At 73.6% G+C, this 56,020-nt stretch carries 49 protein-coding genes and 1 tRNA gene (2 of these 50 running past the window's edge); 29 read left to right on the top strand and 21 right to left on the bottom strand.

Translation table 11 applies throughout. The annotated features are described in order from the left end of the window. Positions 1-518, bottom strand: the 5' portion of a protein-coding gene (locus ACSLIC_RS11745; protein WP_436737623.1) for a DUF7691 family protein. Its footprint begins 133 nt before the window's first position; the window shows 518 of its 651 coding nt (coding positions 1-518); the start codon lies at positions 516-518; its stop codon lies off the left edge, out of view. 150 nt (positions 519-668) lie between these two features. On the opposite strand from ACSLIC_RS11745, the gene ACSLIC_RS11740 reads away from it, so the two are divergent. The 5 genes from ACSLIC_RS11740 (at position 669) to ACSLIC_RS11720 (ending at position 6,271) form a co-directional block, all read left to right on the top strand. Continuing rightward, positions 669-905: a hypothetical protein gene (locus ACSLIC_RS11740; protein WP_436737622.1), complete on the top strand. Its 237-nt coding sequence runs from the start codon at positions 669-671 to the stop codon at positions 903-905. A 275-nt stretch (positions 906-1,180) separates the two neighbouring features. Beyond that, positions 1,181-2,452, top strand: a complete 1,272-nt coding sequence (locus ACSLIC_RS11735; RefSeq protein WP_436737621.1) for an aspartate kinase — start codon at positions 1,181-1,183, stop codon at positions 2,450-2,452. Next, positions 2,449-3,552, top strand: coding sequence for an aspartate-semialdehyde dehydrogenase (locus ACSLIC_RS11730; RefSeq protein WP_436737620.1), 1,104 nt, complete (start codon positions 2,449-2,451; stop codon positions 3,550-3,552). Before ACSLIC_RS11735 ends, ACSLIC_RS11730 begins: the two co-directional genes overlap by 4 nt. Positions 3,553-4,157: 605 nt before the next feature. After that, complete coding sequence (locus tag ACSLIC_RS11725) at positions 4,158-4,751, top strand: SigE family RNA polymerase sigma factor (protein ID WP_436737619.1); 594 nt, start codon at positions 4,158-4,160, stop codon at positions 4,749-4,751. A gap of 125 nt (positions 4,752-4,876) precedes the next feature. Then, positions 4,877-6,271, top strand: coding sequence for a hypothetical protein (locus ACSLIC_RS11720; protein ID WP_436737618.1), 1,395 nt, complete (start codon positions 4,877-4,879; stop codon positions 6,269-6,271). An 88-nt stretch (positions 6,272-6,359) separates the two neighbouring features. Here ACSLIC_RS11720 and ACSLIC_RS11715 read toward each other — a convergent pair whose 3' ends face one another. Continuing rightward, positions 6,360-7,217 carry an SURF1 family protein gene (locus ACSLIC_RS11715; RefSeq protein ID WP_436737617.1) on the bottom strand — a complete coding sequence of 286 codons (858 nt, stop codon included), beginning with the start codon at positions 7,215-7,217 and terminating at the stop codon, positions 6,360-6,362. Positions 7,218-7,290: 73 nt separating this feature from the next. Beyond that, complete coding sequence (locus ACSLIC_RS11710; protein WP_436737616.1) at positions 7,291-9,105, bottom strand: prolyl oligopeptidase family serine peptidase; 1,815 nt, start codon at positions 9,103-9,105, stop codon at positions 7,291-7,293. A gap of 241 nt (positions 9,106-9,346) precedes the next feature. Here ACSLIC_RS11710 and ACSLIC_RS11705 point away from each other — a divergent pair, with 241 nt between their 5' ends. The 4 genes from ACSLIC_RS11705 (at position 9,347) to ACSLIC_RS11690 (ending at position 12,324) form a co-directional block, all read left to right on the top strand. Beyond that, positions 9,347-10,333 carry an alpha/beta fold hydrolase gene (locus tag ACSLIC_RS11705; protein ID WP_436737615.1) on the top strand — a complete coding sequence of 329 codons (987 nt, stop codon included), beginning with the start codon at positions 9,347-9,349 and terminating at the stop codon, positions 10,331-10,333. Positions 10,334-10,464: 131 nt separating this feature from the next. Then, positions 10,465-10,923: a nuclear transport factor 2 family protein gene (locus ACSLIC_RS11700; RefSeq protein WP_436737614.1), complete on the top strand. Its 459-nt coding sequence runs from the start codon at positions 10,465-10,467 to the stop codon at positions 10,921-10,923. Between the two features lie 191 nt (positions 10,924-11,114). Further along, complete coding sequence (locus ACSLIC_RS11695; RefSeq protein WP_436737613.1) at positions 11,115-11,705, top strand: DUF7144 family membrane protein; 591 nt, start codon at positions 11,115-11,117, stop codon at positions 11,703-11,705. Between the two features lie 10 nt (positions 11,706-11,715). Continuing rightward, complete coding sequence (locus tag ACSLIC_RS11690) at positions 11,716-12,324, top strand: DUF1707 SHOCT-like domain-containing protein (RefSeq protein ID WP_436737612.1); 609 nt, start codon at positions 11,716-11,718, stop codon at positions 12,322-12,324. A gap of 317 nt (positions 12,325-12,641) precedes the next feature. Here the strand turns inward: ACSLIC_RS11690 and ACSLIC_RS11685 are convergent, their stop codons facing one another. From ACSLIC_RS11685 to ACSLIC_RS11665, 5 genes are all read right to left on the bottom strand, one after another. Beyond that, complete coding sequence (locus tag ACSLIC_RS11685) at positions 12,642-14,912, bottom strand: FtsX-like permease family protein (protein WP_436737611.1); 2,271 nt, start codon at positions 14,910-14,912, stop codon at positions 12,642-12,644. After that, entirely contained in the window at positions 14,909-15,544 is a 636-nt protein-coding gene (locus ACSLIC_RS11680) for an ABC transporter ATP-binding protein (protein WP_436740351.1), read from the bottom strand. Before ACSLIC_RS11680 ends, ACSLIC_RS11685 begins: the two co-directional genes overlap by 4 nt. 160 nt (positions 15,545-15,704) lie before the next feature. Beyond that, a complete protein-coding gene (locus tag ACSLIC_RS11675) occupies positions 15,705-16,115 on the bottom strand; it encodes a hypothetical protein (protein ID WP_436737610.1) in 411 nt (136 codons plus the stop codon). Between the two features lie 694 nt (positions 16,116-16,809). Further along, positions 16,810-16,883, bottom strand: a tRNA-Pro gene (locus tag ACSLIC_RS11670). Between the two features lie 135 nt (positions 16,884-17,018). Next, positions 17,019-17,954: a metallophosphoesterase gene (locus ACSLIC_RS11665; RefSeq protein ID WP_436737609.1), complete on the bottom strand. Its 936-nt coding sequence runs from the start codon at positions 17,952-17,954 to the stop codon at positions 17,019-17,021. Positions 17,955-18,031: 77 nt separating this feature from the next. On the opposite strand from ACSLIC_RS11665, the gene ACSLIC_RS11660 reads away from it, so the two are divergent. Then, the gene (locus tag ACSLIC_RS11660) at positions 18,032-18,496 is read left to right on the top strand and encodes a GatB/YqeY domain-containing protein (RefSeq protein ID WP_436737608.1); all 465 of its coding nucleotides are present in this window, start codon (positions 18,032-18,034) and stop codon (positions 18,494-18,496) included. Positions 18,497-18,593: 97 nt separating this feature from the next. Here ACSLIC_RS11660 and ACSLIC_RS11655 read toward each other — a convergent pair whose 3' ends face one another. Continuing rightward, positions 18,594-20,786: a transglycosylase domain-containing protein gene (locus ACSLIC_RS11655; protein ID WP_436737607.1), complete on the bottom strand. Its 2,193-nt coding sequence runs from the start codon at positions 20,784-20,786 to the stop codon at positions 18,594-18,596. Between the two features lie 650 nt (positions 20,787-21,436). On the opposite strand from ACSLIC_RS11655, the gene ACSLIC_RS11650 reads away from it, so the two are divergent. Beyond that, positions 21,437-21,811: a WhiB family transcriptional regulator gene (locus ACSLIC_RS11650; RefSeq protein ID WP_436740350.1), complete on the top strand. Its 375-nt coding sequence runs from the start codon at positions 21,437-21,439 to the stop codon at positions 21,809-21,811. Between the two features lie 176 nt (positions 21,812-21,987). Here the strand turns inward: ACSLIC_RS11650 and ACSLIC_RS11645 are convergent, their stop codons facing one another. After that, positions 21,988-23,352 carry an ArsA family ATPase gene (locus ACSLIC_RS11645; RefSeq protein ID WP_436737606.1) on the bottom strand — a complete coding sequence of 455 codons (1,365 nt, stop codon included), beginning with the start codon at positions 23,350-23,352 and terminating at the stop codon, positions 21,988-21,990. Between the two features lie 30 nt (positions 23,353-23,382). Beyond that, positions 23,383-24,372, bottom strand: a complete 990-nt coding sequence (locus tag ACSLIC_RS11640) for an ArsA family ATPase (protein ID WP_436737605.1) — start codon at positions 24,370-24,372, stop codon at positions 23,383-23,385. Positions 24,373-24,456: 84 nt separating this feature from the next. On the opposite strand from ACSLIC_RS11640, the gene ACSLIC_RS11635 reads away from it, so the two are divergent. From ACSLIC_RS11635 to ACSLIC_RS11620, 4 genes are all read left to right on the top strand, one after another. After that, the gene (locus ACSLIC_RS11635) at positions 24,457-24,618 is read left to right on the top strand and encodes a hypothetical protein (protein ID WP_100455342.1); all 162 of its coding nucleotides are present in this window, start codon (positions 24,457-24,459) and stop codon (positions 24,616-24,618) included. Continuing rightward, positions 24,615-25,082 (top strand): RidA family protein, encoded by a 468-nt coding sequence (locus ACSLIC_RS11630; protein WP_436737604.1) that lies wholly within the window; start codon positions 24,615-24,617, stop codon positions 25,080-25,082. The genes ACSLIC_RS11635 and ACSLIC_RS11630 overlap by 4 nt, the downstream gene beginning before the upstream one ends. Before the next feature lie 117 nt (positions 25,083-25,199). Further along, entirely contained in the window at positions 25,200-26,090 is an 891-nt protein-coding gene (locus ACSLIC_RS11625) for an NUDIX hydrolase (RefSeq protein ID WP_436737603.1), read from the top strand. Further along, positions 26,087-26,905, top strand: coding sequence for an MBL fold metallo-hydrolase (locus tag ACSLIC_RS11620; RefSeq protein ID WP_436737602.1), 819 nt, complete (start codon positions 26,087-26,089; stop codon positions 26,903-26,905). Before ACSLIC_RS11625 ends, ACSLIC_RS11620 begins: the two co-directional genes overlap by 4 nt. Before the next feature lie 84 nt (positions 26,906-26,989). Here ACSLIC_RS11620 and ACSLIC_RS11615 read toward each other — a convergent pair whose 3' ends face one another. Next, entirely contained in the window at positions 26,990-27,664 is a 675-nt protein-coding gene (locus ACSLIC_RS11615; protein WP_161304336.1) for a cyclic nucleotide-binding domain-containing protein, read from the bottom strand. Between the two features lie 569 nt (positions 27,665-28,233). Between ACSLIC_RS11615 and nth the strand changes: the two genes are divergently transcribed. The 3 genes from nth to ACSLIC_RS11600 all read left to right on the top strand — a co-directional run bounded on the left by nth (position 28,234) and on the right by ACSLIC_RS11600 (position 31,376). Continuing rightward, a complete protein-coding gene (nth, locus tag ACSLIC_RS11610; protein WP_436737601.1) occupies positions 28,234-29,148 on the top strand; it encodes an endonuclease III in 915 nt (304 codons plus the stop codon). 76 nt (positions 29,149-29,224) lie between these two features. Further along, positions 29,225-29,956: an NUDIX hydrolase gene (locus tag ACSLIC_RS11605; RefSeq protein WP_436737600.1), complete on the top strand. Its 732-nt coding sequence runs from the start codon at positions 29,225-29,227 to the stop codon at positions 29,954-29,956. 220 nt (positions 29,957-30,176) lie between these two features. Continuing rightward, positions 30,177-31,376, top strand: coding sequence for a MarP family serine protease (locus ACSLIC_RS11600; protein ID WP_436737599.1), 1,200 nt, complete (start codon positions 30,177-30,179; stop codon positions 31,374-31,376). A 147-nt stretch (positions 31,377-31,523) separates the two neighbouring features. On the opposite strand, the gene ACSLIC_RS11595 is transcribed toward ACSLIC_RS11600, so the two are convergent. The 6 genes from ACSLIC_RS11595 to ACSLIC_RS11570 all read right to left on the bottom strand — a co-directional run bounded on the left by ACSLIC_RS11595 (position 31,524) and on the right by ACSLIC_RS11570 (position 39,958). Then, positions 31,524-31,712: a hypothetical protein gene (locus tag ACSLIC_RS11595; protein ID WP_436737598.1), complete on the bottom strand. Its 189-nt coding sequence runs from the start codon at positions 31,710-31,712 to the stop codon at positions 31,524-31,526. 148 nt (positions 31,713-31,860) lie between these two features. Further along, positions 31,861-32,799: an alpha/beta fold hydrolase gene (locus tag ACSLIC_RS11590; protein WP_436737597.1), complete on the bottom strand. Its 939-nt coding sequence runs from the start codon at positions 32,797-32,799 to the stop codon at positions 31,861-31,863. After that, the gene (locus ACSLIC_RS11585) at positions 32,796-33,338 is read right to left on the bottom strand and encodes a phage holin family protein (protein ID WP_436737596.1); all 543 of its coding nucleotides are present in this window, start codon (positions 33,336-33,338) and stop codon (positions 32,796-32,798) included. Before ACSLIC_RS11585 ends, ACSLIC_RS11590 begins: the two co-directional genes overlap by 4 nt. 313 nt (positions 33,339-33,651) lie before the next feature. Continuing rightward, positions 33,652-35,040, bottom strand: a complete 1,389-nt coding sequence (nhaA, locus tag ACSLIC_RS11580) for a Na+/H+ antiporter NhaA (protein WP_436737595.1) — start codon at positions 35,038-35,040, stop codon at positions 33,652-33,654. A gap of 219 nt (positions 35,041-35,259) precedes the next feature. Then, a complete protein-coding gene (acs, locus tag ACSLIC_RS11575) occupies positions 35,260-37,257 on the bottom strand; it encodes an acetate--CoA ligase (RefSeq protein WP_436737594.1) in 1,998 nt (665 codons plus the stop codon). 322 nt (positions 37,258-37,579) lie between these two features. Next, on the bottom strand, positions 37,580-39,958 hold the full coding sequence (locus ACSLIC_RS11570; protein WP_436737593.1) for a SulP family inorganic anion transporter: 2,379 nt from the start codon (positions 39,956-39,958) through the stop codon (positions 37,580-37,582). A gap of 1,035 nt (positions 39,959-40,993) precedes the next feature. On the opposite strand from ACSLIC_RS11570, the gene ACSLIC_RS11565 reads away from it, so the two are divergent. Next, positions 40,994-42,268: a hypothetical protein gene (locus ACSLIC_RS11565; protein WP_436737592.1), complete on the top strand. Its 1,275-nt coding sequence runs from the start codon at positions 40,994-40,996 to the stop codon at positions 42,266-42,268. Positions 42,269-42,356: 88 nt separating this feature from the next. Here the strand turns inward: ACSLIC_RS11565 and ACSLIC_RS11560 are convergent, their stop codons facing one another. Beyond that, positions 42,357-43,343: an ATP-binding protein gene (locus tag ACSLIC_RS11560; RefSeq protein ID WP_436737591.1), complete on the bottom strand. Its 987-nt coding sequence runs from the start codon at positions 43,341-43,343 to the stop codon at positions 42,357-42,359. 101 nt (positions 43,344-43,444) lie between these two features. On the opposite strand from ACSLIC_RS11560, the gene ACSLIC_RS11555 reads away from it, so the two are divergent. Then, positions 43,445-44,293, top strand: a complete 849-nt coding sequence (locus ACSLIC_RS11555; protein WP_436737590.1) for an oxidoreductase — start codon at positions 43,445-43,447, stop codon at positions 44,291-44,293. A gap of 325 nt (positions 44,294-44,618) precedes the next feature. On the opposite strand, the gene ACSLIC_RS11550 is transcribed toward ACSLIC_RS11555, so the two are convergent. Further along, a complete protein-coding gene (locus ACSLIC_RS11550; protein WP_436737589.1) occupies positions 44,619-45,458 on the bottom strand; it encodes an HAD family hydrolase in 840 nt (279 codons plus the stop codon). A 1,045-nt stretch (positions 45,459-46,503) separates the two neighbouring features. Here ACSLIC_RS11550 and ssd point away from each other — a divergent pair. The 7 genes from ssd to ACSLIC_RS11515 all read left to right on the top strand — a co-directional run bounded on the left by ssd (position 46,504) and on the right by ACSLIC_RS11515 (position 52,753). Continuing rightward, positions 46,504-47,766, top strand: coding sequence for a septum site-determining protein Ssd (gene ssd, locus ACSLIC_RS11545; protein ID WP_436737588.1), 1,263 nt, complete (start codon positions 46,504-46,506; stop codon positions 47,764-47,766). Continuing rightward, positions 47,763-48,956: a TadA family conjugal transfer-associated ATPase gene (locus ACSLIC_RS11540; protein WP_436737587.1), complete on the top strand. Its 1,194-nt coding sequence runs from the start codon at positions 47,763-47,765 to the stop codon at positions 48,954-48,956. Before ssd ends, ACSLIC_RS11540 begins: the two co-directional genes overlap by 4 nt. Continuing rightward, complete coding sequence (locus ACSLIC_RS11535; protein ID WP_436737586.1) at positions 48,953-49,804, top strand: type II secretion system F family protein; 852 nt, start codon at positions 48,953-48,955, stop codon at positions 49,802-49,804. The genes ACSLIC_RS11540 and ACSLIC_RS11535 overlap by 4 nt, the downstream gene beginning before the upstream one ends. Next, entirely contained in the window at positions 49,801-50,631 is an 831-nt protein-coding gene (locus tag ACSLIC_RS11530; RefSeq protein WP_436737585.1) for a type II secretion system F family protein, read from the top strand. Before ACSLIC_RS11535 ends, ACSLIC_RS11530 begins: the two co-directional genes overlap by 4 nt. A gap of 688 nt (positions 50,632-51,319) precedes the next feature. Next, complete coding sequence (locus ACSLIC_RS11525; RefSeq protein WP_229831569.1) at positions 51,320-51,457, top strand: DUF4244 domain-containing protein; 138 nt, start codon at positions 51,320-51,322, stop codon at positions 51,455-51,457. A gap of 121 nt (positions 51,458-51,578) precedes the next feature. Next, the gene (locus tag ACSLIC_RS11520; protein ID WP_436737584.1) at positions 51,579-52,136 is read left to right on the top strand and encodes a TadE family type IV pilus minor pilin; all 558 of its coding nucleotides are present in this window, start codon (positions 51,579-51,581) and stop codon (positions 52,134-52,136) included. 146 nt (positions 52,137-52,282) lie between these two features. Further along, positions 52,283-52,753, top strand: coding sequence for an Rv3654c family TadE-like protein (locus ACSLIC_RS11515; protein WP_436737583.1), 471 nt, complete (start codon positions 52,283-52,285; stop codon positions 52,751-52,753). Here ACSLIC_RS11515 and ACSLIC_RS11510 read toward each other — a convergent pair. Beyond that, complete coding sequence (locus ACSLIC_RS11510; protein WP_436737582.1) at positions 52,716-55,157, bottom strand: DEAD/DEAH box helicase; 2,442 nt, start codon at positions 55,155-55,157, stop codon at positions 52,716-52,718. The genes ACSLIC_RS11515 and ACSLIC_RS11510 overlap by 38 nt on opposite strands. A 162-nt stretch (positions 55,158-55,319) precedes the next feature. On the opposite strand from ACSLIC_RS11510, the gene ACSLIC_RS11505 reads away from it, so the two are divergent. Both ACSLIC_RS11505 and ACSLIC_RS11500 read left to right on the top strand, forming a co-directional pair. Further along, positions 55,320-55,661, top strand: a complete 342-nt coding sequence (locus ACSLIC_RS11505) for an STAS domain-containing protein (RefSeq protein ID WP_436737581.1) — start codon at positions 55,320-55,322, stop codon at positions 55,659-55,661. Positions 55,662-55,947: 286 nt separating this feature from the next. Next, on the top strand, positions 55,948-56,020 hold the beginning of the coding sequence (locus tag ACSLIC_RS11500) for an ATP-binding protein (protein WP_436737580.1). Its footprint extends 356 nt past the window's final position; only the first 73 of its 429 coding nucleotides appear in the window; it begins with the start codon at positions 55,948-55,950; its stop codon lies off the right edge, out of view.

The following is a 56,020-nucleotide window of genomic DNA, read 5'->3' as shown; positions in this document are numbered from 1 at the left end:
CGTTCCAGGACCGTGCGGTACGCGTCGGCCGTGGGCTTGGCCTGGTCGAGCGGCAGGTGGCCGATGGCCGGGTAGCCGTCCAGCGAGGAGGGCAGGTAAGGGAACTCGGCGGGCAGGCCGCCGTAGAGGTACTCCAGGGGGAGCATGCCGGAGGGCACGCCCGCGCGGCGCAGTTCGTCGCCGAGCAGGTCGAGGAAGGTGACCGGCTTGGACCAGGTGGCCAGGTGGGAAGGGTCGGAGGCGTTGCGGTCGATGATGATCTGGAGCGCGGTGTGGTAGGCGTTCCCGGCGCACTCGGCCGGGGAGTCGGCGCGCCCGGCGAGGAGGTGCTCCAGGGCCTCGCCTATGGAGAGCTCCCAGTCGACGCCCTGGTGGTCGAGGCTGGCCTGCTCGGCGGCGGCGTACTCGCGCATCCCGGCGAAGCGGCGCGACTGGTCCGAGGTGAGGGCGTCGGCGCCGCCGAGGTAGGCGAGGACGTCCGCCTTGTCGGCGGTGGAGTAAGCGATGTTGTGGCTCATGCCCGCAAGGGTGGCAAGAGGGACTGACAATGAGCTCGGGCGGGGGTGACGCACGCTCAGCGTGCGGCCTCCGTGGGCTGGTTGACCCCTGCCATAGGCTCCGACGCGCCGGGAGCGTGCGCCCGGCGCCCGTGACCCCCGAGGAGCCCCATGCCCGCCCCCGCCGGATTCACCTGGACCACCCGAGCCGACGGCACGGTCGTCATCACGCACCGGGGCCGCAAGGCCGCCACCCTGCGCGGGGAGCGGGCCGCCAAGTTCACCGGGGAGGTGGAGTCGGGCGACCCGCAGGAGGTCATGGCCCGCTGGACCGGCGCGTACAAGTTCGGGAACGAGCGGACGGCGCGGGAGCACCCCCGGAACCGGGGGCGACGTGGGCGCGGGTGAGCCGGTCCCGTGGCCGGGCGGAACCGGACGACCCGCCCATGGCCAGCTCTAAACCTTTTGTGGTCACCCCCACAACCGGGAGTGATCGGTGAGGCCCTGGGAAGGGGATCGGCTGAGCGGCCGTGGGGCGCCTGGGCGGTGATCGCTGTCCGAGCGGGACATCTCGGGATGTGATACCTCCAGGGTGTTTCCGGCCGGCTCGGTAAAATGAGCCGACCGCGGCGGAGCCGACCGCTCCGAGGCGCGGACCGAAACTGATTGACCGAGGAGCGCACGTGGGCCTTGTCGTGCAGAAGTACGGCGGCTCCTCCGTAGCCGATGCCGAGGGCATCAAGCGTGTCGCCAAGAGGATCGTCGATGCCAAGAAGAGCGGCCACCAAGTGGTCGTCGTGGTGTCGGCGATGGGTGACACGACGGACGAGCTGATCGATCTCGCCGGGGAGGTGTCCCCCATCCCGTCGGGCCGCGAGTTCGACATGCTGCTGACGGCGGGGGAGCGGATCTCCATGGCCTTGCTGGCGATGGCGATCAAAAACCTGGGCCACGAGGCCCAGTCCTTCACGGGGAGCCAGGCCGGTGTCATCACCGACTCGGTCCACAACAAGGCGCGCATCATCGATGTCACGCCGGGCCGCATCCGGACCTCGGTCGACGAGGGCAACATCGCCATCGTCGCCGGTTTCCAGGGCGTCTCGCAGGACAAGAAGGACATCACCACCCTCGGTCGTGGCGGCTCGGACACGACCGCCGTGGCGCTGGCGGCGGCGCTGGACGCCGACGTCTGCGAGATCTACACCGACGTCGACGGCGTCTTCACCGCCGATCCCCGGGTCGTCAAGAAGGCCCGCAAGATCGACTGGATCTCCTTCGAGGACATGCTGGAGCTGGCCGCGTCCGGCTCCAAGGTGCTGCTCCACCGCTGCGTGGAGTACGCCCGCCGCTACAACATCCCGATCCACGTGCGCTCCTCCTTCTCGGGGCTCCAGGGCACGTGGGTCAGCAACGAACCGCAAGGGGACCAGAAGATGGAGCAGGCCATCATCTCGGGTGTCGCCCACGACACCTCCGAGGCCAAGGTCACGGTCGTCGGCGTGCCCGACAAGCCGGGCGAGGCCGCGTCGATCTTCCGTACGATCGCGGACGCCCAGGTCAACATCGACATGGTCGTGCAGAACGTGTCGGCGGCCTCCACGGGCCTGACCGACATATCCTTCACGCTCCCCAAGGCCGAGGGCCGCAAGGCCATCGACGCCCTGGAGCGTGCCAAGGGCTCCATCGGCTTCGACTCGCTGCGCTACGACGACCAGATCGGCAAGATCTCGCTGGTCGGCGCCGGTATGAAGACCAATCCGGGCGTCACCGCGGCCTTCTTCGAGGCGCTCTCCGACGCCGCCGTGAACATCGAGCTGATCTCGACCTCCGAGATCCGCATCTCGGTCGTCACCCGCGCCGACGTCGTCGACGACGCCGTCCGCGCCGTCCACACCGCCTTCGGCCTCGACTCCGACTCGGACGAGGCGGTCGTGTACGGGGGCACCGGGCGATGAAGCCCCGGCCGACTCTCGCGGTCGTCGGAGCGACCGGAGCCGTCGGCCAGGTCATGCTCCAGATCCTGTCGCAGCACGCCGACATCTGGGGCGAGATCCGTCTGATCGCCTCACCCCGCTCGGCCGGCCGCAAGCTGGTCGTGCGGGGTGAGGAGGTCGAGGTCCTCGCCATCGGCGAGGACGCCTTCGAGGGCGTCGACATCGCCATGTTCGACGTCCCCGACGAGGTGGCCGCCCACTGGGCGCCGGTCGCCGCCGCCAAGGGCGCCGTCGTGGTCGACAACTCCGCCGCCTTCCGGATGGACCCGGACGTGCCGCTGGTCGTCCCGGAGGTCAACCCGCACGCGGTGCGGTCGCGGCCCAGGTCCATCGTGGCGAGCCCCAACTGCACCACCCTGTCGATGATCGTCGCGGTGGGCGCCCTGCACGCCGAGTTCGGCCTGCGCGAGCTGATCGTCTCCTCCTACCAGGCCGCCAGCGGAGCCGGACGCGAAGGCGTCGACACGCTGCGCCGCCAGCTGGCCGCCGTGAGCGGTACGGGGCCGCGCCCGGCCGTCGCGGAACCGGGCACCGGGCCGGGCGACGTGCGCCGGGCCGTCGGGGACGACATGGGGCCCTTCCCCGGACCGCTGGCGCTCAACGTCGTGCCGTGGGTCGGTGAGCTGCGCGAGGGCGGCTGGTCCTCGGAGGAGATGAAGATCCGCGACGAGTCCCGCAAGATCCTCGGCCTGCCCGACCTGCGCACCGCCGTCACCTGCGTCCGCGTCCCCGTGATCACCACGCACTCGCTGACCGTCCACGCCCGCTTCGAGCACGAGGTGACCGTCGAGCGGGCCCGCGAGATCATCGCCACCTCCCCCGGGGTCGTCCTCTTCGACGATCCGGCGGCAGGGGAGTTCCCGACCCCCGCCGACGTGGTCGGCACCGACCCGACCTGGGTCGGCCGGGTCCGGCGGGCCCTGGACGACCCGACCGCCCTGGAACTCTTCGTCTGCGGGGACAACCTCCGCAAGGGGGCCGCGCTCAACACCGCCCAGCTCGCGGAGATGGTGGCGCGGGAAGGCCGCGAGGAGCCCGAGGGCCGGCAGCCCGGCGCGTGAGGGAAGCGGCCGGAACCGGAGGGAGCGCGCACCGGTGCGGTAAGCCCCGGAAAGGGGACTTCGGTGCGTGAACGGCGCTTTCCCGGAGCAAAGGGCGGCCTCGTGTCCGATATGGGGACGGGATTTGGCCGGGAGGGAAAATTCCTCCGCTCGGGCGCCGAAGTCTGTGTAGGGCCTGTGTAAATTGAGTGCGCGATCAGGTGGTGGACCTTCTGAGCTGCACCGACACGGGCATGCCCCCGTGCCGGGCGGCCCTTGGGGAAACGCTTCGCCGCGACCTGCAACCGGGCGCGCGACGCGGGGCGTCTTCAGTAACCGTTCTCGGTCCGGAAAGCCGGTGGGGGGAACTCCGGCCGACGGGTCGTTCCTTGGGCGGAGCCGACCGCCGCCACCGGAATGACGCGAAAACTGGGGAAAAGGGAAGATCGGTTACGCATGAGGGCATTCGACGCAACGCCGGGAACCATGCCTGCCGCGTACAACCCTGTCGGGGGGAAGCGTGTCCAACAGACGTGGCAGAAGTTCTGGACTTCACAGCGGTACAGGCGAGGGGTATCCCCCTGCGCCCCTCACGGCGCCCCCGGGCGGCCGTCGGCTCCGGTGGCATGCCGGTGATCGCCCCGATGCCGGCGACCCGGCAGCCCACCCGTGTTCCGGCTCCGCGTGACGGCGCCGAGGCCACGATGAGCGCGCCGACGACCACGGCGGGGACCACCGTCGACCATCTGACCGAGACCTACCGCGCCCACTACCGCTCGCTCCTGGGGCTGGCGGCGCTCCTCCTCGACGACACCGCCTCCTGCGAGGACGTCGTCCAGGAGGCGTTCATCCGGGTCCACTCGGCGCGCAAACGCGTCCGCGACCCCGAGAAGACCCTCGCCTACCTGCGGCAGACCGTCGTGAACCTCTCCCGGTCCGCGCTGCGCCGCCGCATCCTCGGCCTGAAGCTCCTCTCCAAGCCGATGCCCGACATGGCCAGCGCCGAGGAAGGCGCCTACGACCAGCTGGAGCGGGACGCCCTGATCAAGGCGATGCGCGGCCTCCAGCGCCGCCAGCGCGAGGTCCTCGTACTGCGCTACTTCGCCGACATGACCGAGGCGCAGGCCGCCGAGACCCTCGGCATATCCGTCGGCTCGGTCAAGGCGTACGGCTCTCGCGGGATCGCGGCCCTCCGCGTGGCGATGGGCAGTCCGTCGTGAGCGCGGGCCGCCCCGAGCGGCACGACGGTGCCGACCGGAACCCGCAGGGGCCCGGCCGAGCCGAGGCCCCCGACGGCGGGCACGAGCCGAACGAACAGCAGCGGAAGCAGACTGGGAACGCAGCGGTGAACGAGCAGGGCGGCAAGAGGACCGAGCAGCCCGGAGGGGATACGGGCGAGGAGACCCGGGAACCGGGCTCCTCGGCCCGACCGGCGGCGGAGGCCACCGGCGACCGGTTCCACGACGGCGGCGAGGACGCGGCGGCGGGCGAGCAGGACACCGAGCGGGCCGGCGGGACGGACGCGACGTCCGGCAGGGCGGAGCCGGAGGGCGCCGCCGCCGGCGAGGCCGAGGCGGAGACCACGGTCATCCCGGCGCAGCCGGCCGCCGAGCCCACCACCGCGTTCGACGAGGACGGCCTGCGGCGCCTGCTGCGCGGCGAGACCACGCCGCCCGGGGCGCCCGCCGACCGGCCCGGCCCGCTCGACCCCGAACTGGACGGACCCGCCCCGCTGGACGAGGACGACCTCCGGCGGATCCTGCACGGTGCCGCCGGAGGGCTCGGCCCCGCCGACACCGACGCCACCCTGGAGCATCTGCGGCGCGCGATCCCGGCCCGCCGGGCCCGTAAGCGCCAGGCGGTCGTCGGGATGGCGGCGGCGGCGCTCTTCGTGGGCACGGCCGTCCCGGCGCTGGTCCATGTGACCACGTCGCCGGCGTCCGACGCCCGCCCTTCCATCGCCGGGCACGGGGAGGACGTGCAGGGGGGCACCGGCGGTGAGAGCGAACGCGGGGGCAAGGACTCCGGTGCCGGCTCCGGTAAGGACGGCGCCGATGCCCCCGGCGCCGAGAAGGAGGGGGAGAAGGCCAAGGGCGGCGAGTCCGCCGAGCCCGGCGAGCACCCGGACGGCTCCCCGCTCCCCGACGACGCCCGTGCCGCCGCCTCGCCCCTCTGCGACTCCTCCCAGCTCGGCTCCGCCTCCACCTCCACCGAGACGCGCGGCTCCGACGGCTCCCTCTACGGCACCTTCCGCGTCACCAACGTCTCCGACCGCGGCTGCACCGTCTCCGGCTCCGGTACCGTCTCCGCCCTCGCCGCGGGTGCCGCCGACGCGAGCAGGGTCGGCGTGGTGCCGCACACCCAGGGCGACCCGGCCACCGGCCTCCCCTCGCCCATCACGGCCGCCTCGCAACTGGTCCTCGCACCCGGCGCCGCGTACGAGGTGAAGTTCGCCTGGGTTCCGTCCGAGAGCTGCCCGAGCGCCGGTGACGGCGGGAGCGGGGGCACCGCACCGAACGAGCCGACGCCGCCCGCCGAGGGCTCCAGCGGTGGTACCGACCAGGGCTCCACCGCCCCCGACGTCCAGCCGCAGCTGATGCGCTCCGACGGCGGCAGGGCCGACGGCAGCGTCACCGTCACCCACACCGCCGACGCGGGCGCCCCCAGCACCGCCACCACCGTCCCGGACGCCTGCGCCGGCACGGTCTACCACACGAGCGCCCTCCCGGCCGCCGGCTGACCGGCACTCCGGCCACCCGCCACCTACGACGATGCCCGCCCCCTCGGTGAAGGGGGCGGGCATCGTCGTACGCGCAAGGGGGGCGCCGCTACGGGGCCCGCGCGGGCTCGCGGTCCTCGGCAGCGGGCTCCTCGGGAGCCCCGGTGCCGGCGGACGGTCCGGCCGCGACCGGCTGGGGCGGGCCCTCCGGGGCGATGCCGAGGGCCTCGTCGCGGGCGACCTCGGCGTCCCGGCGCAGCAGCCGGAACCACATGAACACCACGAACCCCGCGAAGACGAACCACTCACCCGTGTAACCGAGGTTCTGGAACGCCTTGAGGTCCAGGCCGCTGTCGGGGGTGGCGGCCGGGGGCACCGGGGTCAGCCCCGCGTTGCCCGGCTGCCCCTCGGTGAGGGTGACCCAGGCGTTCTCGACGGGGTACGGCACCAGGTTGACGAGAGAGGCGGCGCTGATGATGCCGACCTGGTCGGAGGGGAGGCCGCCGCCCTTGTACACGCCGGGCGAGCCCGCGTGCTCGGGCGCCTGGAGGACGCCGGTCAGCGAGACCTCGCCCTCGGGCGGGGCGGGCGCCTCGTCCGCGGCGCCCGGCAGCCAGCCCCGGACGACCGGCAGCGCCGGTGAGCCGTCGGACTGGCGGAGCAGGGCCAGCACGTAGTGGCCGTCCCGGTCACCGACCTCGCGGGCCGGGACCAGGAACTGGTCCTCGTACGTGCCGGTGGCCTCGGCGACGCGGCCGGAGGTGAGCTTGTCGACAGGGAGCAGCTCGCCTACGGGGGCCGGGGGCTCCGTGCTGACGACGGGCTTCTCCTCGGCCTCCTTGTGCGCCTGCGCCCGGTCCTCGAACCGGCCGAGCTGCCAGGACCCCATGAAGACGCAGAAGGGGATGGCGAGGACCACGAACAGGTTGATGCCCCACCAGCGCGGGGTCAGCAGGAACCGGTACACACCCCCCACGGTACGGGGGTGCGCCGCCGCGTCCCGCGCCGGGGCACGGCACGGGACGCGGCGGCCCACCGGATCAGGCCGGCAGGTACCGCGCGGCGAAGTCCAGCTCCAGCCGCACCTGCTTGATCCGCTCCTCGACCACGAGCGAGCCGTGCCCGGCGTCGTACCGGTACACCTCGTGCGGGTGCTCGCGGGCCACCAGCCGGTCCACGTAGTTCTCGACCTGCCGGATCGGGCAGCGCGGGTCGTTGACCCCGGCCGAGACGTAGACCGGGGCCGTCACCGCGTCCACGTAGGTCAGCGGCGACGAGGCCGCGAACCGCTCCGGGACCTCTTCCGGGGTCCCGCCCAGGAGGGTGCGGTCCATCGCCTTCAGCCCCTCCATCTCGTCGTGGTACGCCGTCACGTAGTCGGCGACCGGGACCGCCGCCAGCCCCAGCGACCAGGCGTCCGGCTGGGTGCCGAGGCCGAGCAGGGTCAGGTAGCCGCCCCAGGAACCGCCGGACAGCACGAGGCGGCGCGGGTCGGCGAGCCCCGAGGCAACCGCCCACTCGCGGACCGCCCCGATGTCCTCCAGCTCGATCAGGCCGACCCGGTGCTTCAGCGCGTCGGTCCACTCACGGCCGTAGCCGGTCGAGCCCCGGTAGTTGACGCGGACCACCGCGTAGCCGTGGTCGACCCAGGCCGCCGGGCCCGCCGCGAAGGCGTCGCTGTCGTGCCAGGTCGGGCCGCCGTGGATCTCGAACACCGTCGGGAACGGCCCCTCGCCCCCGGGCCGCTGCACCAGCGCGTGCACCCGGCCGCCCGGGCCGTCCACCCAGACGTCCTCCACCGGCACCGAGCCGGGCGCCTTCATGCCGGGCGCGTCCAGCACGACCGCCCCGGTGGTCGAGCGGACCTGCGGCGGTACGGCGGCCGAGGACCACAGGTACTCGACGGTGCCGTCGGGGCGGGCGGTGGCACCGGAGACCGTGCCGGCCGGGATGTCGACCCGCGCCAGCGTCCCGGCGGCCAGGTCGTACCGCCACAGCTCGCTGCGGGCCTCGAAGCTGTGCGCGATCAGCAGGCCCGAGCCGTCCGGGTACCACTCGGCCGACACGTCGCCGGGCAGCTCGATGGACAGCTCGGTCTGCGAACCGTCCGCCACGTCCCACACCATCGGCTCCCAGCGACCGCGCCGCTGGTGGCCGATGAGCAGCCGGGTGTCGCCCCGGACCGGCGAGAACCCCATCACCGCGAGGCCCAGCTCCTCCTCGCCGCCCCGGGTGTCGTCCAGCTCCGCGACGGTCTCCAGCGCCAGCGGCTCGCCCGGGCCGCCGCCCAGGCGCAGCACCCGCAGTGCCGAGTGCATGGCGTCGCCGTGCTCGGTGTGCTCGATCGCCAGCAGCGTGCCGTCCCGCGACAGGTCGCCGACGCCGGCCGACTCCCGGTGCCGGTAGACCACGGCGGGCGCGCCGCCGTCCCGCACCAGGTGGATCGTCGACCCGTCCTCGTCGGTGGAGCGCCCGACGACGGCCGTGGAGCGCGCGTCCCGCCCGATCGCGAGTCCCGCCGGGTACGAGGGCTCCAGCCCCGGTACCGCCGGCACGTCCTCGCCGCCGCCGAAGGGCTGGCGCATCCACACGCCGAACTCGTCACCGTCGGTGTCGCTGAACCACCACACCGCCTCGCCGTCGGGCGTCAGCACGCCGTCGGTGGTGCCGTTGGGCCGGTCGGTCACCTGCCGCTGGGCACCGGTGGCCCGGTCCCAGGCGTACAGCTCGTAGGTGCCGGTCGCGTTCGAGACGAAGAGCGCGCGGTCGGGGGCGTCCTCGGCCCATTCGGGCAGGGAGACCCGCGGAGCACGGAACCGCTTCTCCCAGTCAGGCATGGCATTCGTGTCACTCATGGCTCCATGTAACCGGATGGGCGGGGGTGGTGCGGACCGGTTGAGGAGGGGGACGGGCCGCAGCGGGTGAACGGCCGGCCGGGGGAGGGTTCCGGGTGGGCCCGGCACCACCTTTGCCGCGGTGGCAACAAAGGTGGTGCCGGGTGCGGCGCGCCCGGATGATCGTCGGCAGGCACCGGGCGCCGTTCTCCGCCGCGTCCGCCTGCCGCACCGCGTCCGCGCCGCCCACTCTGGAGGACCCGTGAACTCCGACGCCCAGTCACCCGGCCCCCTCGTCCACCGCACCGTCGCCACCCCGGCCGGCCGGACCCACCTCGTCGAGCAGGGCAGCGGCCCCCTCGTCCTCCTCGTGCACGGCTTCCCCGAGTCCTGGTACTCCTGGCGCCACCAGCTGCCCGCCCTGGCCGCCGCCGGCCACCGCGCCGTCGCCCTCGACGTCCGCGGATACGGCCGCTCCTCCCGGCCCGCCGACCCGGCCGCGTACCGCATGACCGAGCTGGTCGACGACTGTGTCGCCGTCGTCCATGCCCTCGGCGAACACGACGCCGTCGTCGTCGGCCACGACTGGGGCTCGCGCATCGCCGCCGACGCGGCCCTGACCAGGCCGGACGTCTTCCGCGCCGTCGCCCTGCTGAGCGTCCCGTACCAGCCGCGCGGCGGGCCGCGCCCCAGCGAGGTGTTCGCGGGGATGGGCGGGGACGACGAGTTCTACGTCTCCTACTTCCAGCGGCCCGGCCGCGCCGAGGCGGAGATCGAGCCGGACGTACGCGGCTGGCTCGGCGGTCTCTACGCCGCGCTCTCCGCCGACACCATGCCCGGCCCCGACGAGCCCGACCCGCACTTCATCACCCGGGGCGGCACCATGCGCCGGCGCTTCCCGGACCGGCGCCCCGCCTGGCTCTCCGAGGCCGACCTGGACTTCTACACGGGCGAGTTCGAGCGGACCGGACTGACCGGCGCCCTCAACCGCTACCGGAACATGGACCGCGACTGGGAGGACTTCGCCGAGTACGACGGGGCGCCCCTCACCCAGCCCTCCCTCTTCCTCGGCGGTGCCCTGGACGCCTCCACCACCTGGCTCACCGACGCCATCGACGCCTACCCCCGCACCCTCCCCGGGCTGGTCGCCTCCCACCTGCTCGACGACAGCGGCCACTGGCTCCAGCAGGAGCGCCCCGCCGAGGTGAACCGCCTGCTGACGACCTGGCTGGCCGGCCTGCCCGGCTGACGTCGCCCTGTCCGGGCCTTGCCCCGGTACCGCCCGTCCCGAAGAATGCGGGCGGCCCGCGCGCAGGCCGGCGCGGACCGCCCGAGCCCCGCCCGCGCCCGCCGCGCGGGCCCGCCGCGACAGGAGCCACCGTGTCCGACCCCGCCTCCTCCGCCCCCGCCGCCCGCTTCCGCGCCGCCGTCGAGACCGCGACCACCACCGGCGACCTGAGCGGCTTCAACGGGCTGTTCCGCCCGGACGTCCGCCTGTACAGCCCGGTCTCCTTCACATCGTTCGACGGCGAGGCGACGGTGCTCGGTCTCCTCGGCGTCCTCATCCGCACCTTCGAGAACTTCCGCTACATCGGCACCTTCACCGGCGAGGCCGCCACCAGCCGCGACCGCGAGGCCCCGGCCTCCCCGGCGGACGTCCTGCTGTTCCGGGCCGACGTGGACGGCAGGGAGATCCACGGCATGGACCTGCTCCACTTCGACGAGGCCGGCCTGATCACGGAGATCACCGTCATGGTCCGCCCCCGGTCCGCAGTGCAGGCGCTGGGCCAGGCGGTCCTGCGCGGGCTGGTCGAAGCGGGGCTCGTGCCCGCGGAGTAGGAGTGCGAGGCCGTCCGCCCGCGCCCGGGGCCGGACGGCGGGGCCCGGGCGCGTCATCCCAACGGCCCCCGCCGAATCGTGCCCGGCCCCGCCGACCCGAAGGCTCGCAGGACAGGACCGCTCAGGACGCGCTCCAGGACCCGGGGGGAGACGCCCCGGCCCCGAGCCCCGACCCCGCCCGAGGAGCCCCCATGCCCTCCCCGCCGGACCCCGCCGCCCACCCGGACCCCGAGCAGCCGCGTCCCGTCCCGCCGGCGCCGCCGCAGTTCGGCAGCGGCCTGCCCGGGCTGGAACAGGCGGACGAGCCCTGGCAGCGCCTCGACGGGCCCTCCGCCCCCGCGCCCGCTCCTGACCCGCACGGAAGCTGGCGCACCGAGGGGCTGATCTTCGCGGGCGTCCTGATGCTCTGCCAGGGCGTCCTCGCCGCCCTCCAGGGCATCGCCGGAATCGCCGGCGACCCCTTCTACCGGGACGTCGCCGACTACACGTACCGGATCAGCCTCACCGGCTGGGGCGTCGTCCACCTCGTCCTCGGCGTGGCCGTCGCCGCCACCGGCGCGGGCATCCTCCGGCGGGCCCGCTGGGCGAGGCTGCCCGGCCTCCTCTTCGCCGCGCTGAGCCTCGTCGCCCAGTTCCTCTTCCTCCCGTACCAACCGGTCTGGTCGATCATCGTGATCGCCCTGGACATCTTCATCATCTGGGCCCTCGCGGTGTCACCGGGCCGCGGCCGGAGCGGGGGAGGCGACCACGTGGGCATCGCCCGCCCGAGCACCGGTCCGTAAGATGCGGGCCATGACGGCCGATGCCTCGAACAACCCAGTCCCGCGTACCCAGTTCCGTGTCTCCCACGAGGAGCGCGACGCCGTGGTGGAGCGGCTGCGCGACGCCGCCGCCGACGGCCGCCTGGACATCGACGAACTGGAGGACCGCGTCGGCCGCGCCCTCACCGCCAAGACCTACGGCGAACTGGCTCCCCTCACCGCGGACCTGCCCGGTTCCGCCGCCTTGGCCCCGGTCCCGCCCCTGGTCATCAAGGGCGGCATGCAGGGTGCCTCCCGCACCGGCCGCTGGAAGGTCCCCGCCAAGATCACCGCCCACGGCGGCATGGCCGGTGTCCGCCTCGACTTCACCCGCGTCGAATGCCCCCTCCCCGAGGTCGAGATCGAGGCGTACGGCGAGATGGCCGGCGTGACGATCATCGTCCCGGAAGGCTGGTTCGTGGACTCCGACGGGGTCGACCCCGGCATAGGCGGCCTCCGTGACAAGACCCTCCACCCCGAGACCCGTCTCCCCGGTACCCCCGTCCTGCGCGTCACCGGCACCGGCGGCATGGCGGGTGTCACCATCCGGAACCCGAACTTCCTGGAGCGGCGGAGGCTGGAGAAGGCCAGGGGGCAGTAGGACACGCCGCACGGCCCGGCCTGCCCCGCCAGGGCGAGGTGACCCTCCGCCCGCCGACCGCCGAGGTCGCCGGCTCCGTCCGCGACAGCCCGGTCGAGGAACTGGCCCCGGACCGCTGCCGCCTCACCCTGGGCTCCTGGCCCTGGCCGAACCTGGCCGCCCCGTCGCCCGCTCCGGTACGGAGTGCGAGATCCTGGGCCCGGCGGAACGGGCGGCGGCGATCGGGCGGCCGGCAGGCGGTACGCGGAGGCGGTACGCGAGGCGGCGGCCCGGTACGCCCTCGCGCGGCCGACGCCCCCGTACGCCCGTCGACACCCCTAATCCCGCCGCAGCAACTCGGGATCGAGATGCCGCCGGGCCATCGGCAGCGAGGCCAGCCCGGCGACGACCAGCACCCCGAGCCCGCTGAGCAGCAGCAGGGGAAGCCCGTCGCCGTCCCAGAACACGGCCCCGCCCCCCGTCACCAGATAGCTGGACTCGGCCAGCCGCCCGGCGACAAGTGCACCGCCGATGCCGACCGAGAGGGGCAGCAGCACCTGGGCGCAGTGCGCGGCCCGCAGGGTACGCGGCCGGATGCCGAGCAGGGTGAGGGCGGCGGTCCTGCCCCGTCGGTCCATGGCCCGGTCCGCCGCCGAGACGAGGAACGCGGCGACCCCGATGGCCAAGCCGAGCACCATTCCGGCGCCCAGCAGCCCCTTGACCACGCTGAGCTGGCGGAGCGATTCGATGACGATGCCGACGGGGTCGATCTGCGCCGTGGGGGCGATTCCGGCGAGCCGGTCCAGCGTCGCCCGGACCGCTTCGGGCTCGGGAGCACCGCTGAGCAGGAGCTGGGCGCCGGAGGGGTGGAGGCCGGGAGGGAGGGCCTTGGGCGGGACGAGCAGGATGGCGGAGGACAGATTGGAGGGCTGCTCGACGCTGAAGGTGACCGTCTCCTGCGGGACGGCGAACCGCGCACTCCCCGCTGCCCGCCCGCGCTCGTCCCGCAACTCGGCCGAAAGTGTGCTTCCGGGCTGGAGCAGCTCATCCGACCCCGTGTTGGGGTCGCGCAGGCCAAGCGGCCGGCCGTCCACACATCCCCGCATGCTGCCAGGCCGGACGAACGTCTCCAACTGCGCGCAGGTGGCCACCAGGACGCCGGACCGGGTGGACGTCCGGTCGGTGTACACCGCCTGACCCGACACCTCGTCCGCCTTCGCCATCGCGGCCCGCTGCTCCGCCGTCACCTGCCGGAACGGGACCGCGTACTCCTGGCTCGCCGCCGTCCGCCGGCTCACCTGGTCGAGCTCGACGAGCACGCCCTGGGTCAGGGAGGCCGCGTAGACCAGCAGGACCAGCCCGCTGACGACGCGGAGGGCGGTGCCCGGTGTCGTCTCGTGGTGCCGCATCGCCAGGGTGAGCGGGAGGCGCTGGGTGGTCGCGGCGATCCGTGCGGCCAGCCAGGCCGTGACCGGAGGCAGCGCGAGCACGATCCCCGCCCCGGTCAGCAGGGCTCCGGCGGGCACCAGGAAGGAGGTGAGCGCGCTCGGCTCGACGCGGACCCCGAGAACTCCGAGGACGCAGTACGCCGTGACGATGCCGAGCCCCGGCAGGACCAGCACCGCCGCCAGCCACCGGCGTGGTTGCGCGGGCCGGGCCTGGCGACGTACGGCGAGGGGGCGCAAGGCGGCTTCCCTGGCGTGCCGGCGCCCGGCGAGGTAGGCGAGAGCGGGGCAGCCGAGCAGGCAGGCGACAAGGGTTCCGGCCGTCGGTACCCCGTCCGCCGGGTACCAGGCGAGCCCCACCCAACCGGTGCGCGCGACAGCGGCGTTCACCAGCAGATGCGCCCCGAGCCCCACTACGGCCCCGACCGCGGCGGCGCAGAGCGTCTCCACCGCGCTCACGCGCATGGTGTCGCGCGCGCTCAGCCCGAGCAGCCGCAAGGACGCGAGCCGCCGCGAGCGTGCTTCGGCGGAGAGCCGTACACACACCGAGAGGTAGACGAAGAGCGGCAACAGGACGAGGCAGCAGAGCGTGAACCGCAACGGCGCGACGGTCCCGTCATCGATCGCCGCCTCATCGGGCGACACCCAGCGGCTCCCGTATCCGCGGACTCCCTCCGCTTCGTCGGCCTGCAACTGCGTCCGCGTGCGCCCCACATAGGCGTACAACTCCTGCGGTCCTGTGAGCCCGGCGGGCCCGATGGTGCCGACGAGCCGCCCCGGCAGCGCCGCCTTGAGCGCGGGGCGTTCGGCAAGCAGGTCCCGCAGCGCGGGGGAGGCCACCAACTCGCCCGGCCGAGGCACTCGCTCCACCCCCGGGGGCACGGGAGCCGTCCCCTCGTCCGGCGGGGCGAGGAAGATCCGGGTGAGCGGCCGAGAGCCGAAGGGGTCCTTGCGCTCCAGCGCGAGCGCCCCGGAGCCGGGCCCCTTGCGCGGTTCCCGTACCGCGGCCCTGCCGTCGTGCGCCGAGAGGATCGCCGGAATGCTGAGCGCCGCGGCGAGACAGGCCACGCCGAGTGCGCAGCCCAGGGTCATGAGCAGAAAGCGGACCCGGGTGGCGCGAGGGCCGCGAAGGACCAGTCGCAGACCGAGGACCAAGGGGTTCATGAGGTGCTCCGGGAGGTGGGCTCCCCCGCGGCGGGCGAGGGAACTCCCCGCCCGAGGCTGATGCGGCCGTCGCGCATCACGTAGCGCCGGTCCGCGTGGGAGGCGACCCCTTCGTCGTGCGTGACGAGGAGCACGGCGGTCCCGCGGTCCTTGGCGAGGGTGAGGAACTCGTCGAGCACGGCCGCCGCGTTGACGGAGTCCAGGGCGCCAGTGGGCTCGTCGGCGAAGACGACTGCGGGCTCATGTACCAAAGCGCGTGCCACCGCGACGCGTTGGGCCTGGCCACCGGAGAGCTGGGACACCCGGCGGTCTGCGAACCCGCCCATTCCCAGCCGCTCCAGTACGGGTGTCGCCGCGCGGTGGGCCGGGCCCTTCCGCCGGCCAGCGAGGCGCAGGGGAAGGGAGGCGTTCTCCTCGACGGTCAGCTCGGGCAGCAGCTCGCCGTGCTGGAAGACGAACCCGAAGCGCTCACGCCGCAGCGCCGACAACTCCTCGTCCCCGAGCGCCCCGTACCCTCGCCCTTCGAAGCTCACCGCTCCGGCGGAAGGCGCCAGGACCCCGGCCAGACAGTGCAACAGCGAACTCTTGCCGGAGCCACTGCTACCGGTGACGGCCACGACCTCACCCGGCATGAGCGTGAGGTCGGCGCCCCGTACGGCGAGTTGAGTGCCGTACCGGACGTCAACGCCCTTGGCGCGGAGTACGGGGACAGGATTCGAGGACATGGGGCAGCTCTTTCTCCGCTGGTGAGCGAACAGCGCCCACCAGCGGTTCACCTGGCGGCGGGCGGAGTCAGCGCGTGTAGTGCAGGGTCTTCGTGCAGTTGTCGGGCCGCAGCGAGCCGCGATCCCGGCAAGCCCGAATCCATGCCTCGCTCACGTACAGGGCCGCACCGTCGTAGACCACCTTCTGGAGCTTGACGGTCTTCTTCTGCTTCCCGTTGAAGCGCCGCCAGCTGTAGCCCTCGACCTTCGCCTGGACGTAGACGTTGTGGCCGTCGCTTTGATGGGTGTCCCGCAGGTTTCCCTTGAAGCCGAAGCCTCCGTGCTGGGTGAATTTGGGGTACATCGTGTACTTGGCCTTCTCGAAGGCGACCCCCGTGCCCTTGAGGAGGGGCATGCTGCGCCACGCGTCCGCGACGGCACTCCCCGCCCCCGTGAAGAAGAGCCCAGCAGCCAGTACGGCCACCGCTGACCTGCGCATTCTTGCCTCCGATGGTGTCGAACGAAGTCGGACAGTTACGGAGAGTACGCGCCTGGTCGCAGAAACCCGCTCCTCAGTCCAGCCCTTCACTCGAAGGTGGGGAGGCGGAACATTTCCGCAGACCTGGTGTTGCCGCAGCGGCGCGCGAGCACGGTGAACGGGGTGGTGGCAAGGGCTACCCACCCGGAACTTCCGCTTTCCGGGCCGCCCCCCACCGCGCCCCCCGACTCCGCGAACGCCCCTACTGGCAGGCCAGGTTGGCCGCCGACTGCACCGCGCGCTCGCATCTGGCGGGCCGTCTGGCGGGCCGCCTCCTCGCCGAGGCCGCGCAGGAGCGGCAGGCACCCCTGGGCGAGGCGGAGCTACCTCGCCTGGATGGGCGCGCAGGGGCGGCTGGGGGCCGTCCACGGCCGGCCGCGCCGGAGCAGCGGTCTTCACCCGGGGCGATCGCCGGGCGCCGGGATGGCTGGAGACGTACACCGCGATGGGGTCGTGAGCAACCGGCGTTCGCGCTGCGACGCCGGTTGCTCCGCGTTCCCCGGCCGTCGCGCTGGACCGGCTGCTGCGAGGGGGTGCCGCGTCCCGCTGAAGCGGCCGACCAAGATCACACCCAGCTGACGCCCTGATTGCCTCTGGAACGCAATCAGGGCCGGTCTCCCGTGAGGGAAACCGGCCCTGACCTGGTACTTCTCTGTCGGGGTGGCGGGATTTGAACCCACGACCTCTTCGTCCCGAACGAAGCGCGCTGCCAAGCTGCGCTACACCCCGATGTCGTCCGCGTTGCGGTGACACCGTTACTTTAGCGGACTGCGGCCCAGAGGCGAAATCCGGTTCTCGGGGGTGGCCGGGTGGCCGCTCGTGGGCAGGGGTGCTGGTCGGCGTGGGCCCGGTGGGGGAGCGGGGTCAGGCGTGGGTTTCGCGTTCCGTGAGGGTCAGGAGGGTGGCCTCGGGGGGGCAGGCGAAGCGGACCGGGGTGTAGCGGTTGGTGCCGCAGCCGGCGGAGACGTGGAGGTAGGCGGTGCGGCCGTCCTCGGTGTGGGTGGAGAGGCCCTTGACACGGTCGGTGTCCAGGTCGCAGTTGGTGACGAGGGCGCCGTAGAAGGGGATGCAGAGCTGGCCGCCGTGGGTGTGGCCGGCCAGGATCAGGGGGTAGCCGTCGGAGGTGAAGGCGTCCAGGGTGCGCAGGTAGGGGGCGTGGACGACGGCGAGGGAGAAGTCGTCGGACGGGGCGGGGCCGCCGGCCACGCGGGCGTAGCGGTCGCGCTTGATGTGCGGGTCGTCCAGGCCGGTGAGTCCGATGGCGTGGCCGTCGATCTTGAGGGTGCCCCGGGTGTTGGTGAGGTTGAGCCAGCCGGCCTCGTCGAAGGCGTCGCGCATCGGCTCCCACGGGTTGTGGATGGCGCCGGTGACGGGCTCGTTGCCGTTGAGGCCGTGGCGGCCCTGGATCTTCTCGATCAGGTAGCGGCCGGGGTTGCGCAGGCGGGGGCCGTAGTAGTCGTTGGAGCCGAAGACGTAGGCGCCGGGGAACTCCATGAGGGGGCCGAGCGCGTCGAGGACCTCGGGGACGCCTTCGGGGTCGGAGAGGTTGTCCCCGGTGTTGATCACGAAGTCGGGGCGCAGGCCCGCCAGGGACTGGAGCCAGGCGCGCTTCTTGCGCTGGCCGGAGACCATGTGGATGTCGGAGACCTGGAGGACGCGCAAGGGGCGCATGCCTCGGGGGAGGACGGGGATCGTGACCCGGCGGAGCCGGAAGGAGCGGGCCTCGAACCCGGCCGAGTAGACGAGTCCGGCGGCCGCGGCCGCCGTGATTCCCAGGGGTACTCCGTATCGCGCGCGCATGGGACTCATCGTCGCAGACGGCGGGGGGCGGGGAAATCCGCGGGCGGTCCGGACGGCGCACCTGAGAGGATGACGTCATGACCACGCTCAAGTCCAGGCTTCAGGAAGACCTCACCGCGGCGATTCGCGACCGTGCCGAGCTGCGTTTGGCCACGTTGCGGCTGACGCTGGCCGCGATCACCAAGGAGGAGGTCGCGGGCAAGCAGGCGCGCGAGCTCTCCGACGACGAGGTGCAGAAGGTGATCGCCAAGGAGGCGAAGAAGCGCCGCGAGGCCGCGGACGCCTTCGGTCAGGCCGGCCGTACCGAGCAGGCCGATCGGGAGCGGGCCGAGGGCGAACTGCTCGCCGAGTACCTGCCGAAGCAGCTCTCCGACGAGGAGCTGGGCCAGATCGTCGCCCAGGCCGTCGAGGAGGCGCGCGCCGCCGGGGCCGAGGGGCCGCGGGCGATGGGCCAGGTCATGAAGCTCGTCAACCCGAAGGTGGCCGGCCGGGCCGAGGGCGGCCGGGTGTCGGCGCTGGTGAAGCAGCGGCTGGCGGGCTGAGCGGCCGCAGAGGCAGAGCCGCCCACCGACCAGAAGAAGGGCGCCCCCGGTACGAACCGGGGGCGCCCTTCTCGTGTGCCGTGTCGACGGGAGCCCGTCAGTGGCCGCCGAAGAGGTCCGGCGGGAGCTCGATGCCCGGGAGCGGGTTGCCGTCACCGGAACGGTTGCCGGGCTTGTTGTCCCCGCCGCCGTTGCCGTTGCCCGGGCGCTTGGGCTTGTTCCTGCCGGGCTTGTCGGGCTCGGGGATGTCGACCAGGTTGAAGCCGGGGGCTTCCTTGCCCTCCAGGGCGCCGGCCATCGCGGTCTTCCAGATCGGTCCGGGGACCTCACCGCCGAAGACCTTGTCGTGGTAACGGCCGCCGATGTTGATGTCGACCATCTGCCGCTTGTGCTGCGGGTCGCCGACCCAGACCGCGCCGGAGAGGTTCGGGGTGTAGCCGGCGAACCAGGCGGCGTAGCGGAAGTCGGTGGTGCCGGTCTTGCCGGCGCTGGCGCGGCCGTCGAGGCCCGCCTGGCGGCCGGTGCCGTCCTCGACCACCCCGCGCAGCAGGGTGTTGACGGTGTCGGCGGTCTTCTCCGACATGACCTTGGCGCAGGTCGACTTCGGCACCGGCATCGACTTCTTGTCCGGGCCGGTGATGGAGGCGATGGCGATCGGCGAGCAGTAGGTGCCACGGGTGGCGAAGGTGGCGTACGCGGCGGCCATCGTCAGCGGGGAGACCTCCTGGGTGCCCAGCGCGATGGACGGGCCCTGCTGGAAGTCGTTGCCGTCGGAGCGCTCGATGCCCATCTTCTTGGACAGTTCGACGACCGGGCAGGTGCCGATCTCGCTGATCATCTGCACGAAGTAGGTGTTGACCGAGAGGGCGGTCGCCTCCTTCATGGAGTACGGGCCGACCTCCTTGTCGTTCTCGTTGGCCAGCTTCTCGGACGAGGTGTTGACGTAGTTGTCGGAGCAGGTGGCGACCGGGCTCGGATACGGCATCTCGTACGGCGAGGAGTACGTCTTCGTCACCGGCATGCCGCGCTCCAGGGCGGCGGCGGCCACGATGGGCTTGAAGGTGGAGCCGGGCTGGTAGCCGGCGCCGCCGCCCATGTCGGCGTTGACGGAGAGGTTCATCTCCATCTCGTTCTTGCCGTAGCCGTACGGCCTGGACTGGCCCATGCCGGTGATCTTGCCGGTGCCGGGCTCGACCAGGGCGACCGCCGTGGCGACGTCGTCGTCCTGGTTGACGCCGTTCTCTATGGCGGCCTGCACCGACTCCTGCGCCTTCGGCTCCAGGGTGGTGCGGATGGTCAGACCACCGCGCTCCCAGGTCTTCTGGCGCTCCTCGGCGGACTTGCCGAAGACCGGGTCGGAGAGGAAGGCGCGGCGGACGTAGTCGCAGAAGAACCCGGCGCCCTTGTCGGCGGTGATGCAGCCGCTGCTGGGGCGGCTGATCTGCAGACCGAGCGGGGCCTTCTTCGCCTTCTCGGCCTCTTCGGGGGTGATGTCGCGGACCGCCGCCATCCGCTGGATGACGGTGTTGCGCCGCTTGGTCGCCTCCTGCTCGTCGTTGACCGGGTCGTACCGGCTGGGCGACTGGACCAGGCCCGCGAGGAGCGCCGACTCCTGGAGGTTCAGGTCCTTGGCGGGCTTGGAGAAGTAGCGCTGGGCGGCTGCCTCGATGCCGTACGCCTGCTGCCCGAAGAAGGTGATGTTCAGGTAGTTCTCGAGGATGCCCTTCTTGCCGAGCTCCTCCTCGATCTGGATGGCGAACTTCAGCTCGCGGACCTTGCGGCCGATCGTCTGCTGGGTGGCCTCGGCGACCTTGTCGGCGTTGTCGCCGGCCTCCTCGACGAAGACGTTCTTCACGTACTGCTGCGTCAGGGTCGAGGCGCCCTGGGAGACGCCGCCGCTCTGCGCGTTCTGGTTGACCGCGCGGAGGATGCCCTTGAGGTCGACCGCGCCGTGCTCGTAGAAGCGCGAGTCCTCGATGGCGACGATCGCCTTCTGCATGTACGGAGAGATGTCCTTGAGGGGGACGATGGTGCGGTCCCGGTAGTACACGGTGGCGATCTTGCCGCCCTCCGCGTCCAGGATGGTGCTGCGCTGACTCAGCGGTGGCGTCTTGAGGTTGGCCGGCAGCTCGTCGAATCCCTCGACCGAGCCCTTCGCGGCCAGGCCCAGGGCCCCGGCGGCGGGCAGGGCGAGCCCCGCGAGCACCGCACCGGCCGCCACGCTGACCCCGAGGAACTTGGCGGCCTGCTGGGCCGGAGACAGGCCGCCGCCCGAGCGCTTGTTTCCCATGGGAGGCAGCCTAATCCGTCAAGTGTGCTGTTCCGAGGGAGCGGGGCCCTGGGAGGAGGGCGGTACCGGACTGTGACATCCGGTCGGCCCAGACGGTCCGGAACGCCTGGCTCCGCCGAGCGGGCAACTCCCGGCGCGGAGGTTGGGATTCGCCGGACAGGGGCGCAAACCTTGGCCTAAGGTATCCGCAACTGTCACAGCACAGCACTGCCGTAGCAACCCCCGTGCACGATGCGAGCGTGGAACGCGCATGACCAGAGTCTGAGACCGAGCCGCACACCGGTCCGGTGCCGGAAGCCCCGAACTTCCGGCACCGTCCCGCCGGTCGCGTTCTCGGACGCCTGACACTCGAGGACCGGTGGCACCGCCCGCCCCATCACCGCCACCCGGCGGCGTTATAGGGGTGTCCGTGTGCTGATGTCCTTCATGTCCCGGGTGGATCGCCCTCATGCGCCGGGAAGGTCCCGCATGTCCCCAGGTCACTCCGTTGGGTGATCTGCCGCGTACGCATAGTCCGTTCGGGCCATTCAAGATTGGGCCCGCTGGGGGTGTTGTGCTGTGCCCGGCTTCCGTAACGTCCTCAACTGGCTGCGGTGAATATGCCGCTGCCGCCGTGGGGGAGCCTCGATTCGGGAGAGGACGGCGCCGGTATGGGCTGGGTGACCGACTGGAGTGCGCAGGCCGCCTGTCGCACTACCGATCCGGATGAACTGTTCGTACAAGGAGCAGCGCAGAACAGAGCCAAGGCGGTGTGCACCGGATGCCCGGTGCGTACGGAGTGCCTGGCCGACGCGCTGGACAACCGCGTCGAATTCGGCGTGTGGGGTGGCATGACCGAGCGGGAGCGCCGAGCGCTGCTGCGCCGGCGGCCCACCGTCACGTCGTGGCGACGGTTGCTGGAGACCGCGCGCGTGGAGTACGAGCGCGGGGTGGGCCTGTTGCCCGCCGACGCGGAGGTGAACGACGACTCCGCACTGACCGCCGACGACCGCGAGGTCTACGCGCGGCTGCTCGCCGTCGGCTAGACCGGCCGGCGAGCGGGGAGTACGGGAACCAGGCGCGGGCCGAGGACGGCCGGGCGCCTGCTCCCGGACGTACGCGGGGCACGGGTGCGCCGCTACGGGACGGAGGCCGGCGCGGGGTGCCCGCGGCCGGGCGCTCGCGCGGCGGGTCCGCCCGTGCGCGCCGTCGCGCGTGGGTCTCAGGCGGCTCCGTCGTCCACCGGGCCGGTGCCGGCCTCGGCGAGGCAGGTGCCGATGGCGCGCAGGCCCGCCAGGTCGTGGACATCGCCCGGCAGGGCGGCCACCTCGGCGACGGGCACCTCGGGGTGCCGGGCCGTGAAGCGGTCGCGGGTGCGCTGCTCGCGGGCGAGCAGCCGCATGCGTTCGGCGTGCAGGCGCAGCAGGCCCGCCGCCAACTCCTCGACCGGAACCGGAACTTCCTCGTCTGGGTCCTTCTCTTCCTCTGCCGCCCCTTCTGCCTCTTCCGCTGTCGTGGTCGCCGTATCCGCGCGGACACCGTCCTGGTCGGCGGGGGAGCCGGGACCGGAGGAGGTGGCGCGGTCGGTGGCGGCCTCGGGGGCGGAGTTACCGACGAGTCCAGCTTTCCCGGGCGGTTGATCCACAATGCCGCCGCCGTCAAGATTTTCCGCCGCCGCCAGTGCCTGCTCGGCGGAGAGCCGGGCGGCGCCGCTGGAGTGCACGCGGTTGAGGACCAGCCCGGCCAGCGGCATCCTCTCGGCGCCGAGGCGCTCCACGAAGTACGCGGCCTCGCGCAGGGCGTCCCGCTCCGGCGCCGCCACCACCAGGAAGGCCGTCCCCGGCGCCTGGAGCAGCTGGAACGTGGCGTCGGCGCGGGTGCGGAAGCCGCCGAACATGGAGTCCATGGCGGCCACGAAGGTCTGCACGTCGCGCAGGAGCTGGCCGCCGAGGAGCTTGCCGAGGACGCCGGTCATCATCGACATCCCGGCGTTGAGGAACCTCATCCCAGCTCGGCCGCCGACCTTGGCGGGCGCCATCAGCAACCGGATGAGCTTCCCGTCCAGGAACGAGCCGAGTCGCTTGGGGGCGTCCAGGAAGTCCAGGGCGGAGCGCGAGGGCGGGGTGTCGACGACGATGAGGTCCCAGGCGTCGGCGGCGCGGAGCTGCCCGAGCTTCTCCATCGCCATGTACTCCTGCGTCCCGGCGAACCCGGACGACAGCGACTGGTAGAAGGGGTTCTCCAGGATCGCGCGGGCCCGCTGCGGGTCGGCGTGGGCCTCGACGATCTCGTCGAAGGTCCGCTTCATGTCCAGCATCATCGCGTGCAGCTCGCCCTCGCCCTCGACGCCGGGGACCTGGCGCGGGACGTTGTCGAGCGAGTCGATGCCCATGGACTGGGCGAGGCGGCGGGCCGGGTCGATGGTGAGGACCACGACCCGGCGTCCGCGCTCGGCGGCGCGCAGGCCGAGGGCGGCGGCGGTCGTCGTCTTGCCGACGCCGCCCGAGCCGCAGCAGACCACGATCCGGGTCTCAGGGTCGTCCAGCAGCGGATCGACGGCGAGCGGATTCGCCGGTTCCAGACTCACCAGGGTCCTCCTCGTTCCGGGGCCACCGGGTCAGGCCGTGGCCCCGACGCCCTGCTCGCGCAGGAGCGCCGACAGTTCGTAGACGCCGGCCAGGTCCATGCCCTCGGTGAGCAGCGGCAGCTCGTGCAGGGGGAGGCCGAGGCCGGTCAGGACGGAGCGCTGGGCACGCTCCAGGGTGTGCCGCTCGGCGTACTCGCCGGCCTGCACCAGGAGCGGGTCGACCAGACGCTCGGCCTTGCCGCCGCGGCGGGCGCCGCCGAGCCCCGCGGCGGAGAGCGCCTTGGCGACGGCGGTGTGCGAGGGGTCGCGGAGCGCGGTGCGCAGCGCGGCGTCGCCGAGCACGGCGGGGCGGACCATGTTGACCGCCACGCGGCCGACCGGCAGCCCGGCCCCGCGCAGCTCGGCGAGGCCGTCGGCGGTCTCCTGGACCGGCATCTCCTCCAACAGCGTGACCAGGTGGACCTCGGTCTGCGGGGACTTCAGGACTCCCATGACCGCCTGCGCCTGATGGTGTATCGGACCGATCCTGGCGAGGCCCGCGACCTCGTCGTTGACGTTGAGGAAGCGGGTGACGCGGCCGGTGGGCGGGGCGTCCATGACGACGTGGTCGTAGACGTACCGGCCCTTCCGGTCCTTGCGGCGGACCGCCTCGCACGCCTTGCCGGTGAGCAGGACGTCGCGCAGGCCGGGGGCGACGGTGGTGGCGAAGTCGATGGCGCCGAGCTTCTTCAGGGCCCGGCCGGCGCCGCCCAGCTTGTAGAACATCTGGAGGTAGTCCAGGAGGGCCAGCTCCGGGTCGATCGCCAGGGCGAACACCTCGCCGCCGCCGGGTGCCGCCGCGATCTTCCGCTCCTCGTAGGGCAGCGGCTCGGTCTCGAAGACCTGGGCGATGCCCTGCCGGCCCTCGACCTCGACCAGCAGGGTCCGCCGCCCCCGCGAGGCGAGGGCGAGCGCGAGTGCGGCGGCGACCGTCGTCTTGCCGGTCCCGCCCTTGCCGCTGACGACCTGGAGCCTGCTCACGCCGTCGAGCCTAACCACTGGGTGTCGCGGTACGCATGAGACCGCCCGCGCGGGGTGCGCCGGTGGAGCCGTTACAGTCGCCGTATGACCAAGAAATTCGAGTACGCGACGGTGCCGCTCCTCGTGCACGCGACCAAGCAGATCCTGGACACCTGGGGCGAGGACGGCTGGGAGCTGGTGCAGGTCGTGCCCGGTCCCAACCCCGAGCAGCTCGTCGCCTATCTCAAGCGCGAGAAGCAGGCGTGAGCGCGGTCGAGGCGCGCATCGCCGAGCTGGGGCTGACCCTGCCCGACGTGGTGCCGCCGCTCGCCTCGTACCAGCCCGCGGTGACCTCCGGGGCGTACGTGTACACCTCGGGCCAGCTGCCCATGGTGGACGGTGTCCTTCCGCTGACCGGCAAGGTCGGCGGCGAGGTGACGCCGGAGGACGCCAAGGACCTGGCGCGGGTCTGCGCGCTGAACGCCCTGGCCGCCGTGAAGTCGGTCGTCGGTGACCTGGACCGGATCGCCCGCGTGGTGAAGGTCACCGGTTTCGTCGCCTCGGCCCCGGACTTCACCGGGCAGCCCGCCGTGATCAACGGTGCCAGCGAACTCCTCGGCGAGGTCCTCGGCGACAAGGGCGTGCACGCCCGCAGTGCCGTCGGCGTGGCCGTCCTGCCGCTGGACGCCCCGGTCGAGGTGGAGATCCAGGTGGAGCTGGCCGCGGCCTGACCCTCGCTCCTCTCCGCACGCGTACGCGTCGTTCCCACGCGGGGAGCGGCGCGTTCCGCGTATCGGGGCCCGTCGGCGGCTCTCGAAGATTCGGGCCGCAGCGGATAGCCTCCGGCCATGGCGAACGGTCAGTGGTACCCGCCCGAGTGGCCCGCCCGCATCAGGGCCCTGGCCAGCGGCGAACTCACCCCGGCGACCCCCCGGCGGGCCGCCACGGTCATGCTCCTGCGCGACGAGCCCGACGGCTCGGGGCCCCGCGTCCACATGCTGCGAAGGCGCGCCTCGATGGCCTTCGCGGGCGGCGCGTACGCCTACCCGGGCGGCGGGGTCGACCCGCGCGACGACCGGCCCGTGCGGTGGGCCGGGCCCTCGCTGGAGAGCTGGGGCGAGCGCCTCGGGGTGAGCCCGGCCCAGGCGCAGGCGATCGTCTGTGCGGCGGTGCGGGAGACCTTCGAGGAGGCCGGGGTGCTGCTGGCCGGGCCGGACCCCGACCGGGTCGTCGCCGACACCACGGGCGCCCGGTGGGCCGCCGACCGGGCCGCGCTGGAGGCGCACGAGCTGTCGTTCGCCGACTTCCTCGACCGGCGCGGCCTCGTCCTGCGCTCCGACCTGCTCGCCGCCTGGGCGCGCTGGATCACCCCGGAGTTCGAGCCCCGCCGCTACGACACCTGGTTCTTCGCCGCCCGGCTCCCCGTCGGCCAGGTCACCGCCGAGACCTCCGGCGAGGCCGACCGCACCGAGTGGACCCGGCCCGCCGACGCCGCCGCCCGCTACGACCGGGGGGAGCTGCTGATGATGCCGCCCACCATCGCGACCCTGCGCGCGCTGCTGCCGTACGCGAGCACCGCCGAGGCCCTCGCGGGCGCCGCCGGGCAGGACCTCACCCCGGTGGTGGCCGAGGCCGAACTGCGCGGCGAGGAGATCGTGCTGACCTGGCCGGGGCACGCGGAGTTCACCCGGCACGTGCCGACCGGGCCACGCATACCGCTCCAGGAGCAGCAGTCATGACCGAAGCGGCCGCACTGCCCGGGCAGCCCCGGGGCGCCGTCGCCGGACCCGCCACGGTCCGCGCCCACAACGTCCTCGCGCCCAACCCCTCGGCGATGACGCTGGACGGCACCAACACCTGGCTGGTGGCCGAGCCCGACTCCGACCTGGCCGTGGTCATCGACCCGGGGCCGCTGGACGAGGGGCACCTGAAGGCCGTCGTCGCCACCGCCGAGGCGGCCGGGCGGCGGGTCGGGCTGACCCTGCTCACCCACGGCCACGCCGACCACGCCGAGGGCGCCGCCCGCTTCGCCGAGCTGACGGGGACCAAGGTGCGCGCACTCGACCCGGCGCTGCGGCTGGGCGACGAAGGGCTCGGCGCCGGGGACGTCGTCACCGTCGGCGGGCTGGAGCTGCGGGTGGTGCCGACGCCCGGGCACACCGCCGACTCGCTCAGCTTCCACCTGCCCGCCGACCGGGCCGTGCTGACCGGGGACACCGTGCTCGGGCGGGGCACCACGATGGTCTCCCACCCCGACGGGGGGCTCGGCGACTACCTCGACTCGCTGCGCCGGCTGCACTCGCTGACCACCGGCGACGGCGTCAGCACGGTCCTGCCGGGCCACGGCCCAGTCCTGGACGACGCGCAGGGGGCGCTGGAGTTCTACCTCCGCCACCGGGCCGCCCGCCTCGACCAGGTCAGGGCGGCGGTGGCGGCGGGGGTCACCGAACCGGGCGAGGTCGTCGCGCTCGTCTACGCGGCCGTCGACCGGAGCCTGTGGCCGGCGGCCGAGCTGTCGGTGCGGGCGCAGCTGGAGTATCTGCTGGGCGGCTGAGGGCCGGCCTGGCCCGGGCATGCCGAAGGGCCGGGCGGGTCGGCACCGGTCTCCGGCGCGGCCCCGCCCGGCCCTTCGGGTGGGTCAGCGCGAGCGCTTCGCCAGGCGCTCGACGTCGAGCAGGATGACCGCGCGGGCCTCCAGGCGCAGCCAGCCGCGGCCGGCGAAGTCCGCGAGGGCCTTGTTGACCGTCTCGCGGGAGGCGCCGACGAGCTGGGCCAGCTCCTCCTGGGTCAGGTCGTGCACGACGTGGATGCCTTCCTCGGACTGCACCCCGAAGCGCCGGGAGAGGTCCAGGAGGGCCCGGGCCACACGGCCGGGGACGTCGGAGAAGACCAGGTCGGACATCTGGTCGTTGGTCTTGCGCAGGCGCCGGGCGACGGCGCGCAGCAGGGCGGAAGCCACCTCGGGCCGGGCGTTGAGCCACGGCTGGAGGTCGCCGTGGCCCAGGCCGAGGAGCTTGACCTCGGTCAGGGCGCTGGCGGTGGCCGTGCGGGGGCCGGGGTCGAAGAGCGACAGCTCACCGATCAGCTCGCCGGGGCCGAGCACGGCCAGCATGTTCTCCCGGCCGTCGGGGGAAGTGCGGTGGAGCTTCACCTTGCCCTCGGTGACCACGTACAGGCGGTCGCCGGGGTCGCCTTCGTGGAACAGCGCGTCGCCACGGGCGAGGGTCACCTCGCTCATGGAGGCGCGGAGCTCCGCGGCCTGCTCGTCGTCGAGCGCCGCGAAGAGCGGCGCGCGCCGCAGAACATCGTCCACGAGTTCTCTCCTATGTCGACCTGCTCAGGGAACCGTGGTCCCCATTTTGCCGGACGGGTCAAACAGTGCGATCAATCACAAGGATGCCGGACGGGTGTGCCGTTCCGTGCGGCAGGGGGCGGATCGGAGGGTCTCGGGGCCCAGGTCCGGCCGTCCGGGTGACGGCCGGACAGGACCTGGAACCCTTGTGGGGAGCGGCTGGAGTGCAGGCCAGGGCGTTGTCGCGGGAGGGCACGGGCTGCCGTTGCGCTGTGGGCGAACACCTTCGATTCCGAGGGTATCGAAGGTAAAGGAACGGCAAAAAGGCCCCCTTTCGTCGATGCGTCCGATAGGCGGACGCGCGTCACCGAACGGCGCAACGCGGGCGCCGCGCAGGCGGCGTCCCGACCGCCGCCCGGACGGCCTACCCGCGTCCCGGCCGCGTACACGCACCGTCATCCCGTACGCACGTACGGGTGTGCGAGGAGGCGGGCGGTGCGGCGTGGTCGCGCAGGTGAGGAGCGGTGGCGGGAGTGGGGCTCTCGTGAGGTTCCCGCCCGGTGTCGGTCGTCCGGCGTAGCCTTCGTGCCATGGCGAAGAGCAACGGGCGCGAGCCCGCCGCGAAGAAGCCGGACGACGCCGCGAAGCCGCCCGTCGTGCGGGAGCCCGCGCCCCCGGCCGCGGCGAAGCGCGGCGCCTCCACGTCCGTGCAGGGGGCCGCGCTCGCCGGCCGGCCCTGGCGCGAGTCGCACCTGGCCATGGTGCGCAGAGCCCGCCGGATCAACCGCGAGCTGGCCGAGGTCTATCCGTACGCCCACCCGGAGCTGGACTTCGAGAACCCCTTCCAGCTCCTGGTCGCGACGGTCCTGTCGGCGCAGACCACGGACCTGAGGGTCAATCAGACGACGCCCGCGCTCTTCGCCAGGTACCCGACGCCCGAGGACCTGGCCGCGGCGCCGCCCGAGGAGCTGGAGGAGCTGATCCGGCCGACCGGGTTCTTCCGCGCCAAGGCCCGCTCACTGCTGGGCCTCTCGGCCGCGCTGCGGGACCGGTTCGACGGCGAGGTGCCGGGGAAGCTCGACGACCTGGTCTCGCTGCCCGGCGTCGGCCGCAAGACCGCCTTCGTCGTGCTGGGCAACGCCTTCGGCGTCCCCGGACTCACCGTCGACACCCACTTCGGCCGGCTGGTGCGCCGCTGGAAGTGGACCGAGGAGACCGACCCGGTGAAGGTCGAGGCGGCCGTCGCGGCGATTTTCCCGAAGAAGGACTGGACGATGCTCTCGCACCGCGTCATCTTCCACGGCCGCCGCATCTGCCACTCCCGCAAGCCCGCCTGCGGAGCCTGCCCGATCGCCGCCCTCTGCCCGTCGTACGGCGAGGGCGAGACCGACCCGGAGAAGGCGAAGAAGCTGCTGAAGTACGAGAAGGGCGGTCTCCCCGGCCAGCGCCTGAAGCCCCCGCCGGACTACCCGGGCCCGTCCGCTCCCGGACCGGGCACGCGATGACGGGCTTACCGGTGCGGCGCCGGTTGGAACGATCCGTGGTGCGCGCCGCGTTGTGCTCACAGAGACGGGGGTGCCGATGACCCAGACCGGCGGAATCGACCAGGGCGTCCACAGCGGCGTCCGCGAGGAGGAGCGCGAGGACCGCGTGACGGTGAGCGACGAGGGCCTGCCCGAGTGGCTGCGGCCGGTGGCGCACGTCGTGGACACGGTGCGTCCGCGCCAGCTCAGCAGCTACCTCCCGCCCGAGAGTGGCGCGGGCCGCCAGTCGGCGGTGCTGGTCCTCTTCGGCGAGGGGCGGCGCGGGCCCGAACTGCTGCTCATAGAGCGTGCCGCCAAGCTCCGCTCGCACGCCGGCCAGCCCTCCTTCCCCGGCGGCTCGCTCGACCCGGAGGACGGCGATCCGCTCACCACGGGCCCGCTGCGGGCCGCCCTGCGGGAGGCCGAGGAGGAGACCGGCCTCGACCCGCTGGGCGTCCAGCCGTTCGGCGTGCTGCCGAAGCTGTACATCCCGGTGAGCGGGTTCGTGGTGACCCCGGTGGTCGCCTGGTGGCGCGAACCGACCCCGGTCCGCGTCGTGGACCCGGGCGAGACGGCCCGCGTTTTCACCGTGCCGGTGGCCGACCTCACCGACCCGGCCAACCGCGCCACTGCCGTCCACCCGCTGGGCCACGCCGGTCCCGCCTTCCTGGTCGAGTCGGCCCTGGTCTGGGGGTTCACCGCCGGCGTGATCGACCGCATCCTGCACTACGCCGGCTGGGAGCAGCCCTGGGACCGTACGAAGCAGGTCACGCTCGACCGGCACGCATGACAAGGTGACGGGGGTGCGGCCGTCGGCGGACCCCGTCGGGTCCCGGCCGGTCGCGTGAGGAAGGGTGCGCGGTACGTCGCGGTGGCGGCGGGTGCCGCGTGTCCGGTGCCGCCGTGTGACCGAGCCCACGGAAGGCGGCGGCGTGTTCCGGTGCCGACCGGACAGCAGCTTCCAGGCAACGACCAGGTGCCCAGGCACGACGAAGGAGAGGGCGGATTCGGTGAACGTGCTGGACATCCTGCTGTTGATCGCCGCCGTGTGGTTCGCGGTGATCGGATACCGCCAGGGGTTCGTCATCGGCATCCTGTCGGTGATCGGCTTCCTCGGCGGCGGACTGGCCGCCGTGCTGCTGCTGCCCGTCCTCTGGGACGCCGTCACCGACGACGCCGAGGTCAGTACGGTCGCCGCCGTCGTCGCGGTCGTCATCGTCATCGTCTGCGCCTCGGTCGGCCAGGCCCTCACCACCCACCTCGGCAACAAGCTCCGCCGCCACATCACCTGGACCCCGGCCCGCGCGCTGGACGCCACCGGCGGCGCCGTGGTCAACGTCGTCGCCATGCTCCTCGTCGCCTGGCTGATCGGTGGACTCCTCGCCGGGACGACCCTGCCGACCGTCGGCAAGGAGGTGCGCGGCTCCAAGGTGCTCCAGGGCGTAGACCAGGCCCTGCCGGACCAGGCCGACACCTGGTTCGCCGGCTTCCGCTCGGTCCTCGCGCAGAACGGGTTCCCGCAGGTCTTCAGTCCGTTCGCCAACGAGCCGATCACCGACGTCCAGCCGCCCGACTCGGGCCTCGCCGCGAGCCCCGTGGCGCAGAAGGCGAAGCGGTCCATCGTCAAGGTCGTGGGCACCGCGCAGAGTTGCAACAAGGTTCTGGAGGGCACCGGCTTCGTCTTCGACGAGCGGCGCGTCATGACCAACGCCCACGTCGTCGGCGGCGTCGACGAGCCGACCGTCCAGGTCGGCGGCGAGGGCCGGCGCTACGACGCCACGGTCGTCCTCTACGACTGGGAGAAGGACATCGCCGTCCTGGACGTCCCCGAGCTCCAGGCGCCCGCCCTCGACTTCGCCTCCCAGGAGGCCGAGCGCGGCGACAGCGCGATCGTCGCGGGCTTCCCGGAGAACGGCGGGTACGACGTCCAAGCCGCCCGCATCCGCGGCCGCATCACCGCCGACGGGCCCGACATCTACCGCCGCGGCACCGTCAGCCGCGACGTCTTCTCGCTCTACGCCACCGTCCGCCAGGGCAACTCCGGCGGCCCGCTCCTCACCCCGAAGGGCGAGGTCTACGGCGTCATCTTCGCCAAGTCCCTGGACGACGAGGAAACGGGCTACGCCCTCACCGCCGACGAGGTCCGCGAGGACGTCCGCGAAGGCCGCCGGGCCAGCCAGCCGGTCTCCAGCGACGCCTGCGCCATGTAGGGCCCCGGGCCGGTGAACCCATGAGCAAGCCCGCCCTGTGTCGGGGGCGGGCTCGGTGGGGCGCGGGTGTCGGGTCGGGAAAGGGGTGTGTGCGGACGGAGGACCGTAGGCAGGTGCCTCGACGAGGCGGCCGGCCAGGAGGTCGGCTCAGTCGCGCGTGTGCCGCAGCCGCGCCGAGACCCAGCGGGCGCGGCGGCGGAGGATGCGGGGAATGCCGATCTCCCGGGAATCGGGATCGAGCCCCCGGTCCCGGAGGTCACCCCGGCGGCGCGTGCCCGGCGCTGCGGCCAGGCGGCGGTTGCGTGCTACGTCGTTGTAGTCGTGCGTCCAGCCCATACCCGGACGTGTGCCCGCCCCTCATGGTCGGTAATCGTGGCCGGGGCGCCCAATTGGCTTATGCGCGGGGCAAGTCACGCCGGAGTGAGCGGGTGTGCCGGGGAGCACGCATACACCCCGTGCGCGCCCCCGGTGGTCGCGCCGGTGGTCAGCGGTCGGGCTCGGGGTCCTTCAGCCAGCTGATCAGCTCGTGCGAGAACAGCTCCGGGTCCTCCTCGTGCGGGAAGTGGCCGAGCCCCTCGAAGAGCCGCCAGCGGTAGGGCGCCTCCACGTACTCCCCGGAACCGGCGGCGCTGCGGGTACGCATCACCGGGTCGAGCGCGCCGTGCAGGTGCAGCGTGGGGACGCGTACGGGCAGTTTCATGCGGCGGTTGAACTGGGCGCCGTCGGGCCGGGCCATGGAACGCACCAGCCAGCGGTACGGCTCGATCGAGCAGTGAGCCGTCGACGGGATGCCGATGGCCTGCCGATAGGTGTCGACCGCCTCGTCGTCGGGAAGCCTGGGCCCCGACCACTCGCGGATCAGCCGCCCGGTCAGCGCCGCCTCGTCCGCCACCAGCTGACGTTCCGGGACCCAGGGCCGCTGGAACCCCCAGATGTACGACCCGGCCCGGGTCTGCCGCAGGTCGGTCAGCATCGCCGAGCGCCAGCGGCGGGGGTGCGGCATCGAGGAGACCGCCAGCCGGCGCACCAGCTTGGGGCGCATCACTGCGGCGGTCCAGGCCAGGTACCCGCCGAGGTCGTGGCCTACCAGGGCGGCGTCCGGCTCGCCGAGGGAGCGGATGACGCCGGTGACGTCGAGGGCGAGGTTGGCGGGGTCGTAGCCGCGCGGGGTGCGGTCGCTGCCGCCGACCCCGCGCAGGTCCATCGCGACGGCCCGGTACCCGGCTTCGGCGAGCGCCGTCAGCTGGTGCCGCCAGCTCCACCAGAACTGGGGGAAGCCGTGCAGCAGCAGGACGAGCGGCCCCTCACCGACCTCGGCGATGTGGAAGCGCGCGCCGTTGGCCGCGACGTCCCGGTGGGTCCAGGGGCCGTCGGGGCGGATGATGGTCGCGGGTTGGGCCGGATGGGTGGCGGGGTCCGTCATGAGGACGAGCGTGCCACAGCCGCGCCTGACTCACCGTCCCGGTCGAGGTGGGCGCCCTTGGCCTCCACGGCGGCGGCCGGGTAGGGGCGGCCGGAGACGTCGGGCAGGGCGCCGGCCGGCTCCGGGCGGGGGTGCGGCTTGGCGTTCTGGAGGACGGCGGCCGTCTGCTTGGCGGAGGCCACGGTCTTCTGCGGGCCCTTGCCCTTCTTGGCCTTCTTCATGAAGACCAACGCGACCATGCCGAGCAGCCCTGCGACCACGACGTTGACGGCGAAGGACAGCAGGAAGCAGATCGCCATGTTCAGGCCGGTCCAGGTGCGGAAGCCGTAGGCGAGCGCGAAGCTCAGCATCGGCAGGGAGAAGATCAGCACCGTGAGCGCGGCGATACCGAGCGCACTGCCGACCAGGCCCCGCTGAACATCCCGCTTGAGCTGCTTCTTCGCCAGCGCGATCTCGTCGTGCACCAGCGCGGACAGCTCGGCGGTGGCCGAGGCCACCAGCTGGCCGAGGCTGCGGTCTGCGCCTACGGGTGCGCTCATCGCGATCTCCCTCTTCTCTCCCGGTGTCCCCACCGGCATCTCGTCCGACGTCCGCTCCGGCGTCTTCCGCTCCGGCCCGGCCGCACGGCGGTGGCCCCGGGGCCTGTCCCCGCGCGTTCCGGTTCTCTGTGGTTACTGCTCCGTCAGATCATGCCGGACGGCGGCGCCCCGCGCTTCCTCGCGGTGCGGGAGTCCGGCCCGCACACCAGCGGCGTACGCCCTGCCCTTTGCCCCGGCGCATCCCCGTCGGGGCGCGGAACATGCCTGTCCGGGCGGGAAACCCGCCGGAGCGGCCGTCCCCGGTGGCGGGCCGTCAGGCGCCGGACGGAGGGTTCGGCGTGTCGTCCGCCTCCAGGGCCTCGGCACGGGCCCGGTGCTCGGCGGCGAGCCGGGCGTGGTGCTCGGCGAGACGCCGGTGGTGGGCCGGGTCGTCCTCCTCGTCCACGTCGGGGACCGCGTTGCCGTCCTCGTCGCGCTCCTCGGCCAGCAGGAGTGTGCGGTACTTGGCGTTCCGCATCCGCAGCAGCACGGTGGCGAGCAGCGTCGCGGTGAGCGAGCCGACCAGCACGGACGCCTTGATCTCGTCGGCCAGCCCCGGGTCGTCGGCGAAGGCCAGCTCGCCGATGAGCAGGGAGACGGTGAAGCCGATCCCGGCCAGGGTGGCGACGGCGAAGACGTCCGGCCAGGCCAGATCGTCGCTGAGCGAGGCCCGGGTGAAGCGGGCGGTCAGCCAGGTGCCGCCGAAGATGCCGACGGCCTTGCCGACGACCAGGCCGAGGACGACGCCGAGCGTCTCCGGCCGGGTGAAGATGTCGGCCAGCGCACCGCCGGAGACCGAGACGCCCGCCGCGAACAGCGCGAAGAGCGGGACGGCGAGGCCCGCCGAGAGGGGGCGTACGAGATGCTCGACGTGCTCGCCCGGAGAGTGCGCCTCGCCCGCGCGAGGAGTGCAGCGGAGCATCAGGCCCATGGCGACACCGGCGATGGTGGCGTGGACGCCGCTGTTGTACATCAGCGCCCAGACGGTGACGGCGAGGGGCACGTACACGTACCAGCCGCGTACGCCGATGCGCAGGAGGAGCCAGAAGAGGGCGAGGGCGGCGACGGCGCCGCCGAGCGCCGGGAAGTTCAGGTCGCTGGTGAAGAAGACGGCGATGATCAGGATGGCGAAGAGGTCGTCGACCACGGCGAGGGTCAGCAGGAAGGCGCGGAGCGCCGAGGGCAGCGAGGTGCCGAGGACCGCGAGGACGGCCAGCGCGAAGGCGATGTCGGTGGCGGTCGGGACCGCCCAGCCGGTGAGCGCGCCACCACCGGCCACGTTGACGACGACGTAGACGAGCGCGGGGGCGATCATGCCGCAGACGGCCGCGATCACCGGGAGCAGGGCGCGGCGCGGGTCGCGCAGCTCGCCCGCGACCAGTTCCCGCTTCAGCTCGACGCCCGCGACGAAGAAGAAGACGGCGAGCAGACCGTCGGCCGCCCAGTGTCCGACGGACAGGTCGAGACCGAGCACGGCCGGGCCGAGGTGGAAGTCGCGGACCGCCGCGTAGCTGCCGGAGGCGGTGTTGGCCCAGATCAGGGCGGCGACGGCGGCGGCGAGCAGCAGCATCCCGCCGACCGTCTCGGTCCGCAGGGCGTCGGCGAGGCGCAGGCGTTCGCGCAGCGGCGGGCGCGTGAAGGCGGCGGAGGTGGTGCCGGGCATGGGGAGGGGCCCTTCGTCGAAGTCCGGGTACGGCTGCGGTGGCATCGTCGCGATGCCGTGCCGACCAGACTTCCCGGCGTCCCCTCTGCGGTTGTCCCCGCTCCCGGGGCGCGAGCCGATGAGAGCGGTGCCGTCACCCTACCGGGTGAACGGTGGACGCACCGGGACCCGGCCGCGCTGGACGCGCCGCCGGGTCCCGGTGCTGCGCCGGTGGTGGACTCAGTCGTCGGACGAGGCGCTCGGAAGCTGCGTCTGGATGAGGTCCATCACGGAGGAGTCGGTGAGCGTGGTGACGTCGCCCAGCTCGCGGTTCTCCGCGACGTCCCGCAGCAGGCGGCGCATGATCTTGCCGGAGCGGGTCTTCGGCAGCTCCGCCACCGGCAGGATGCGCTTCGGCTTGGCGATCGGGCCGAGCGCGGAGCCGACGTGGTCGCGCAGTTCGGCGACGAGGCCCTCGTCCTCGGAGGCGGTGCCGCGCAGGATGACGAAGGCGACGATGGCCTGGCCGGTGGTCTCGTCGGCGGCGCCGACCACGGCGGCCTCGGCGACCTTGGGGTGCGAGACCAGGGCCGACTCGACCTCGGTGGTGGAGATGTTGTGGCCGGAGACGAGCATGACGTCGTCCACCCGGCCGAGCAGCCAGATGTCGCCGTCGTCGTCCTTCTTGGCGCCGTCCCCGGCGAAGTACCGCTCGGGGAAGCGCGACCAGTAGGTGTCGAGGAACCGCTGGTCATCGCCCCAGACCGTGCGGAGCATCGACGGCCACGGCTCGGTCAGGACCAGGTAGCCGCCGCCACCGTCCGGCACCTCGTTGGCCTCGTCGTCCACGACGGTCGCGGCGATGCCGGGCAGCGGGACCTGCGCGGAGCCGGGCTTGGTCTCGGTGACGCCGGGCAGCGGCGCGATCATCATGGCGCCGGTCTCGGTCTGCCACCAGGTGTCGACGATCGGGCAGCGGTCGCCGCCGATGTTCTTGCGGTACCACATCCACGCCTCGGGGTTGATCGGCTCACCGACCGAGCCGAGCACCCGCAGGCTGGAGAGGTCGTACTTGGCGGGGATGTCGTCGCCCCACTTCATGAACGTCCGGATGGCGGTCGGCGCCGTGTAGAGCAGCGTCACGCCGTACTTCTGGACGATCTCCCAGAACCGGCCCTGGTGCGGGGTGTCCGGGGTGCCCTCGTACATCACCTGGGTGGCGCCGTTGGCCAGCGGTCCGTAGGTGATGTACGAGTGGCCGGTGACCCAGCCGATGTCGGCCGTGCACCAGTAGACGTCGGTTTCCGGCTTGAGGTCGAAGACGGCGTGGTGGGTGTAGGCCGTCTGGGTCAGGTAGCCGCCGGAGGTGTGCAGGATGCCCTTGGGCTTCCCCGTCGTGCCCGAGGTGTACAGGATGAAGAGGGGCTGCTCGGCGTCGAACGCCTCGGGGGTGTGCTCGGCCGACTGGCGGCCCGTGACCTCGTGCCACCACTGGTCGCGGCCCTCGGTCCAGGCGACGTCCTGCCCGGTGCGGCGCACCACGAGGACGTGCTCGACGGAGTCGAAGCGGCCCACCGCGTCGTCCACGGCCGGCTTCAGCGCGGAGGGCTTGCCCCGGCGGTAGCCGCCGTCGGCGGTGATGACGACCTTGGCGTCGGCGTCGGCGATCCGCGCGGCGATGGCGTCGGCCGAGAAGCCGCCGAAGACCACGGAGTGGGCGGCGCCGATCCGGGCGCAGGCCAGCATCGCGACGACGGCCTCGGGGATCATCGGCAGGTAGACCGCGACCCGGTCGCCCTGCCGCACACCCAGCTCGGTGAGGGCGTTGGCCGCGCGGGAGACCTCGTCCTTCAGCTCCGCGTAGGTGATGGCCCGGCTGTCGCCCGGCTCGCCCTCGAAGTGGATGGCGACCCGGTCGCCGTTGCCCGCCTCGACGTGGCGGTCCACGCAGTTGTACGCGACGTTCAGCTTGCCGTCGGCGAACCACTTGGCGAACGGCGGGTTCGACCAGTCCAGCGTCTCGGTCGGCTCGGTCTCCCAGGTCAGGCGGCGGGCCTGCTCGGCCCAGAAGCCGAGCCGGTCAGCCTTGGCCTGTTCGTACGCCTCCGCGGTGACGTTCGCGGTGGCCGCCAGCTCGGCGGGGGGCGCGAACCTCCTCTCCTCGCGAAGAAGGTTGGCCAGGCTTTCGTTGCTCACGACATCTCCCTTTCCCAGGGTGTCCGTTGTGTCCCAGGCCACAGCTCATCATCCGCGGGCCCCAGGTGACAAGGGGTGTCGGCGAATTGGTTTAGACCTGTGTGCGTGGTCGACGTGCGGTACGCGGTACGGCCCCCGCCCGCGCAGGGGGTACTTCCTGACACGGGCCGAGGGCGCGTCGGGTTCAACCGGGCCGGGCCCTGACCTGGGCGGGTGTCCCGCCCGGCCGGCGGGCCCGGTCCCGCCGAACGGTGCCGGGCGCGTACCCCCGCCGCCGGCCGCGTATCCGCGAACCGCCGGGAAGCGGTTCGGCCCGGCGGCCGGGGCCGCCCGTCTTCACCCGGGCGGCCCCGGCTCCACCGGCTCAGCGCGCCGCGTTCGCCGCCTCGCCGAGCGGGACCCCGTGCGGGCCGCCTGGCGCGGGGGACGCCGGCACGCGGTCGAACAGGTCCAGCGAGGGGGACAGCAGGTACGCCTGGGCCTCCCCGACGTCGAAGTACATGCCCTGGAGCATGAGCGTGCCCTCGGCCAGCCGGCGGGCCACGGCCTCGTGCGCCCGCAGGTGCCCCAGCTGCTGGACGACGTTGACCAGGCAGAGCCGTTCGGCGATGTCGGCGGGGGGCCGGCCCTTCAAGGTGGCCCAGGTGCCTCCTTCGGCGGCCATCCGGTCCAGGCTGGGCAGGCCGTGCCGCAGCCAGCGGCCGAGCGGCGTCGCCGGTTCGCCTTCCGCCCGAGGAGCGTTGAGCAGCGCCTGCATCGCGCCGCAGCCGGAGTGGCCGCAGATGGTGATCGAGCCGACCTTCAGCACGTCGACCGCGTACTCGATGGCCGCCCCCACCGAGTCGTCCGCCGACTCGGTGCCCGGGACCGGGACCAGATTGCCCACGTTCCGGACGGTGAAGAGGTCGCCGGGGCCGCTGGAGGTGATCATGCTGGTGACCAGCCGCGAGTCGGAGCAGGTCAGGAAGAGCTGGGCGGGCCGCTGCCCCTCGCGGGCCAGTCTCGCCAGCTCGCCCCGCACGTGGGGTGCGGTGTCGCGCTGGAAGGCACCGAGGCCGTCGGCCAGTTGGTGCACACGGACCGGGGCGGACGGGCCACCGGGCAGCAGGGTCGCGGCGGGTTCCCCGCAGTGGTGGTTGCGCCACGGGGTCCACGGGCGGCAGCAGGAGTGGGAGGGGGACGCGGGCTCGGCGATCCTGGCCCCCGCCCGGCCGGTCATCTCGACCTCGCCGCCCTGGGTGGTGTGGGTGGTCTGCCAGTCCTGGAGCGCCTCGTAGGCGGCGTGGTCCATGAACGAGCTGTCGAGTTCCACCACGGCCCGGCTGCCGCGCGGCACCTGGTGCAGGGCGCGGGTGAGCCGGGGCACCGCGAGGAAGGTCAACTGGCCGCGCACCCGGACGTGGTGGGTGCCGGCCGCGTCGCGGTGGGTGATTCCGGTCCTGGTCAACCGGTGCAGGGCGACCGCCACGGCGACGGCGATGCCGAGGGCGACGCCCTCCAGGACGCCGAAGAGGACCACGCCGAGCGTGGTCACCACGTAGACGGCGATCTCGCGGTGCCGGGTCACGGTGCGGATGTGGTTGAGGCTCACCATCTGCACGCCGACCGCTGCCACCAGGGAGGCGAGCGCCGCCAGCGGGATCAGGTCCAGCACGGGGACGAGCAGCAGCGCGGCCACGATCACCCAGAGGCCGTGCAGCATGGTGGAGGCCCGGCTGACCGCGCCGGCGGCGACATTGGCCGAACTGCGGACGGCGACGCCGGAGACGGGCAGGCCGCCGAGAGCGCCCGAGACGACGTTGGCGGTGCCCTGGCCGACCAGTTCGCGGTCCAGGTGCGAGCGGGGGATGCGGGAGTCGTTCCCGGGGCGGGCGCTGATCAGCTTGTCCACGGCGACCGCGCCGAGCAGCGACTGCACGCTGGTCACCAGGGTGACGGCGACGACGGCGGTGACCAGCCCGGTCACCGGGCCGGTCGGGAAGCCGGCCAGCGCGTGGCTGCTCCACGACGGCAGGTCGACCCGGGGCAGGCTCATCCCCGCGAGCTGTGCGGCGGCGGTGGCGCCGACGATGGCGACCAGCGGGGCGGGGAGGACCTCGGCGAGCCGCGCGCCCCGGCCGGGCAGGCGCGGCCAGGCCAGCAGCAGCCCCAGGGTGAGCGCGCTGACCAGGACGGCCTCGGGCTGCACGGCGGCGAGTTGGGCGGGCAGGGCGCGGAGGTTGTCGACGACCGAGCTGTCCGGGGTGCCGCCGAGCACGATGTGCACCTGGGCGACGGCGATGGTGAGGCCGATGCCGGCCAGCATCCCGTGGACGATGGCGGGGCTGACGGCGAGCGCGGACCGGGCGACCCGCAGCGCGGCGAGGCCGATCTGGGCGAATCCGGCGAGCACGGTGATGGCGCAGGTGGTCCGCCAGCCGTACTGGACGATGAGGTCGGCGGTGACCACGGTGAGACCGGCGGCGGGGCCGCTGACCTGGAGGGGGGAGCCGCCGACCCGCCCGGCGATCAGCCCGCCGCAGGCGGCGGCCACCAGCCCGGCCTGGAGCGGGGCGCCGGTGGCCAGGGCGATGCCCAGGGAGAGCGGCAGGGAGATCAGGAAGACCGCGACGGAGGCGGAGAGATCGGCACCGCTGACGCGGAACCGGCCGCCGCCCGGCGGCCCGTGCGGCTCCTGCTCCCGGGAGGGCGGCGACAGGTCCGCCGTGTCGTGGGGGTTGATGGTGGAGGTGGAGGAGGTCATGGACCGTCCCTTCATAGGTGCTTCCTCATGTGGTGCCGTCCTCGGCGTGGCGTCCGCGCCGGGCCCGGGTGGGGGCCGTCGGCCGGATGAGGGGCTGGGCCCCGGTTCGTACTGGTCGTTCATCGGTCGCTGCTACCGCCTGTCTCCATGTCGTCGGTTCCTGTCGTGTGCCGGCGTGTTGCCGCGCCGCCGGCCGGGGGGATGGGGCCGCCGCGCCGCCGGTGTCGTCGCTCCACCTGTGCTGTCGTCCCCCCGCCGCTGCGCGCGCGTGCCGCCCGTCCGGCCACCGAGCGCTGACCGCCGCCGGATTCCGCCGTCGCCGCGGTACGCCGAGGGCGGGTGCTGGTGGGCAGGACCATGAGTGCCGGTCCGGAGCCCTCGGGCGCGCTCGTACGTGTCCTGTGGTGGTGCCGGGAGCGGACCGCCCGCCCCGGCGCTGAGGATCTCCGGCCCCTGGATGGGGACCGGAGCCGGCCTGTGACCCCTGGTACGGCCGCCCGGCGACCCAGCCGGGCGGAACCCGTGTGACGACCGCCCACCTCGGGCGGCGCCGGCCTCGCCCCGGCGCCCCGGGCGCGGCCGGGAGGCATGGGGCGGGGGAAACGCTGCGGACCACCACCGCCGGCCGCCGGACCGTGTCCTGGGCTCCGGGGTGGGTGCGGGCCGGCCCCGGACGGGCAGTGGCTGAGGGAGGCGGGGTGGGGTCCGTGGCGCGGAACGGTGTCGCGGTGCGGGCGACGACGCCGGGGTCTGACTCACGCATCGATCAACTCTGAGCAAACGAATCGTAATGCAGAGTAAAGAGAAGGGTAGGGCAAAAGCCGTAAATGGGGGATTGATTCACCCGCGAGAGCGAATAGTGGGCTTATATGCGGCCTTGTCATGGCTTGGCCGGAACCTGCCCGTGCGACCTTGACGGCGCATGCGGCTGGGCCTGGAGGTCCCGGCGGCCCCGGGGTCGGAACCCTCCCCGGCGGCGCGCCGGACGAGCGCGGGCGAGCCGGAGACCCCGACCCAAGGAAGAGGTGTGCCGAGATGGCCGCCACCAGGAGGATCACCGTCGGCATCGTCACCGCAGCGGTCTGCGCGGCGGGGCTGGCGGGCTGCGGTACGGAGCGCGGTACCGGCGCCGGACGGGAACCCGGCGGCAAGGCGACCCCCGCCCCGGCTCCGGAGAACGCCGTACGTCTCATCGGCGACGGCTCCACCGCCCACACCGGCGCCCAGCCGCTCCAGCCGCGCCCCCAGCGGCTGAAGCCCGGCCAGAAGCCGCCGCAGTTCGTCGTCTTCTCGTGGGACGGCGCCGGCGAGGACAGTCAGAAGCTGTTCTCGCACTTCCGCAAGGTCGGCAAGGCCAACAACGCGACCATGACCTACTTCCTCAGCGGCGTCTATCTGCTGCCGGAGGAGCTGAAGGAGAAGTACCAGGCGCCGCAGCACGGTCCGGGCCGTTCCGACATCGGCTTCAACGACCGCGAGGGCATCGCCGACACCGTCCGCGAGGTCCGCGGCGCGTGGCTGGAGGGCAACGAGATCGGTACCCACTTCAACGGGCACTTCTGCGGTCCCGAGGGCGGGGTCGGCACCTGGTCCGTCGGTGAGTGGAAGAGCGAGATCGCCCAGGCCAAGAGCTTCGTCAAGACCTGGAAGTCGCACAGCGGCCTCAAGGAGGCCGAACCGCTCCCCTTCGACTACGACAAGGAGCTGATCGGCGCCCGCACCCCCTGCCTCGAAGGCCAGGAGAACTTCGTCAAGGCCGCCGCCGACCTCGGCTTCCGGTACGACTCCAGCGGGGTCGGCAACCAGGTCTGGCCCGGCAGGAAGGAGGGGCTGTGGGACATCCCGCTCCAGCTCGTGCCGTTGCCCGGGCGCGATTTCGAGACGCTCTCCATGGACTACAACTTCATGGTCAACCAGTCCGGGACCGCCACCCAGGGCGACCCGGCCATGCACGACACCTGGGGCGACCAGCTGCGTGACGGCCTGATCCAGGCGTACGACCGCGCCTACCAGGGCAACCGGGCGCCGCTGATCATCGGCAACCACTTCGAGTCCTGGAACGGCGGCACCTACATGCGCGCCATCGAGGAAACGATCGAGCACGTCTGCGCCAAGCCCGAGACGCGCTGTGTCTCCTTCCGCCAGCTCGTCGACTGGCTGGACGCCCAGGACCCGGAGGTCCTCGCCCGGCTCCGCGACCTGAAGGTCGGCAAGGAGCCCACGGAGGGGTGGGAGAAGTTCCCGGCGAAGGCCCCGGCCGCGCCGGCCAAGTCCGGCGGCTCCGGCAAGGACCGGGCCGAGGGCGCGTAGCCGGGCCCGTGCCCGGGGCGGCTCAGGCGGACCCTGGTCGTACGCGACGAGGGTCCGCCGGGTGCGCACGACCGGGCCTGCCCGCCGGTCAGCCGGGCAGGGCGAGGACGGTGTCCTCGCTGAGGGTGAACTCGGGGTCGATCTGCGCGGCCAGGTCGGCCCCGGTCCGCTCGTTCCCCCAGCTCTCCGCGTTCTTCCGGTGGAAGTGGACCATCTGCCGGGTGTACCGCTCCCAGTCGCGCTGCCCGTACGCCGCGTCCGCGGTGGCCAGCAGCGTCTCCAGCGCGGCGCGGTTCTCCGCCTCCAGCGCGCCGAAGTGCGGCGGACGCCCCTTCTCCATCGCCCGGACCCAGTTCGAGTGCCCCACCGTCACCAGCAGGTCGTCGCCGACCTCCGCGCGCAGGAACTCCAGGTCGTCCGGGCCCTGCACCTTGTTGCCGACGACGCGCAGGGCGACGCCGTAGTCCCGGGCGTACTCGCGGTACTGGCGGTACACCGACACGCCCTTGCGGGTCGGCTCGGCGACCAGGAAGGTCATGTCGAAGCGGGTGAACATGCCCGAGGCGAACGAGTCCGACCCCGCCGTCATGTCCACCACCACGTACTCGCCGGCGCCGTCGACCAGGTGGTTGAGGCAGAGCTCCACCGCGCCGACCTTGGAGTGGTAGCAGGCCACCCCGAGGTCCGATTCGGTGAACGGGCCGGTCGCCATCAGCCGGACCTCGCCGCCGTCCAGCCGCACCGGACGGGCGCAGGCCGCGTAGAGGGGATTCTCCTCGTCCACCCGCAGCAGGCGGGAGCCGCGGCCCGGCGGGGTGGTCTTGATCATGGTCTCGGCGGAGGTGATGCGGGGGTTGTCGCCGCGCAGGTACTCCTTGATGAGCGGTAGGTGGCCGCCCATCGGGGGCAGCGCGGCGGCCTCGGCGTCGTCCAGTCCGAGAGCGGGGCCGAGGTGCTGGTTGATGTCGGCGTCCACGGCGACGACGGGCGCGCCGGTGGTGGCCAGGTGGCGGATGAACAGGGAGGACAGCGTGGTCTTGCCGCTGCCGCCCTTCCCAACGAAACCGATCTTCATGTTCACCTAGCGTAGTGCGGCAGGCGCACCGCGTGTCGAGCTGCGGTGAGGAAGACCACTCCATCGTGGGGTGGCGGTGCGCGTTGCGTACTGTCGTACCCATGAGTACGTCACGTGCGTCCGCAGGCCCCACGCCCGCCGCAGGATCGGCCGACCCCCTGGTCGCGCTCGGTGAGCTGTCCGGGGTGCCCGAAGCCGTGGAATCCGTGCGCAAGTCCGTCGACCGCGTCTACGGCCACCGGGTCATGCGCCGCCGCAGCACGGAGATCACCTCGGAGGCGGCGCTGCGCGGAGCCCGCGCCTCCGCCGCGCTCGCGGGCGCCGACTGGGCCCTGGAGGAACTGCGCCGCCGCAGCGACTTCAGCCTCGGCGAGGACCGGACCGTCGGTGCGGCGTTGCGGCTGACCGCCGAGGCGGGGCAACTCCTGTCCATCTGGCGCCAGTCGCCGCTGCGGGTCCTCGCCCGGCTCCATCTCGTCGCTGCCGCCGACAGCGACGACACGGTCGGCCGTCCCCGCAAGGCGGGGGAGCGCGCCGACGAGCCGCTGATCGAGCTGGCGCAGCCCGACGCGGACGAGGTCGCGGGACGCCTCGACGGACTCAACTCGCTGCTCCTCGCCGGTTCCGCCGCTCCCGCGCTGGTCACCGCCGCCGTCGTGCACGGCGAACTGCTGGCGCTGCGCCCCTTCACCTCGCACAACGGCCTGATCGCGCGGGCCGCCGAGCGCATCGTGCTGGTCGGCAGTGGCCTCGACCCCAAGTCCATCTGCCCGGCCGAGGTCGGCCACGCGGAGCTGGGACGGGCCGCCTACGTCGCCGCCCTCGACGGTTACGTCTCCGGGACGCCCGAGGGGATGGCCGCCTGGATCACCCACTGCGGCAAGGCCCTCGAACTGGGCGCCCGCGAATCCACCGCCGTCTGCGAGGCGCTTCAGCGCGGCGCCGCCTGACCGGCCGCTGCGGACCCCCGGAACGGAGAAGCAGCGGTACGCGTACGCGTACCGCTGCTTCGCAGGCCGTCGGGTGACCAAGCGTCCCTCGCGATGTGCCGCCCGGCCGGAGTCTTTGTCCGTTGCCCGGAACGGCCTACCCGATTCGTCGGGTCCTGCGTGGCGTGGGTACTCGGCGGTCCTGTGCGGTCCGTGGGGCCTTGCGTGAAAGGTCGTCCTCTCGGATGTCCCTGGTCTCGCGGGCCGTCACTTCCTTTGTACTCCTCCTGGCGCTGAAGCGAAACCCGGGCAGCCGCTTCTTCCGGCGACCGCGGGCGCGGGCCCCTCAGGCGGCGGCCGAACCCCGCCGGGAGCGGGCGGTCAGCCAGACGACCCCCGCGGTGACGGCGGCCGCGCCGACGGCCGCCGCGGCGACCAGCGCCGGCCGCGGCGCCCGGGAGAGGGAGGGGATGCGCTGCTTGAGGCGGACCGGCCGGTGGAAGTCGAGAACCGGCCACTCGCGGGCCACCGCCTCCTTGCGGAGCGTCCGGTCCGGATTGACCGCGTGCGGGTGGCCGACCGCCTCCAGCATCGGCAGGTCGGTCGCCGAGTCGCTGTACGCGTAGCAGCGCGCCAGGTCGTACCCCTCGCTCTCGGCCAGTTCGCGCACGGCCTCCGCCTTGGTCGGTCCGTAGGCGTAGTACTCCACGTCACCCGTGTAGCAGCCGTCCTCGCCCACCACCATGCGGGTGGCCACCACGCGGTCGGCGCCGAGCAGCTCGCCGATGGGCTCGACCACCTCCGCGCCCGAGGTCGACACGATCACCACGTCCCGACCGGCGGCGTGGTGTTCCTCGATCAGGGAGGCGGCCTCGTCGTAGATGATGGGGTCGATCAGATCGTGCAGGGTCTCCGCGACGATCTCCTTCACCTGCCGCACATTCCAGCCACGGCAGAGGGCCGACAGATAGGAGCGCATGCGCTCCATCTGATCGTGGTCGGCGCCGCCCGCGAGGAACACGAACTGTGTGTACGCGGTGCGCAGTACGGCGCGGCGGTTGATGAGGCCGCCTTGGTAGAAGGACTTGCTGAAGGTGAGCGTGCTCGACTTCGCAATGACCGTCTTGTCCAGGTCGAAGAAGGCTGCGGTGCGGGGCAAGGAGCGGTTTTCCACGGGGTCGAGCATAGGCGCCCACCATTCGGCGTAAGGTGTGGCGCGTGGGTTTGCCTGAGAAGGCCCTCGGGTACACCATGGAAGTCACGGATCGTTCGCGACCGTGCTACCCCGGTCCGGCTCCTCCCCCCCCCCGAGTCGGCCGTGGGGACGACCCCCGCTCTCCCCCCCGGCGGGGGTCGTCGCATGTCCGGGTGCGTTTCACGGGCCTGGACCCACCGAAGGCGCCTAGCGCGAGCCGCGCGAGGCGCCTTCGGCATAGGCCCGCCCTTCCCGGCGTTCGATTACGCACCGTCAGGATGGCGGGCTCCGGACGACATGCTCGGGTTCGTCACTCTTGTCTCCTCCCGCCTCGCCACTACCGGCTGAGGGTGCGCGGTTGAGGAGTTCTTCCGTCATGTTCATGGAGATCTCGACCCCTCCCTTCCGCGCTTCTCCGGAAGTTCCCGGCCGACGGTTCTCGTCCGGGTGACGGAGTTATTCACAACCTCCGAGTAGTCCACGGTTTTCGACCAAGATCCACATCATTTTCCAAGCTTCTGCAAGGTGAATGCCGTGACCTGAGTTCGGGCGCGAGTTCACGTGACTTGGCCCTGAGTTCGTGTCGGCGCTGGAGCGAGTTCTGCGCGAACGCGACCGAGTGTGCCGACTTTCGGCCAAGGGGAGTCAGCCGTTCCGCCGATTCCCCGCCAGGGTCCCGGATGCCGCGAATCACCTCGTGGCCGGAAGCGGACCACTGGCCCGGCGGGCATGCCGGCGAGCGGTCCGGTCACGCCCGCCGGGGCGCGGCGCGATGGACGCGCGTCCCGCTGCACGGAGACGGACGGCCGGAGGGTCGGAGAGGAAAGGCGACGGAGAAGTGGCGACAGAGCGGATGAGCGTGGGCGTGGGCGAGCGGTGGCTTGGGGGCGCCGGCAGGGGGCGTGGCGCGAACTGGCACGCATGGGACGGGCCCCGGGTGCGGAGGAGTGCGTGCGCGGAGTCGGGACGAGCCCGTGAGGCGGGACGAGGAGGAAGGGGCATGGCGATGGCTGGCAGGCGAGGAGAGGGCGAAGGCATGGCGCGGGAGACGGGACCGGGAAGGGGTGAGCGCCTTGGCGTCGGCGGCGGCGCGAGTTCCGGGGAGGTGGGTGGGGGGCCTGGTGCTCCCGGTGGGTCGGCGGGGCCGCTCATCGTGACCGAGGACCCCGTACTCCTGGACGACCTGCTGCGGCTGTGCGCCGCCGCCGGGGCACGGCCGCTCGTCCTCCACGGGCTGCCTGAGCGGCGGGGGGAGTGGGAGGCCGCGCCGCTGGTGCTGATCGGGGACGACGCGGCGGCGCGGGTGGCGGGGGCCCCACGCCGGCCGGGCGTGCTCCTCGTCGGGCGGGGCCAGGGCGAGCCGGCCGTCTGGCAGCGGGCGGTCGGGGTCGGCGCCGAACATGTGCTGCGGCTGCCCGACGCCGAGGCGTGGCTGGTGGACCGGATCGCCGACGTGGTCGAGGGGGCCGGACGCAGCGCCCGCACCGTCGGGGTCGTCGGCGGGCGCGGCGGGGCGGGTGCGTCGACGCTGGCGTGCGCGCTGGCCGTGACGGCGGCGGCCGGTGGCAGCCGCACCGTCCTGGTCGACGCCGATCCGCTGGGCGGCGGGCTCGACGTGCTGCTCGGTGGCGAACAGGCCGAGGGGTTGCGCTGGCCGGCGTTCGCCCGGTCCCGGGGCAGAGTGGCGCGCCGGGCGCTGGAGGAGGCGCTGCCCGAGATGCACGGCCTGCGGCTGCTCAGCTGGGACCGGAGCGACACCGCCGCCGTCCCGCCGGAAGCGGTACGGGCGGTGCTCGGCGCGGCCCGGCGAGGCGGGGGCACGGTCGTCGTGGACCTGCCGCGCCGGGCCGGCGGGGAGGTGGCCGAGGCGCTGGCCCAGCTCGATCTGGCGCTGCTCGTCGTCCCTGCGGAGCTGCGCGCGGTGGCGGCGGCCCGGCGCATGGCCGCGGTGCTCGCCCCTGAGGTACGGGACCTGCGGGTCGCCGTCCGGCCCACGGGTACGCCCGGCCGAGGGCTGGCGCCCGACTCGGTCGCCGGGCTGCTGGGCCTGCCCCTCGCCGGGGTGGTGCCGCACGACACCGCCGCCGTCGAGGCGCAGGAGACCGGCACGCCGCCCGGCAGCGGGCCGCGTGGCCCGCTGGCGCGGTTCTGCCGCGAGCTGTGGGGCCGCGCCGCGAGTCCGGCACCGGAGGGCGAGGCGGAGACAGGGGCCCAGGAAGAGCCTGCCCGCCGGGGAGACCTGCTTCGGACCACGCTCGGCGGGGCGTGGGTCCCGGCTCCCGGGAGCGTGGCCGCATGAGCGCGGTGGCTGCGGAGGCGGGACTGCTGGACGCCGTCCGGCGCCACCTCGCCGAGCAAGGCGCGGAACCCACCGAGGCACGGGTCGCCCAGGCGCTGCGCGAACAGGGCCGGATGCTGGGCGGTGCCGAAGTGCTGCGGACGGCGGCCCGGCTGCGCTCGGAGATCGCCGGGGCCGGCCCGCTCGAACCACTGCTCGCCGATCCGGAGGTCACCGACGTCCTGGTCTCGGCACCTGACCGGGTGTGGGTCGACCGGGGCGCGGGGCTGGAGCTGAGCGGGGTGCGGTTCGCCGACGCCGAGGCGGTGCGCGGACTGGCCCGGCGGCTGGCGGCGGTAGCGGGGCGGCGGCTGGACGACGCCCGGCCGTGGGTGGACGCGCGGCTCCCCGACGGCACCCGTCTGCACGCCGTCCTGCCGCCGGTCGCCGTCGGCTGCACCTGCCTGTCCTTGCGGGTGGTACGCCCCCGGGCGTTCACGCTCGCCGAACTGGTGGCGGCGGGGACCCTGCCGCCGGGCGGTGACCGCCTGGTGGCGGCGCTGGTCGAGGCCCGGCTCTCCTTCCTCATCAGCGGCGGGACCGGCAGCGGCAAGACGACCCTGCTCTCGGCGCTGCTCGGGATGGCCGGCCCGGCGGAGCGGATCGTCCTGGCCGAGGACTCGGCGGAGCTGCGCCCGGACCATCCGCACGTCGTCCGGCTGGAGACCCGGCCCGCCAATCAGGAGGGCCGGGGCGCCGTGGCCCTCGACGACCTGGTCCGCCAGGCACTGCGGATGCGCCCGGACCGGCTGGTGGTCGGCGAGGTCCGCGGCGCCGAGGTCCTGCACCTCCTGGCCGCCCTCAACACCGGCCACCAGGGCGGCGCGGGAACGGTGCACGCCAACGCCGCGGCGGACGTCCCGGCCCGTCTGGAGGCGCTGGGTACGGCGGCCGGGCTGGACCGGGCCGCTCTCCACAGCCAGGTCGCGGCTGCCCTCTCCCTCGTCCTGCACCTGGCCCGGGACCGGGCCGGCCGACGGCGCCTGGCCGAGGTCCACGTGCTGGCCAGGGACGCGACGGGCCTCGTGGTGACGGTCCCGGCGCTGCGCTGGGGCGCGGGCGGGTTCGCCGAGGAGAAGGGGTGGCCGAGGCTGCGGGAGTTGCTGGGACGTGGCGGTCCGGATGCGCACGGGTGGGAGGCGCGGTGGTGAGCGCGGGTGTGACGGGTGCGGTGGGCGGACTGCTCTGGGGCGCGCAGGCGTTCATGCGAGGGGCCCGCGGGCGGGCAGGACTGCGGAGCCGGGCCGCCCGCATCGCGGGCGTGCCGGTCGCGGAGAGCCGCTGGACGGCGGAGGCGTTACGGCGCCGGGCCGCCGCCCGGCCCGAACGGGTCTGCCTGGTGGCCGGGGCGCTGCTGGCCGCTGCGGGCCAGTCGGTCCTGCCCCTGGTGGCCGGGTGCGCGGCGGTACCGGTGGTACGGCGGAGGCTGGCGGCACGGGCGGCGGCGCGGGCCCGTGAGCGGCGGGCCGAGGCGGTCCGGGAGCTGTGCGGAGCCCTCGCCCAGGAGGTGCGGTCGGGACGTCAGCCGGTGGCGGCTCTGCTGCACGCGGTCGGCGAGGCTCGGGGGCTCGGCGGGGCCGAGGCCGGAGTGACGGCGGCCGCACGGTTCGGCGGGGAGGTCGCGGGCGCGCTGCGGGAGGCCTCGGGGGAGCCCGGCGCCGAAGGGCTCTCGGGGCTCGCTGCCTGCTGGGAGGTGGCGGTCGACCGGGGCGCGGGCCTGGCGGCCGGTGTCGAACGGCTGGCGGCGGCGCTGCGGGCCGAGCGGGACCAGGCGGCCGACCTGGCGGCGCAGTTGGCCGGGGCCCGGTCGACGGTGCTGATGCTGGCGGCGCTGCCGCTGCTCGGCCTGGCTCTGGGCTGGGCGATGGGGGCCGACCCGCTCCGGGTGCTGCTGCACACGCCGGCAGGGCTGGCCTGTCTCCTCCTGGGCGCGGTCCTGGAGGCGTGTGGGCTGTGGTGGGCGCTGGGGATCGTGCGCCGGGCGGGGGTGCCGCGATGAGCGCCGAGGTTTTCCACAGGCTGGGGGTGGCGCTGTGGGTGCTGGTGCTGCTGGCGGGCTGGGGCACGGCGGTCAGGGCGCGCCGGGCGACGCGGACACGCTGGCGCGGGCTGTACGGAGCGGTGCCGCCCAGCGGGCCGTCGCCGGTGCGGGCATGGACCGAACGGCGGCCCTCTGGGGCGTGGGTGCTCGCCGGGAGCGCCGCCGGGTGGCTCGTCGGCGGCGGGGCGCCGGAGGTGCTCGCGGGTGGTGCTGCCGGCTGGTGGGTCCACCGGTGCGTGGAGCGGCGTGGTTCGACAGGACGGGTCCCCGGACGGGCGGCGGGTCCGGAACGGCGGCCGTCGAGGCTGCCGACGTGGCTGCGGGGCGCGGCTCGCCCGGCGACGGACGCCCGGCTTCCGCTTGCCGCCGACCTGGTCGCCGCCTGTGTCGCAGCCGGGGCGGGGCCGGTGGAGGCGGCGCGTGCCGTCGGCGCCTCGGTCGGCGGGCCCGTGGGCCGGGGGCTCGCGCGGGCCGCCGCCGACGTCCGGCTGGGCGGGGACCCGGAGGCGGCATGGCGCCACGTCGCGAAGGTACCGGGGGCCTCAACGCTGGCCCGCTGCCTGGGCCGCGCTGCGGCCTCCGGCGCCCCGGCGGCCGAGCCGCTGGCCCGGATCGCCGCCGAGGCACGGGCCGACTGGAACCGGGCGGCCACCGAACGCGCCCGGCGGGCGGCCGTCGCGGTGACCGCGCCGGTGGGGCTCTGCTTCCTGCCCGCCTTCCTCACACTCGGGGTGGCTCCCGTGGTGATCGGCCTGGCGAGCGGGCTGCTGAGGGGCAGTGGCTGACGTGACGAGCTGGGGTGCCTGTGACGCCCGGGGGCCGCCCCCGGGGGCGGGGCTGAGTTCCGCCGGCGGGTTCGGTCGGCGGTGAGGAGCGGCAGGACGGCCCTGCCGAGGATGCGCACGGTTTCCGACATGAAGGGGTGCTGACGTGAGGAGTTCCGAGATGAGCGGTTCCGGGATGCCCGGTTCTGGGATGAGCGGTTACGAGGTGAAGGGTTCGGCTGCGGAAGGGGCGATCGTGCCCGGTGGGCTGGGAACGGCTCCTGGGACAGGGGATCGGCCGCACGAGGGGGTCACGTCGGCAGCGGAAGCACGGGGTCCGGGCGAGCTGGTGGCCGGGGCGCTGCCCCGAGGCGGAGTGAAGGCGTCGACGGGGGCGCCCTCGGCTCTGCCGGTTCCCGTGCCGGGGAAGGCCCTGGCGCGGGTGCGCGCTCAGGAGCGGGCCCGGTGCGGTCAGGCGGCCGGGCGTCGGCCCGGGGCGCCGGAGTCGGCCGAGGCGGTACCGGTGCGGCTGGTCGTGGTCCCGGCCGACGAGGTGCCGGGGCCAGGAGCACGCGGCCGGTCTTGGAGCCAGGCCGACGGCTTCGGGACCCGGGGCATGGCGGGGCGCCGGCCGGGGTCGCGCGGGGACGAGGGCACCCGGCGGCACCGACGGCGGTCGGCGCGGGCGCGGGGGCGCCGGGACGCCGGTATGGCCACGTCGGAGTACGCGATGGCCCTGCTGGCGGCGGTGGCCTTCGCCGGGGTGCTGTACAAGATCGTCACGGGTGGTGCGGTGGCGTCCGCTTTGCAGTCGGCGGTGGAGAAGGCCCTCGATGCGCCGTTCTGACGGGGCGGGGCCGCCGGGGGGCCGAGCCGGGTGGCGGTGGGCCCGGGGCGTCGGCGGGCGTGCGCCCGGCCGGTACCGGCGCTGCGGTGACGGCTCGCCCAGGGACGGCCAGCGTGGGGCGGTGACCGCCGAGGCCGCGGTCGTGCTGCCGATGCTGGTGGTGTTCCTGCTGGCGCTGGTCTGGGCCCTGCTGGCGGTTGCCGCCCACATCCAGTGCGTGGACGCGGCGCGGGCCGGTGCCCGCGCCGCGGCCCGGCAGGACCCGCCCGCCGCGGTCGTCGAGGCCGCGCTCCTGGCGGCGCCCGGCGGAGCCGAGGTGACGGTCGGCCGTACCGGCGACCTGGTCCAGGTCGAGGTGCGGGCCAGAACGCCCGGCCTGGGCGCGCTGACGATCGGCCTGCACGCGCGGGCCGTGGCACTGGCCGAGGAGACGGTGGGAGCGGACGGCCCCGCCGACGGGCCGCCCGCTCCAGACGCCGAGGCAGGTGGCGCCGGGCCCGCCGGCGCGGGGGAAGGGGCGGAGCCGGATCGGGATCGCGAGCCGGAGGACGGCGTCAACGGGAACGGAGCTACGGCGACCGCCGCACCGCAGTCACCGGCGCCGGCGGAGTCACCGGCATCAGCGGAGATCTCGACCACCTCGGCCCGGGGCGGTACCGGGAAGGGCGCGGAAGGATGAACCACAGCCGTCGCGGGAGGCCGCCGGGCCCCCCGTCCACTGGGGCCGACACGCCTCTCCTCGCACCGTTCCGACCCGTACGGCGGCCTGCCGCGGCAGGCCGCGAGCCGGAACGGCCGCGAAGGGAGCCTCACGCGCACCGCCCGGTGCCACCAGCCCGACCGCGCCCTCCGGCCAGGCGCGATCCACCGAGCCCCGCCGCTTCGCCGGCCGCCCGTACCAGCGCGCCGGGTGCCGCCGGGGCGAGGCCCGAGCCCCTTTGCCCCAGCGGGCGTGCGGCCCGCTCCGACCGGGGCGCCGCCACCGTCTGGGCGGCCGTCGCCTCGGCCGCTCTCGGTGCCGTGTTCGCGGTGCTGCTGGCGATGGGGCATGCCGTCGCCGTACGCCATCAGGCGGGCGGCGTGGCCGATCTCGCCGCGCTCGCGGCGGCCGACCACTGGAGTGAAGGGGAGCGGGGGGCCTGTGCGCGGGCCCGGCGGGTGGCAGTCGCGCAGGGGGCCGAGGTGGTGCGGTGCGCCCTGCGTGGGGAGGTGTCCGACGTGACGGCCGAGGCGGGGGCGGGGCCGTTCGCGGTCCGGGTCAGGGCGCGGGCGGGGCCCCCTGGAGCAGCACCGTGAGCAGCCTGAGGGCGGCCCGCTTGTGGAGCGGCTCGTTGCCGTTGCCGCACTTGGGCGACTGGACGCAGGAGGGGCAGCCCGCGTCGCACTCGCAGGCGGCGATGGCCTCGCGGGTGGCGGTGAGCCACTCGCGGGCGGTGTGGAAGCCCCGTTCGGCGAACCCGGCGCCGCCCGGGTGGCCGTCGTAGACGAAGACCGTGGGGAGGAGGGTGTCCGGGTGGACCGGCAGGGAGACGCCGCCGATGTCGCGGCGGTCGCAGGTCGCGAAGAGCGGGAGCATGCCGATCGAGGCGTGCTCGGCGGCGTGCAGGGCCCCGCCGAGCTGCTCAGGGTTGACCCGGGCGGCGTCGAGCTGGTCCTCGGTGACCGTCCACCACACGGCCCGGGTGCGCAGGGTGCGGGGCGGCAGGTCGAGCTTGGTCTCGCCGAGGACCTCGCCGGTGACCAGGCGGCGGCGGAGGAAGGAGACCACCTGGTTGGTGACCTCCACCGAGCCGTAGCAGAGCCGTCCGGCGCCCCAGGGGATCTCGGCGTCGGTCTCCAGCACGGAGACGGCGGTGGTGTCGCGGGCGGTGGTCGAGTAGGACGGTGTGGCCTGCTCCACCAGCGCCACCGAGTCCTCCAGGTCCAGGTCGCGGACGAGGTAGGTGCGGCCCTGGTGGAGGTGGACGGCGCCGGTGTGGACCGACCCGTGGGCGGCGGCTGCGTCCACGGTCCCCAACAGCCGGCCGGTGCCCGCCTCGACGATCTGCACGGGCCTGCCCCCGCCGCCCCGGATGTCGGCCAGGTCGGCGGCGGACTCGCGCCGCGTCCAGTGCCACCCGTGGGCCCGGCGGCGCAGCAGCTTGGCCGCCTCCAGCTGCGGGAGCAGCTCGCGGGTGGCCGGGCCGAAGAGGGCGAGGTCCCCCTCGGTGAGCGGCAGTTCGGCGGCTGCCGCGCACAGGTGGGGCGCCAGGACGTACGGGTTGTCGGGGTCGAGGACGGTGGACTCCACCGGCTGGTCGAAGACCGCCTCCGGATGGTGGACGAGATAGGTGTCCAGCGGATCGTCGCGGGCCACCATGATCGCCAGCGCGCCCTGCCCGGCGCGGCCCGCGCGCCCCGCCTGCTGCCAGAGGGAGGCGCGCGTACCGGGATAACCGCAGATCAGGACCGCGTCGAGGCCGGAGACGTCGACGCCGAGTTCCAGTGCGGTGGTGGCGGCCAGGCCGAGGAGGTCACCGGAGTGCAGGGCGCGTTCCAGGGCGCGGCGCTCCTCGGGGAGGTAGCCGCCGCGGTACGCCGCGACCCGGCGGGCCAGGGCCCGGTCGATCTCCGCCAGGCGCTCCTGGGCGATGACCGCGATCAGCTCCGCGCCGCGCCGCGAGCGGACGAAGGCCACCGTGCGGACCGACTGGACGGCCAGGTCGGTGAGGAGGCCGGCGGTCTCGGCGGTGGCCGTCCGGCGGACCGGCGCGCCGTTCTCCCCGTGGTAGTCGGTCAGCGGCGGTTCCCACAGGGCGAAGACCAACTCGCCCCGGGGCGAGGCGTCGTCGTCCACCGCGGTGACCGGCAGTCCGGTCAGCCGCCCGGCCGCCACCGCCGGCTCGGCCGCGGTGGCCGAGGCGAGCAGGAAGACGGGGTCGGAGCCGTAGCGGGCGCAGAGGCGGCGCAGGCGGCGGACCACCTGGGCGACGTGCGAGCCGAAGACGCCCCGGTAGGTGTGGCTCTCGTCGATGACGACGTAGCGCAGGGCGCGCAGGAAGGAGGACCAGCGGGGGTGGGACGGCAGGATGCCGCGGTGCAGCATGTCGGGGTTGGTGAGGACGAGGTTGGCGTACTGGCGGACCCATTCGCGCTCCTCGATGGGGGTGTCGCCGTCGTAGACGGCGGGCCGGACCGCGTTGCCGAGCGGGGCGGCGAGGTCCTTGACGGCCCGCAGCTGGTCGGCGGCGAGCGCCTTGGTGGGCGAGAGGTAGAGGGCGGTGGCGCCGCGCCCGTTGGGGGCCTCGGAGCCGTCGAGCAGGCTGGAGAGGACCGGGACCAGATAGGCGAGGGACTTGCCGGAGGCGGTACCGGTGGCGACGATCACCGACCGGCCGTCGAGCGCGTGCTCGGCGACGGCCGCCTGGTGCGCCCAGGGGTCGGCGATGCCCGCCTTCTGGACCGCCGCGATCACCTGCGGGCGAATCCGGTCCGGCCAGACGGCATGACGCCCGGCTCGCGGGGGCAGGTGCTCCGTATGAGTGATGCGGGATTCCGGCGTCGCGGCCGGTCCGCCGCCCTCGTGGCCCCCTTCGGCAGGCGCGGAGAAGCCGTGGCCGCCGCCCTGTCGGGAGGCCACCAGGCGGTCCAGGACCGTGCGAGGCGTGGGGCGAGGAGCTGCGTCCCGATCGGGACGGCTCGGCCGGGAGAACTCGGTCATCGGCTCCGAGTCTGTCACTGGCGTGAAGGACAATGCAGCGAAGGCGTCGTGCGCGCCTGCTGGTAAGTGATTGAATGCCCACGCGGCTGGCGAACCGTCCCGGGGGATCAAGCCGAGGTGTCCCGAGGGATGACCGCTCGATAGCAAGGTGCTGGAGGATCCGTGGACCTGTCCCTGTCGACCCACACCGTCGATGATCGTACGGTTGTCGAGGTCGGTGGCGAAATCGATGTGTACACCGCGCCCAAGCTGCGGGAGCAGCTGGTCGAGCTGGTGAACGACGGCAATTTCCATCTGGTCGTCGACATGGAGAACGTCGACTTCCTCGACTCGACCGGCCTCGGTGTCCTGGTGGGCGGACTGAAGCGCGTGCGGGCCCACGAGGGCTCCCTGCGTCTGGTCTGCAACCAGGAGCGCATCCTCAAGATCTTCCGGATCACGGGGCTCACCAAGGTCTTCCCGATCCACCAGTCGGTCCAAGAGGCCATCGACGCCACTGACTGAGACGTGGAGCGCGCGCCGGGCCCGTCCCGGTGCGCGCCGCCGTCGGTGGGTGTGCGCTGTGGCGACCGCCCGCCGTCAGCCCGATGCCCGCGCGTCGCGTACAGGGCTCCGGTCCGGTGTGTCCGAGCCCCTGCCCGGTCGCGGCTGCGCGTGGGACGTGGTGCGCCGCGCCCGCTGTCGGTCGTACCCACGCACGTGGCAGGCTCGGGCCCACAGCAGCGGGAGTCGCCGGACTTCGGTGATCCGGTTCTCCCGGAGAGCACTCCCGTACATCCGAGGGGGACGCATGGCCACCGTTGAGCTCCGTTTCACCCCGCTGCCCGAGCATGTGCGGACCGCACGTCTGGTCGGGGCCGCGA

The sequence above is a fragment of the Streptomyces sp. BBFR102 genome, assembly GCF_051397025.1.
Classification (GTDB): Bacteria; Actinomycetota; Actinomycetes; order Streptomycetales; family Streptomycetaceae; genus Streptomyces.
This window is presented reverse-complemented; position numbering and strand designations above follow the sequence as displayed.

What these genes read in the sequence shown, in the direction of transcription:
- ACSLIC_RS11525 (WP_229831569.1), top strand. Translation starts at nt 51,320, where the DNA reads ATGGCCACGTCGGAGTACGCGATGGCCCTGCTGGCGGCGGTGGCCTTC.
- ACSLIC_RS11740 (WP_436737622.1), top strand. Translation starts at nt 669, where the DNA reads ATGCCCGCCCCCGCCGGATTCACCTGGACCACCCGAGCCGACGGCACG.
- ssd (WP_436737588.1), top strand. Translation starts at nt 46,504, where the DNA reads ATGGCGCGGGAGACGGGACCGGGAAGGGGTGAGCGCCTTGGCGTCGGC.
- ACSLIC_RS11710 (WP_436737616.1), bottom strand. Translation starts at nt 9,105, where the DNA reads ATGAGTGACACGAATGCCATGCCTGACTGGGAGAAGCGGTTCCGTGCT.
- ACSLIC_RS11680 (WP_436740351.1), bottom strand. Translation starts at nt 15,544, where the DNA reads ATGCCGGGTGAGGTCGTGGCCGTCACCGGTAGCAGTGGCTCCGGCAAG.
- ACSLIC_RS11590 (WP_436737597.1), bottom strand. Translation starts at nt 32,799, where the DNA reads ATGACGGACCCCGCCACCCATCCGGCCCAACCCGCGACCATCATCCGC.
- ACSLIC_RS11650 (WP_436740350.1), top strand. Translation starts at nt 21,437, where the DNA reads ATGGGCTGGGTGACCGACTGGAGTGCGCAGGCCGCCTGTCGCACTACC.
- ACSLIC_RS11530 (WP_436737585.1), top strand. Translation starts at nt 49,801, where the DNA reads ATGAGCGCCGAGGTTTTCCACAGGCTGGGGGTGGCGCTGTGGGTGCTG.
- ACSLIC_RS11585 (WP_436737596.1), bottom strand. Translation starts at nt 33,338, where the DNA reads ATGAGCGCACCCGTAGGCGCAGACCGCAGCCTCGGCCAGCTGGTGGCC.
- ACSLIC_RS11655 (WP_436737607.1), bottom strand. Translation starts at nt 20,786, where the DNA reads ATGGGAAACAAGCGCTCGGGCGGCGGCCTGTCTCCGGCCCAGCAGGCC.
- ACSLIC_RS11725 (WP_436737619.1), top strand. Translation starts at nt 4,158, where the DNA reads ATGCCGGTGATCGCCCCGATGCCGGCGACCCGGCAGCCCACCCGTGTT.
- ACSLIC_RS11540 (WP_436737587.1), top strand. Translation starts at nt 47,763, where the DNA reads ATGAGCGCGGTGGCTGCGGAGGCGGGACTGCTGGACGCCGTCCGGCGC.
- ACSLIC_RS11560 (WP_436737591.1), bottom strand. Translation starts at nt 43,343, where the DNA reads ATGAAGATCGGTTTCGTTGGGAAGGGCGGCAGCGGCAAGACCACGCTG.
- ACSLIC_RS11660 (WP_436737608.1), top strand. Translation starts at nt 18,032, where the DNA reads ATGACCACGCTCAAGTCCAGGCTTCAGGAAGACCTCACCGCGGCGATT.
- ACSLIC_RS11625 (WP_436737603.1), top strand. Translation starts at nt 25,200, where the DNA reads ATGGCGAACGGTCAGTGGTACCCGCCCGAGTGGCCCGCCCGCATCAGG.
- ACSLIC_RS11565 (WP_436737592.1), top strand. Translation starts at nt 40,994, where the DNA reads ATGGCCGCCACCAGGAGGATCACCGTCGGCATCGTCACCGCAGCGGTC.
- ACSLIC_RS11730 (WP_436737620.1), top strand. Translation starts at nt 2,449, where the DNA reads ATGAAGCCCCGGCCGACTCTCGCGGTCGTCGGAGCGACCGGAGCCGTC.
- ACSLIC_RS11595 (WP_436737598.1), bottom strand. Translation starts at nt 31,712, where the DNA reads ATGGGCTGGACGCACGACTACAACGACGTAGCACGCAACCGCCGCCTG.
- ACSLIC_RS11605 (WP_436737600.1), top strand. Translation starts at nt 29,225, where the DNA reads ATGACCCAGACCGGCGGAATCGACCAGGGCGTCCACAGCGGCGTCCGC.
- ACSLIC_RS11635 (WP_100455342.1), top strand. Translation starts at nt 24,457, where the DNA reads ATGACCAAGAAATTCGAGTACGCGACGGTGCCGCTCCTCGTGCACGCG.
- ACSLIC_RS11695 (WP_436737613.1), top strand. Translation starts at nt 11,115, where the DNA reads ATGCCCTCCCCGCCGGACCCCGCCGCCCACCCGGACCCCGAGCAGCCG.
- ACSLIC_RS11550 (WP_436737589.1), bottom strand. Translation starts at nt 45,458, where the DNA reads ATGCTCGACCCCGTGGAAAACCGCTCCTTGCCCCGCACCGCAGCCTTC.
- ACSLIC_RS11620 (WP_436737602.1), top strand. Translation starts at nt 26,087, where the DNA reads ATGACCGAAGCGGCCGCACTGCCCGGGCAGCCCCGGGGCGCCGTCGCC.
- ACSLIC_RS11665 (WP_436737609.1), bottom strand. Translation starts at nt 17,954, where the DNA reads ATGCGCGCGCGATACGGAGTACCCCTGGGAATCACGGCGGCCGCGGCC.
- ACSLIC_RS11685 (WP_436737611.1), bottom strand. Translation starts at nt 14,912, where the DNA reads ATGAACCCCTTGGTCCTCGGTCTGCGACTGGTCCTTCGCGGCCCTCGC.
- ACSLIC_RS11690 (WP_436737612.1), top strand. Translation starts at nt 11,716, where the DNA reads ATGACGGCCGATGCCTCGAACAACCCAGTCCCGCGTACCCAGTTCCGT.
- nhaA (WP_436737595.1), bottom strand. Translation starts at nt 35,040, where the DNA reads ATGCCCGGCACCACCTCCGCCGCCTTCACGCGCCCGCCGCTGCGCGAA.
- nth (WP_436737601.1), top strand. Translation starts at nt 28,234, where the DNA reads ATGGCGAAGAGCAACGGGCGCGAGCCCGCCGCGAAGAAGCCGGACGAC.
- ACSLIC_RS11555 (WP_436737590.1), top strand. Translation starts at nt 43,445, where the DNA reads ATGAGTACGTCACGTGCGTCCGCAGGCCCCACGCCCGCCGCAGGATCG.
- ACSLIC_RS11570 (WP_436737593.1), bottom strand. Translation starts at nt 39,958, where the DNA reads ATGACCTCCTCCACCTCCACCATCAACCCCCACGACACGGCGGACCTG.
- ACSLIC_RS11675 (WP_436737610.1), bottom strand. Translation starts at nt 16,115, where the DNA reads ATGCGCAGGTCAGCGGTGGCCGTACTGGCTGCTGGGCTCTTCTTCACG.
- ACSLIC_RS11510 (WP_436737582.1), bottom strand. Translation starts at nt 55,157, where the DNA reads ATGACCGAGTTCTCCCGGCCGAGCCGTCCCGATCGGGACGCAGCTCCT.